Genomic DNA, 57,671 nt, shown 5'->3' with positions numbered 1-57,671 from the left:
GGCTGCGTGGAGATGGCGGGTTGAAAGCGCACGTTATCCCCCGTTTGTTCAACCCCCGGCTCAAAAAACAAGGAATAAGGCCCCGTTTCCGGTCCGAAGCTCAGTCGGTCTGCGCCACCGACCGCCGCACTGGACACCCGTTCGGCTTGCGCCAAATAGTCCCGGTTGATCCAGCCGTGGCTGTCCCCTTGGTCCCCGCGGGCCGTGCTCACCATCACCCGACCCTGTAGCTCGGCGAGAACCATCACTTTGCGAGGCCCATCCTCCAATACGATCGGGGACTGGTGGCGAGAGAGAAGCGCTAAATCCTGCGCAAAGGTCGGATGTGCAGGCGCCTGTGAGCAACCCGTCATAAGTGAGATAGGCATAAGCAAAACCACAATGGCTGAGAGTGGGAAAAACAGACGACAGGACATAGCGCACCCTTATTGTAGACAGTCATCAGTGTACAATAAGGGTGCAAGGCTGTTAACCGGCTCGGTGGATACCCAGCCGCTGATTGATCTTGTCTGCCGTGTTGAGCACCGCTGCCGCTATGGAATCCCGGTCGTGGTGGCGACCGAGGGTGGAGGTGAGCGAGGAGGCCGCCACTGCCGCTGTCAGCCCCGAACCCGCCATGCCCACAAAGGCCGCGCAGTCCGTAACGCCCATGGTGATGTCGCTGGGCGCGAAGTGGTAGCGGTCCCGCCGGATGGTCTCCAGTTCGGCGAGGAGCTGCTGTTTTTGTTCGGCGCTGAGGTGAGGTTCCTGCCCGGCGTCGATCAGCAGCTTTTCGAGCTGCTCCTCGCTGTAGTGCGCCAGCAGTACGCGCCCGGAGGTCGTTGAGAAGAGGGGGAACAGGGTGCCCTCGGAGATAGAGAGCGACACTGGCTCGGGGCTTTTTACCTGGCTGACCACCATCAGTTTTCCCTCGTAAGGCACGCTCAGGTGGCAGGACTGCCCCACGGTCTCGGCCAACTCCATCATGGGAAGCTGCGCCGCCTGCGTCAGTTGCTCAATGGGGGAGTGGGTGTGCGAGAGGGTGTACAGCTTGAGTGAAAGCCGATACTTGCCCGAGGACTCGTCCCGCAGGATATAGCCGCGTGCCTCCAGCCCCACCAGAACCCGGTAGATTTCATTGGGGCTGCGTCCCAAGCCGGTAGCGATCTCCGCTTGTGACAGGGGGGCTACGTTGTCGGACAGGTGCTCAAGGATATCCAGCCCCTTGTCCAGGGCCGGAGCAGAGTATTTGGCGGTTCGGTTCATCGTTGCGTAAGGGCTCCGTCGGTTAAGTGTCGGCAGTATCGCAAACTCCCGGTAGGGACTCCACTTGGCTTGCTGGACCTCGTCAATGAATGACAAAAGTGGGTTGCAAGCTGACTGTCTACAATTTACCATAGAATTCATCATTTAGATATGAATGAGCTGAGCGGAGTTGAGATGAGTCAATCGGTTACTGAATTAAAAGGCATCACTTGGGGGCATACCCGAGGTTATGTGCCTATGACGGCGACGGCCCAACGCTTTGAAGAGCTGAATCCGGGGGTGCGCATAACCTGGAGCAAACGCTCTCTGCAGGCGTTTGCCGACCAGCCCATTGATGAGCTGGCGAAGGAATATGACTTGCTGGTTATCGATCATCCCTGGGCCGGATTTGCCGCGCAAACCGGGGTGATTGCGCCTCTGGAAGACTGGGTGGGTGAGGACTTTCTCGCCGATCAGGCGGCCAACACGGTTGGCCATTCCCACGAAAGCTACCGGTATGCCGATCAGCAGTGGGCTCTGGCTATTGACGCCGCCACCCCGGTGGCTTCGGCGCGTATGGACTTGCTGGAACAAGCGGGTGGGGGCATGCCCCAGACCTGGGATGACCTGATGGACCTTGCCAGGAAAGGCAAGGTGGCCGTGCCCTCGATTCCGCAGGATACGCTGATGAACTTCTATATGTTGTGCTGCACTTTGGGGGAAGACCCCTGTGTGAGTGATGGAGAAGTGGTCAGCGAGGCCGTTGGCACCGAAGCCCTGCGGCGGTTGCGCGATCTGTCTGTGAATCTGGATCCTAATTGCTTCGATTGGAATCCCATCAAAGTCTATGAGGCGATGACGCGCACCGACGATTTCGCCTACTGCCCCTTCGCCTACGGTTACGCGAACTACGCCAAGCCCAATTACGCCCGTCGGTGCCTGAAGTTTGCGGATCTAGTGGCGTTGGAGAACGGTAAGCGCTGCCGGACCACGTTGGGGGGCACAGGCTTGGCCATTTCTGCCAGCTCCAGCCATAAAGAGATAGCCGCGGAATACGCCCGGTTTGTCGCTAATGCGGACATGCAGAAAGGCTTCTATATTGAATTTGGTGGTCAGCCGGGTTATCGCCAGGCGTGGTTGGATGAAACCGCCAACCAGGTATCCGATAATTACTTTGTCGATACGCTGCCTGCACTCGACCGCGCGTTTTTGCGGCCCCGCTACCACGGCCATATGAATTTTCAGGACAACGCCGGCGCCCCGATTCGCGAATACCTGATGGACGGGGGCGACGAAAAGGCGCTGCTGACGCACCTGAATAAACTGTACCAAACCTCGAAAGGCTGAACGTATGAAACTGCCGCTTGAGGGCCTGACGGTTCTCGAATTCAGTCAGTATTTGGCGGGGCCCTACGCCGGTTTGAGATTGGCAGACCTCGGCGCGCGGGTGATCAAAGTCGAGCGCCCGGGCGCTGGCGACGCCTGTCGGAAGTTGGTGACCAAAAACCTGTGGGCGGACGGAGATTCCGTCCTGTTTCACACCATCAATCGTAACAAGGAAAGCTTTACGGCCAACCTGAAAGACCCGGACGACCTGGAGCGGGTGCGCCGCCTGGTAGCACAGGCGGATGTGATGACCCATAACTTTCGCCCGGGCATTATGGATCGTCTGGGGCTGGACTATGACAGCGTCTACGAGTTGAACCCGAGCATTGTGTACGGAGAGGTCAGCGGTTATGGCGAGTCAGGCCCCTGGCGCGACCGGCCGGGTCAGGACCTGCTGGCGCAATCGGTATCCGGGTTGACCTGGTTGAGCAACACTGCGGATAAACCGCCCACGCCCTTTGGTATTGCAGTGGCGGACATGCTGTGCGGCACCCACTTGGCGCAGGGCATTCTGGCCGCGCTGGTGCAACGCCGACGAAGTGGACAGGGCAGCAAGGTCAGCGTCAGTTTGCTGGAGTCCATACTGGATCTGCAGTTCGAAGGGTTGACGGTATTTTTGAGTCAGGGGCAACAACTGCCCGAGCGAAGCACAGTGGCCGGAGCGCACGTCTACCTCGGAGCGCCCTACGGCATTTACCCAACCGCCGATGGTCATATCGCGCTCTCCATGGGTTCCCTGGAGACACTGTGCCATGCCCTGGGTTGTACCGGCCTGGAGGCGTTCGATACGCCCCGGGCGCAGTTTGACCACCGCGATCACATCAAGGCCCATCTCTCCGACCATTTGCGCACGCAGACCACACACCACTGGCTCTCGGTGTTGGAGCCGGAGGGCTACTGGTGCTCGGACGTACTCGACCATCAGCGTTTGACCGAAGAAGAGGCTTACCGGGTTTTGGAAATGGAGCAGACGGTCTCCAGGGGAGACGCGGTCAGTCTGCGGACGACTCGTTGCCCCATCCGAATCAACGGGGAAAAGCTGTTCTCATCCCGAGCGGCACCGGTCTTGGGTGATTCGACCGAACGGATTACGAAGGAGTTCTCGCTGTGATCAGACCACTTGAGGGGATACGCGTCCTCGACTTTACCCAGTTTCTGGCCGGCCCGGTCGCCACCCTGCGGCTGAGTGACCTGGGTGCTCGGGTCATAAAAGTGGAGCACTATGAGCAGGGAGATCTCACGCGAAAAATTTACGCACCTCAGCTGAACTTAGATGGTGAGTCGGCGTTTTTTCAGGCCATTAACCGGGATAAGGAAAGCCTCAAGGTCAACCTTAAAAACGCGAAGGACCATGCGCTGATCTCTCGGCTCGTGGAGGCATCGGATGTAGTTGTTCACAATTTTCGCCCCGGTGTCATGAACCGTCTCGGCCTCGACTATGACACCTTGAAGAGCGTCAACCCGACGCTGGTGTACGGCGAGATCTCCGGCTACGGCGCGGAGGGCCCCTGGCGCCAGAAGCCAGGTCAGGACCTTTTGGTTCAGGCATTGTCCGGGTTGACTCAGCTCAGCGGTGCGGAGAGCGACGGCCCGGTGCCCATGGGCCTGGCCATTGCCGATTACCTGGCAGGCTCGCAATTGGTGCAAGGCGTTCTGGCGGCGCTGGTCGGTGGAGAAGGGACGCTTGTTGAGGTCAGTATGCTCGAAGCGATATTGGACTTTCAATTCGAGCCGCTGACGTTGTTTTATCAGGATGGTGAACCGGTCAGTCGCGGCGAGCAAAACCCCGCGCACTCGCTGGTCGCGGCCCCCTATGGACTCTACCAAACGCAAAACGGTTACTTGGCGCTGGCCATGGGCTCTATTACCGCATTGGCGGAACTGTTGGCGTGTGAGCCATTAAAAGCGTACGACGATCCGAGCCGTTGGTTTGAACTGCGGGACCCCATCAAAAAAATATTGGCCGATCACCTGAACACCCAAACCACGGAACACTGGCTGGGCCTATTGGAGCCGGCGGACATTTGGTGCGCACCGGTGTTGAATTGGCGCGACCTAGTTGAGCATGACGGCTTTAAGGCGTTGTCCATGCTGCAAAGCGTGACCAATAGCCGCGGCTTTGAATATCAAACCACCCGTTGCCCCATCCGCTTAAACAATGAACGGCTCACTGCCCATCGCGCCGCGCCACTGTTGGGAGAGCACAGTGACGCCATAAAACATGAGTTTGCCAACGAGGTCCCCCATGGTTCCCACAACTGATACCAGTGGCGCGGCCACAAAAAGTGGCACACCAACAACGGCTGACTCTGTCGTTAGCGTCAGCGTGGCACAGGGCGTTGCGCAAATTACGCTGAACCGTCCTCCCGCGAACGCCTATAACCTCTCGGTACAGCGGGCCCTTTATGACGCGGTGGCGGACGTGGACCAGCGCTCCGATGTTCTGGTGGCCGTGTTGCGTAGCGCCAGTGATCGGTTTTTCTGTGCGGGTGCGGACATCAAGGAGTTTCAGAGTAATTCCATGGCGGACAATCAGGCCATGGTCGAACAAGCGCGGCGCACGCTGGCCGCCATGGAGCGCAGTGGCGTGCTCTTTATCGCACAAATCGGCGGCCACGCCCTTGGGGGTGGCCTGGAACTCGCGATGGCGTGTGATGTTCGGTTTGCCGCGCGAGGTTCGTATCGTTTGGGGCTGACGGAAATTAAGCTGGGGTTGATTCCCGGCAATGGCGGCACTCAGCGTTTGACCCGTCTGGTGGGAATGCCTCGTGCGCTGGAGCTGCTGGCCTCGGGCGATCCGTTTGGGGTGGAAGAGGCGGCCCGGTGGGGGCTGATCAACCGCCTGTATGAATCCGAGGCGCTTGCGTCGGAAACGATGGCGTATGCCGAGCGCGTAGCGGCCGGCCCGGCCTTGGCGCTGGCGGCGAGTAAGCGGGCGGTTCGGGACGGCGGGGAGCTGCCGTTGGCCGAGGGGCTGGCAACGGAGCAGGCACTGGCGGATGGCTTGTATGACACTCGGGACGCCGAGGAAGGCTTTCAGGCCTTCCTGGAAAAGCGGACCCCTCATTTTACCGGTCGCTGAGCCCTCGGGGGTTGGCGACTGACGGAAAAACCGTACTTCAATCTTTGTACTCCAATAACAATCGGCCTGAACGAGGAGCAGAACCATGAATACGTCCCTGCAGCACTACCCGTGTTATATCGATGGCCAATGGGTGGACGCCTCCAATGGTGCCACCTTCACCGTAGAAAACCCGGCGACGGAAGAGGTTTGGGCTACCATCCCCGACTGCACGGTGGAAGACGCTGACCGCGCCCTGAAAAGCGCTCAGAAAGCCCAGCCTGACTGGCAGGCGCTTCCCGCCATTGAACGTGGTCGGCATTTGCTGGCCGTGGTGGAGGGCCTGAAAGCGCGACGGGAAGAGTTTGTTCGTCTGCTGGTGTTGGAACAAGGTAAAACCACACCAGAGGCACAAGGGGAGTTCGACGATACCCTGAATTACTTGACGTACTCGGCGGAAGCCGCCCGGCGCATTGAAGGCAACATCTATCCGTCGGACAACCCCAACGAACAGATCTGGATTCAAAAAGTGCCTTACGGGGTAACGTTGGGGTTGTGTGCCTACAACTTCCCGCTGGCGTTGATTGGGCGGAAAGTCGGCCCTGCGCTGGTAACGGGGAACACCATGGTGCTAAAGCCCCACGAGGCGACGCCGGTAACGGCCTCTCTGTTTTGCCAGGTGGCGCACGAGGCGGGTTTGCCGCCGGGTGTACTGAATCTGGTGAGCGGTACGGGCATTACCCTTAGCTCCCACCTGGTCTCCAGCCCGATGACTCGCTTGGTCTCTTTAACCGGCAGCACGCGTGCGGGGCAGGCGATCTATAAAGCCTCGTCTGAGAACGTTTCCGGCCTGGTGCTCGAGCTGGGGGGCAAGGCGTCGTTTGTGGTGCTTGAAGACGCCGACCTGGAGAAAGCAGCCGATGCCGCGGTGATCTCCCGCTTTGCCAACTGTGGCCAGGTGTGTATCTGTAACGAGCTGGTTCTGGTGCAGGAGTCCATTGCCGACAAGTTCGAAGCCATGGTGCTGGAGCGCGTCAAAAAGATTCGCTACGGCCAGCCGGACTCGGAGGTGGATATGGGGCCAAGCGTCACCGGTGCGAGCATCGAACGGGTGAACGGCCTGGTTCAGGAAAGCATCAAAAAAGGCGCGCAGGTCGCCACCGGTGCAAAGCGTCCTGAGGGCTCCGAATTTGAAAAAGGCCACTGGTATGAACCCACGGTACTGACTCAAGTGACGGCTGATATGCCGGTGGCAACGGACGAGATTTTCGGGCCGGTACTGCCCATTATCCGGGTCAAGGATTACGAGGAAGCGCTGGCCATTACCAATGACCGGGAGGATGGTCTGTCGTCCTACATCTTCACCAAAGACATCAAGAGAATCATGCACGCCGTCCATCATATGCAAGTGGGTACGGTCTTCGTGAATCAGCCGATTTCCGGGTATATCCAGGGTTATCATTCCGGCCACAAGCGCAGCGGCGTTGGCGGCGAGGACGGCGTTTACGGCATTGAAAACTATCTGCAAAAACGTGCCGTCTATTTTAATTACGAATAATACGTTCAGTAAGAGGTTGTATTAATGTCTAGAATCAATTTGGACCTCAGCGGCCACCGCTGGCAAATGGAAAAGATGCGCCCGGGGCAAGGTATCCGGGAGGAGCTGCATCTGTTGCCCGCCGAATACCAGGGGACCACGTTCAGCTGGAATTTCGCCACGGTGCCCGGCGACGTCTACACCGATCTGTACCGCACCGGCGAGCTGGAAGACCCGTACTTTGGCCGCAATATGCACAAAGCCAAATGGGCTCAGGAATACGAGTGGTGGTACAGCCACCGGTTTGCGGTGCCGCAGTCCATGAAAGGGAAAGTGATTCGGCTGATTTTTGAGGGCGTAGATTACAGCTGCGATGTCTGGCTGAACGGTCACCACCTGGGGCGCCATGAGGGGATGTTCTCCGGGTTCGAGTTCGATATCACTGAGTTCGCTAATTTTGACGAGTGGCGTGATGGTTCGAACATGCTGATGATCAAGCTGGACCCGCCGCCCAAGAACTATCGCCTGTGTGGCGGCAAGAAGGTCAACTTCTCCGGGGATTACTTTACCGGCCTGGTGCCCTTTGGTCTCTGGCGCCCGATCCGTATCGAAGCGACTGACACCGTGCGGATCAATAACATTCGTGCTGATGTCAGCCTGCCGCAACCCGGCGAGGCGGCGGTGGATGTTCTTGTGGAGGTGTGGAACCACGGAGACAAGCCGGTGACCGCGGATCTGGAATTCGCGCTGTCCGGGCGTAACTGTGAGGCGACTCCCATCGGTGAAACGAAAAGCGTTCGATTGAAGCCCGGTTTAAACACCCTTGAACAACGTCTGACAGCGACAGATCCAAAACTGTGGTGGCCCTGGGATATGGGAGACCAGAACCTCTACAACCTGGACGTCAGCGTCCAGCAAGAGAACGGTGGTAGTGACCAGCAGCAAGAAGTGATTGGGCTGCGGGAAATTCGCATGGAGATGAATCCGGGTTTCACCCCGGAGGAAACCGAGTACCCCTGGACGTTCGTGGTCAACGGCAAACGGCACTTTCTTCGCTCAGCGTGCTGGGGTGGCCAGCCCTCGCTGCTCTACGGACGCAATAACCTGAAGAAATACGAGGATCGGGTGGCCATGGTCAAGGAGGCCAACATCAACAACTTGCGGATTTTCGGATGGCACCCGCCGGAGATTCCGGACTTCTACCGGTTGTGTGATGAGTTGGGTATTACCGTCTGGACCAACTTTACCCTGGCCACCCAGGCTTACTCGAAAGAAGACGCTTTTGTGAAGGATGTACTGCACGAGTGTCGGGCCATTGTTCGAGAGCGTCGCAATCACCCCTCCCAAATTTTCTGGATGGGCGGTGAAGAGGTATTCTTCTCTGGCGCCCACGAAGAGAGCGGCAACCGCTATCTGATGGACGTGATCGGGGACGAGGTAAAAAGCTGCACCAATGTTCCCTATGGCTTGGCATCGCCGCTCAGTTCGGAGTCGGCGGTCAATATGGGCTTCAAGCCCAAAGAGTCCATTCACGCCAATGAGCACTACTACCAGGGTGGTGCGGAGTTTATGGAAGAGTACTACCCGGCGTTGGACTGTGCGATTGTGCCGGAGCTGACTGCCGCCTCGGCGCCCTCTGTGGACAGTTTGAAGAAGTTTATCCCGGAAGACGAGCTGTGGCCAATGGGAGTGAGCTGGGCCTATCACTGGGCCGATATCGATGTTCTGAAAAACCTCAACTTCGAAGTCTTTGACGATTATCGAACCGGTTCGCTGGAAGAGTTCGTCGAAGCCACACAGGTTGCCCAGGGGACCGTGATTCAGTTCGCGCTGGAAACCTATCGTCGCCGCAAGCCCAAGATGAGCGGTGTGGCCATTTGTCACTTTATGACGCACTGGCCGGACATCAAATGGGGCGTCATCGATTACTATGGTGAGAAAAAGCGGTCGTTTGACTATCTCAAATGCACCTATCAGCCGTTGTTGCCCAGCCTGCAGTTTGACCGCCGGCGCTGGCAGGCCGGTGAAGATTTTAACGCCCAAATCTGGGTGGTGAATGACTACCAGTACGAACATGAAGCGCTGACGCTGGAGTGGACGCTTCGCTACCAGGACCGGGAAACCGGTGTGGCCGGCCACAAGGTCATCGACGTTGCCGAAGATAGCTCTTCCCATTATGCGGACATAAAGTGGTCGCTTCCCAGCAATGCGCAAGGGCAGTTCACAGTATCGTTGTTGCTTAAAAACGCCTCGGGAGAGGTGGTGGCAGACAACGACTACGTGCTGTTGGTGGGAGACCAGAAGGCGGCGAAGGCGCAAAGCCTGGCCTATTTGGCGGAAGCGCAAGAGCGCCTGGACCAGTTCGGACACAACGTCTATCGATACTGGCCGGACCGCTGGCAGGTGGAATAAGCAAATGCCTTGAGGTGTGCACCGGGCTTACCAGGCCCGGTTTTTTTGAATCAAAAAATCGAATGACTACTGACCGGAGAAACTACGCTATGAGATCGCATATTTCCATGTTGGCTCGAAATGGCGCGGGTGTTTTGGTTCGAGCAAACACTGAGAAGGCCCAGCCACTCGAACACAAAGGCTGGAAACTGCTGACCACCAGTGACGCCGGCCTTGGGCTGGTATTTCTGGAAGCCGAACCCGGCGCGGACGAGTTTCCCATTCACTCCTCAGAGGACGCCTGGGTAGGAATGGTGGTTCGGGGAACGGGAACGCTGTTTGCGGGGGATCGTAATGAAGTGATCGTGGATGGTATGGACTATCGCGAAGGGGATTTCATTACCTTTGAGCCCAATACCCCTCACGCTTGGCGCAATAATGGGTCAGATGTGTGTCAAATACTTCTGGCACGGCGGGATGCCTAATGTAACTCGTTTAAGAGCGAATAAAAAAAGGGCACGCAGGGCGTGCCCATAAAAGGAGGAGATGAAGGAGCTAGGGCACCTCTACCAATTTCACGTTATCGATCACAAACTCCCCGTTTGGATTCCAAAGGTTGGGGTTGAAAGTGATCATGACGCTCCGGGATGCCCAGTCATTGACGTCGGTGAAGGCGTCTACATCTATGTAGTGCTCGAACTTGGCCAGCTCTCCTTCTGTTTGGAAGAAGAAGTTTCTGGAGCGGGGTTGAACCTCTGTTGTCAAGTCGGTGCCGACCGGGGAGGTGGTACCGTCTGTGGCGTCAAAGATTGCTAAACTCATGGGACTGTTTCCCGTGCCGCCTGGTGTGAGTACCCTTACGTCCATACTGAGGAGGTACTTCTTACCGTTTTCGATGGTGCCCGCCGGCAGAGTCAGCTGTGCATTATTCCAGTTCGTAATGTAGAGGCTGTAGGCCCCACTGATGACTTCGTCAGGATTTTCGGTAATGCTTGCGTTTTCCGCGTCGCCGACTACCCAATCACCCATGGTGCCGCCTTCGAACCCCACATTGTACTCTCCAGACTGCGCTACGTGGTTGTTGCCAGCGTCAGTGGAGTAGCGCATTGCGACTACGTCATCCAGATTCATATTTGCCATTGTGTACTGAACTTCACGGCTGTTGGATGATTCGGGACCTGCCATCAATGACGCCACATGGAAGGCATGTTTCGTCCAAGCTTCACTGTCCGAAGGGTGAATCCCGAAGCGGCGGGAGAAGTCTTCGGTCTCATTTGCGCCAATGATGTTTACGGAGTAAGCGCCCCAACCGCCAATGCGTTCTACTTGGCGGACCAGGTAACCAGCGTTGGGTTCTACATCGAAACTGTTGCTCAGTTTCGGCTCGCCAGTCGATACGAGCTGGAAACTTCCGTCCCAGGCGTCACCTGCGGTTTCTACGGACAAAACGGAGGTGTCGTCCGCAGACCAGCTAGAGAGATCTCCGCTTTCGAAGCTGCCGTTGGCGATAAGGTTCTCCGGGGCTTCACGAGTGACCTCTATAGAGAAAGTACTGCTGATCTCGAAGCCGCCTTCACCGTCATTTACATCAAAGCTGTATTCGAAGGTCTCGGTCGCCCCGACGGTATCGATATGGGTGGCGAAGTCCACCGGATCAATGACCAGTTGAGTACTGCTGGATTTGTCGAACGCGAGTTCCGGGCCGCCGTTTGTTGGCGTAATGCTATCCCACACGATGGTCAGCGGATCGCCGTTACGGTCGATGATGTATTCTGGGTCGTTAAGCTCCACATACGCCAAAGAGTCATTGGTAGTGAACACGCCAGAGTAGGTGTTATTCACCATGGGGGCTTCCGGCTCATCCACGACCGCGCTGATGGTGATGACGGCAGTGCGTTCAAGAGAGTGATTGTGGTCCTCGACGTTATAGGTGAATCGAAGAGTCAGAGACTCGCCTACGCCGATATCGCCGCCAAAGGCCGGGATGTCGATGGTCAGCTCTGAGCCCGACTGGGAGTAGCTGTCTACGGAGTTTTCCGAAGAGGCGGAGAAACCACTCACGGAGAGTTCTTCGCCATCAGCGTCAGTCGCGCCTTGCAGAAGATCTATGGTCACTGCGCTATCTGTCGCCTTGTAGGAAGCTTTAAGCTGATCGAACTCGGGCGCAGAGTCTTCCCCTTCGATGAGAATGGTGGCGGTGCGTTGAGTGCTGTTCTGGCCATCGGAAATGTCGTAGGTGTACACCATCTCGTAGGTTTCACCGCTGTCGATCATCGGTGCTATTGCAGAGGGGTCAACGCCGATGCGGACTTCCTGAGACGCGTCAAACCCGGTTTCATCCTCTTTGCTGGCGGTTAGGTTTTCAACGCGAAGGATATCCGCGTCGGAGTCTACTGCGTCTTTCAGTAGATCGATCACCCGCGCATTGTCGGATTCGTGGAGATTCACGGTAATGTCGCCGCTATGGGTAGGGGCGGCAGCGCCGATGGGTTTACCGGATTCGTCACCATCATCGCTTCCGCAGCCGGTCAATGAAGCTGCGATAACCGCGGTCAACAGTGCATGTCGTTTTTGAAACATTTTCATAAATTTCACCACTTATTGTATCGAGAAGGGTGTGGGCCTCCCGGACCCACACCGGCTCTGTTTATTGGTTAGAAGTTCACACGGACGCCCAGGCGGTAAGTAATGCCCGTTTTGAACTCAGAGTAGGTGCGCGATTTGGGGGTTTCGCCATCCATCGCGTTACCTTCTTCAAGCGCCACAAAATCGATGGCTCCTGTCTCTTCGTTGTATACGCGATCCACGGCGATTTCACGGCTGGTGAAATACTGGCGGAAGGCGGCATCGGTCAGATTAATGGCCTGGAACGTAAAGCTGACATTGTCATTCAGCTCGTAGCTAGCCGAGAGGTCGAGCGAGTCGCGGCCTTCGTTCCACAGCGTGCCCTGATTCCAGGTCCGCCCTGACAGCCCAGTGTTCCAGTCGCTACCCACCAGGGAGTCGCTGGAGCCTCGGTAGCTCAACCGCACCTGGTGACCGTCCTGCTCCCAGAAACCCGTCAAGTTGTAGGTGTGCTCAGGAGTGTCCGCCACTGGCAAGGTCGGGAGCATCTTGCTTGGATCAATGCTGGATTGGTCCGCGTCGTACTCACTGTCCTGATAGGTGTAGTTGGCCGACATACCCAACCCGCTCAGGAAGTAGCCGGGCAGGAAGTGGTAGGTTTGTTGATAGCCCAGTTCCAAGCCTGTAATAGACGCGCCTTTGCCGTTGATGACCTTCTCTAGGCTGTAGATGCCGCAAAGGTCGCGCAAATCATCACTGAAACGGTTTGGATCTGAGGGAAACCAACCATAGTCAGCGGTCGCGCGCAGCGGCATACAACCGGTAAGCCCGTTGTCATTGGTGCCATCGTTGGCAGGCAGCATGACCAGATCGTTCGGGTCAACGGTGCCCTCAAGATCGCGGAGATCGGTCAAGTACACCTGAGCGCTTTCGGTGTCGGTGAAGTTGCTCATGTCTTTGTGGAACACTGCCGCGCTGACCATGGCGGAGTCGTCAAAGTACCACTCCAAAGACAAGTCCAGGTTCTTGGACTCCAGCGGCTCAAGCTGGGTATTGAACTGCTGGAAGCGGCCGACGTTGGGATCGCCCGTACCCCAGTAGCCGCCTTCGTTGATGCTGAAACCGGACTGCAGTTTGTCAATTTCGGGGCGCGTCATCGTTTTGGATACCGCGAAACGACCAATTAAGTCATCGGTAAATGCGTAATTAACGTTGAGGCTGGGCAACACGTTTTCGTATTCATGGCTGCCCGTGGCTGCGAAGGACTTCAGCTCTTTGTTGACGGGGTCGATCCATGTATACGCATTGGTATCTGCGTTATCGGTGGACACCGAGGGATCATAGTCCAGCGGTGGTTCGTCCAGCCCAACTCCCCATGCACCGTTGCGAACGGTCGACACGTCAGCGTAGCGCCACATGGTGTACCAGTTGATGGCGACGTCGGGGTCGGACAGACTCTGGTCCTGTTGGTACGCAGCCCAGGCGGCATAGTCCGGATCGTGGCAGGGACCCTGATCGGGAATGGGGGTCCAGCCCGACGGATCCGGACCGGCGGAAACATCCCAACCTTGGCCGTCCACACGCTGGTATTTTTGTTCGTAGCCTTTGCGGTTCTCGGGGTCACCAAACACCGGAGCGCGGCATTCGGGGAGGCTGGTGTCGCGAAGTTCGCGCAGTTTGACGAGATCAAATTCGCGCTGAAGCGTTTCGCCATCTTGCCAGAAGTCGACACCGCCAAAGCCGTCGGCCTGGATTTCAGTTTCCACATAACGAACACCGATGTCACCGGTCAGGCGGTCATCCATGAAGGAGAAATTGGTCTTCAGGTAGATGGCAGCGGTGTCAATATCAATGGCTCGGGTTTTGGTCTTGTCCGGTGTGCGAACGGTATTCTCATCGTCCAACACGAGATTGATGGTCTTTACGCCATCAAACGGAACCCAGTTTGCGATGCCTGGAACGTCGTAGTCCAGCGAATCCATGAAGTTGACCCACTCGAGGCCGGATTTTCGAGCGTCTACGCCTCTAACGTCCGTCAGGGGGCCGCCGGGAACGACGATTATCTTGTCGTTCTCGTCCCGAATCACTTCGGTTTTGGTGATACTGTTGAATTGGTAATTCTGCTGATCAACGAACTTCTCACGACGGCTGGCTTTTGCCCCGAATTCAACAGTTGTCAACCCGAAGGTGTTGACGTCGTAGTCAAAGTCCAACTGAAAGCTGGTGAGTTCGTCTTCGACTTTAATCGCATTCTCAGAGAGGAAAGACAGGTTCTGAGAGGCAATGTCGGCCGGGTTATAGCCGGTAAAGGCGGTATTGTCCTCGTACGCCGGTGTGTCGGGGAGCGGATCGATTTGCTCTCCAAGGTCTACAAAGCTGTCACCCGTAACGAGCTTACAGCTTCCCGAGGTGCAATCAAAACCTGCAGGCTCAATGTCGCGGCCAGCGTCGTACAACAAACGAGAAGGCACTTGAACAAAGTTCTGCATGACCGCGTAGGCGTTGGGGAGGCTTTCGGACTCGCTGCTGGAGTACCCCAGCTTGCTCTCCACCCGGAACTGGTCCGTAAACTCATGGGAGAAGTCCAGAGTGGCGCTGATATTTTCCCGCTCGTCACCGCCTACTGAGGAAACCACATCGCCTACGGAGAAACGGTCCATCTTCTTGATGAACGTGTTTGTGTTGGTATTGATCGTGTACCAATCTTCCTGAGGGTCAGTAAAGGATGCCGCCGGGCGGATGTCGTTGGGAAGAATGTCCCGACCTTCCACGAAGTTCTCGACACGGTTGTCCCGAACGGAAAACGCATCTTTTTGTTGGGTTTCTTCCTGCTTGGTGTAGGTACCGTTGAGCATTAGCTCGGTGCGGCTTGTCGGAGCCCACTGGATGCCCAGGTTGGCCCCTTGACGGTCATTGGTGTTTTTGGACTGTTCGTAGAAGGTGGCGGTTGGCTGAATCGCCTTTACCCCAGAGATGATGTCGCCATTTTGATCGCGAGCGACCTCTATGAGGCCTGAGGCTTCGAAGTCTTCTACTCGGTACTGGTCTCGACGATAGGTATTGGTTTCGTCGTAGACGGTCAATGCAACGCCGAGTGTGTCATCCAGAAAGGTTTCCGATACGGAGCCCTGAACTTTATAGTCACTTTCTTCGCTAAAGTCGTTATAGCGACCCTGAACGGTCAGGGAACGAACGTCATCGGCTCGGTCCAGCGGGCGGGTGGTCACCAGGTTAATGGAAGCGCCCAGAGAGCCTTCGTCGTGGTCCGCACTGGGGGTTTTGACCACTTCCAGCTTGGACAAGATGTCGGTCGAGAAGGAGCTGAGGTCCACGGCTTGACTAAAGGAGGTGGACGTCAGTTGCTGCCCGTTGATGGAGATGTTGTTCTGGTTGGCACCGGCGCCGCGAACGGTGACCTGAGCCCCTTCGCCGTTGCGCTGGACCACGGATACCCCGGTGACCCGACCCAGAGCATCAGCAATGTTCTGGTCGGTGTTTTTACCCATGTCTTCGGCGTTGATGGTATCCATGATGTTTTGGGCGGTGCGCTTGTCATCAATGGACTGCTGCAGTGCCCCGCGGATACCCGTTACCACGATTTCTTCAAGCGACCCAACCTCGTTCTCATCGTTCTGAGAATCAGCGTTCTCGGCTTGTTGCGCGTAGGCGGAAAACCCGTAGGTGGCGAAGATGGCCGCAGAGAGGGCGGTCAATTTAAAGTGCTTGGTAATGGATGGCATCTTGAACCTCGCTGGTAGTTGCTCATTATTTTTATGGGAGCCCCCGAAGGTGGAGCTCTCAAAAGGATAGGCAGTCTGCTCGACGGGCAGGTTTGTTAATTATCCTTACCCTGATTGTGAACCAATACAAATTATTGTCAATAGGAGATTGGTGACAATATACAAAAATGGTAGAGAGAATCGTGCGCCATTTACGTCGGCTTAGATGAAAAAGGAATATGTCGGCTGAGGGGAAGAGAAAAGGGGAGGAAAGCGCCCCCACAGCGCTGGCCGTGGGGGCGAAAGGGAGGTTAGCGTTGCGGTTGGGTAGAGAAGTCCCACACCGTCAGGTTTGATACCGTCAGCTCACCGTTATGGCGGAAGTCCGCCAGAATCTGGTTACTGGTCTGGAGAACACTGACTGGTACCGGTATTTCCAGCGTGGCGAAATACCGCTCAGCGCTGTTTTCCTTGGGGCCGCGCCAATCGATGGGTGTCTCCACGGCTGTACCGTTGATAATGAGCGAGTCCAGAGTCAGGTTCCCCCCCTCTACATCGTCTTCCCCCGGGTAAAGAGCCACGGTGAGACGAAGCATGGCCTCCGCAGCGCCGGAAGGCACTTGAACACCGTTGACGTTAAGCTCCAAAGCTCCGCCAGATACGGAGACGCGGTGCGGCTCGCTGCCACCACTGACGCTATCGCCGAAGTACTTGTGCTCCTGTACCTGCTCGTTAACCGCAATCGTGGTATTGGTGCTGTAACGCAGCACGATGGTGCCGTTGCCTTCAAGTGTTACGCTGGAAGGTGATTGCGCCATGTGCCGGCGGTCCAGCAGTACGCTGTCGTCGCCCGGATAATACAATTGGCGGAGTTCAACATTGCTGAGGCTGTTGCCCCCAAGGCCGGAAACGTTCAGGTTGATCGTAGTGGCGGCGGTCTCAAGGTTGTTGAGAATCACAAACAGGTCGGAACCGTCGACGTATGAGTCTACCTGTACGTCCGGGTCGGTGGAGGCGGTGTCGACGCGAGTGCCCTGAACATCTTTCCACAGCTCATAGAAACGAATGTAGGGCGACCATTCCCAGTTGCCGCTGTTGAGTTGGTCTTCAATCAGCATAGCGTAGTGGTAGCGGGTAGTGCAGGGTGTTGCATCGTCGTAGCCGCAGCCACCTGGGAGGTAGCCCCACAGGGGTTTGGCGGGGGTAAAGGGCATGGACTTGATGACGTAATCCGGCCGCTCCAGGAACTGCATCAGCATGGCGTTAAAGGACTTCAGGCTTTCCGCATCGAATCGCTCTTCGTGAGCGCGCTGGTCCCAGCCGCCCTGCACGGCGCCATACTCGGATAGCACAATGGGCTTACGGTTGTTGATGCCGTTCTCGTGCACGTCATACCATTCCATCATATCCAGCATAGCCTGGACATGGCCGCCGCGACGCAGGGTTTCCGATCCTGTCATATTGACAGAGGGCCAGTCGTAGATGTGCACTGCATAGAAGTCCATATTGTCGCCAGCGGCGTCCATAAACCCTTTCCACATCACATCCCACTGGTACCAGTCTTGGGCCCGCGTGTCGTCTACCGGTGTTGCCATCGCATTCTTATAGAAGGCTTCGGCTTCCGCCTCCTGTTGTGGGTCTTCGTGGGTGATCCACTGATCGTAGGCGTCGTCGGCATAGCGTGAAATACCGTCCCGGCGATAGAAGTCATGCTGGCCCCAAGTCATACCCCCAATCATGGGTGCTTCGCTGCCAAGGCGGCTGCGGATCTGGTTCGCTACAAGGTTGTGGTACTCCCAGATTGCCTCCTGGTTGGTCACCATAAACGCGCCGGTTTTCATTTTCATATCCGGCTCGTTAATGACTTCCCAGAAGGTGGGCATGGGCTCACCTACATGACCATTGCCGCTGTGAGCGAAGTATTGCTCCAGGTATTGGCCCATCCACTCCGCTGAGGTTTGGATGTTTTTGGGTTGCCAGCCGGTCGTGGTGAAACCGGTTGAGTACCAGGACAGAGTGGGGTAGGTGGGGTGGGGATTGGTCCCGGCAATCATTTCGGTTTTGCTCTCCGGGAATCGGTCGTATAGGGGCGTATTCTCGTAGAGTTGCCGCAGCTCTTCGCCACGGGTCACCATCCACTCCAGGTCAGCGTGGTTGGGCCGCTGCTCGTCTTCCGGTGTTTCACCGAACTTCCAGGTCGCAGAGCCGTTGTCTCGGCCGAAGTACACATCCAGGGTGTTCAGAACGTAATTGAGCTTGTCCGTGTGCCCGTTCCAGTCTTGCTCGAACACTGTGGAGTGCATGGTCATATGGCGGTCACGGCCAAAATCGGAAACACCGTTGACGATGTGTTCGATATTGGCGTTGACATTGACCGTCACCGTTTCCGCGTTGCTCACCTGGGAGGAGGAGCAGCCATTGCGGTTGGCAAACTCGCTGGCTGGAGTGCCAGAGCAGGAGTCTTCGGCATTCACCACGCCGTCTCCGTCGCTGTCACGGCCTGAAGTGCTACAACCGTCCGGGCCAACGTTGACGCCGAACGTGGTGGTGGGGCAGTTGTCGCTCTCATTCATGACGCCGTCAAAGTCGTCGTCGTCGCCGCCGGAGCTTTCGCAGCCCTGTTCATCCACAAAGGCGTTTTGGGTGGTGGAGGGGCACTGGTCGATCAGGTCGCTGATGCCGTCCTCGTCCCCGTCGCGTTGGGAGGGTGAGCAACCTTCGCCGTTCGCGACCTCCGAGTCAGGGGTGTCGGGGCAAACATCATTGATGTCCGAAATGCCGTCCCCATCGCCGTCCAGGTCATTGTCCACGACGCCGATTCGACGGAACTCAATGGCATTGATGTTGAACTGGAAGGCCTCAGAACCCGCGCCTGTGATTCGAATGCGGGACTCGCCGGGGAAGATGTTAAAGCGAGTGCTGGAGGTTTGGTCGTAGAAAGTGTCCCAGTCGCCCTGACTGGTAATAGACGTGGTGTTTCTCAATACCAGGTCACCATTGTGATCAGTGACCATCAAACCAGCGGCGGTTCCTCCGCTGTTGCCTGTGGCAACGCGGTACACGGCCTCGTACAAGCCTCCGTCGCTGTGATCAATCACGAATTCAATGTGGTCACCCGCATTGAAATAGTTCACTGCAGTTCCGCCGTCCACCTGATAGGTTTCCAGCTCGCCTGCCGATGCCTGATAGTGCTCCGCCTCCAAAGTGAATGTACCGGAAACCGGGATCGCGTCACCGGAGGGGGGTGCGCTCGACGTGCTGGACGAGGCACTTGAGGACACGCTGGAGGTACTGCTTGAGGAAGCGCTCGATGAGGTGCTGGAAGAGGGAATGGACGAGCTGGACGAGGCGCTCGAGCTGCTGCTGGAGGCGGTGCCTGCAAAACTCAGCTCAAAGGCGTCCAGATTCCACTGCCAATCATTGCTGCCCGCGCCCTGAAGGCGAATGTCGACTACCCCTTGTGGTAGATAAACGCTGGTTGTGGCGTCCAGGGCGTTGAATGTGTCCCAGCTGTCGGCGGGAACGGATGTGGTGTGCTTGGAGATCCAGCTACCGCCCTCATTCACCAGTAATTCAATGGCCGCGCCGGAACTGACGGCCGTACCGATGTAGTAGGTCAGGTCGTAAAGGCCGGACTCCGGCACTGACACCTGGTAGTCAGCGTAGTCGCCACGGTTGACGTAATTCAGGGCCGTTGCGCCATTTACCGTATATACGCTGATGGGGTCGGGCTGGCCATCGGAATAGGTTCCGCCAATGGCATGATAGTTTTCGGCCTCTTGCCGTAACCCTTGGGTGGGCCGGGGCTCAACGTTGCTTTCCATTAACGTCAGCCGGAATTTATCCATGTTCCACTGCCAGTCATTGCTGCCTGAGCCGTGCAACCGAATGCGGACCGTACCGGCTGGCAGTTGGACGGTATGGGGCGCAAGGACGGACTCGAAATAGTCCCAGTGGCCGGTGGGCACGGTGGTCTGTCCCTGGCTGTTCCAGTTGGAGCCGTCGTTGACCAGAAACTCGAGTTCCGAGCCCGAGCTTACTGAGGTGCCCACCAAGTACTCCACGCCGTAGGTGCCGGCGTCGGCAAGCGCCAATTCGTATTCGACGTAGTCTCCACGATTGACGTAGTTAATGGCATCGGCGCCATTGACGGTATAGACGCTGACCGGTTGTGGCTGTCCATCGGCGTAACTTCCACCAGACCCGTCAAAGGCCTCGGCTTCAACTTCTAACGTTTGCGCGACCGCGTGATACCCCGCCAATGTGCCGCCCGAGAGGGTGGCAATCATCAATGGGAGCGTCGCTAGCTGCTTCTTATTCATATAAAAACCTCTAAGCATGATTAGTTATAAAGTTATTGATAACTAGCTGCCCTCGGCTTCCTGGGCCGCTAGCCGGAATTCCTTTTCGTTACCGCTCGAGGTGGCAACGCACTCGCGTGATCCCTGTGAAGGTAGGGGCGGAGTGCGGACACATCGACCCATGCCAGCGACTGTCGGTGTATTGTTTGGGCATGGATCAAGGTGGCTGAGCCCTTGGCGTTGTATTTGTGGTTGCGGGCTTTATTGGTTACATTATAATGTCGACAATATATTAGTTCGAGTCATCCCAAAAGGTGGGTTGGTGGGGTTAGATGCCATTCAACCGGTTTTGAGACGAGAGTCACACTGGCGTGATGATTTGAACGCCTGTTCGATAGGTTGGTGGGAGCGTTGGGTTTTTGGTGAAGCAGGGGTCGGGCGTTCTATATATTGATAACAATATACGATAAATAGGTGAAATATGGCTGTTATGGGTCTGGGTTCGTGTCTGTCCCAATTCACTTGCTTGATAGGGGGACTACTGTGTTTGCTCCTATCCACGACCGTCGAGGCTGAGGCAACTCAGCCGAATATTCTGGTGATTCTGGCAGATGATCTGGGCTATGGAGACCTCGGACACACCGGCTCCAAAGAAATCAGGACGCCCAATATCGATGATTTGGCCGCCGGAGGGGTAGTCATGGAGAACGGCTATGTGACCCACCCTTACTGTGGTCCCTCTCGGGCGGGTTTGCTGACGGGGCGTTACCAGGCGCGTTTTGGGATGGAGAATAACGTCGCTTACTCGCCATTCGACCCACATGCCGGGCTTCCGGAGCATGAGCGAACCTTTGCCTCACGTCTGCAGGAAGTCGGTTATAGAACCGGTATTATCGGCAAGTGGCATTTGGGCGCCGCCCCGAATCACCACCCCAATAATCGGGGGTTTGATTACTTTTACGGTTTTCTATCAGGAGGTCATAACTATTTTCCAGAGGGCGTTAGCGTGACTCGTCCTCTGCTGACAGAAGGTGGTAAGCCGGATTATATGGTGAACGAGGGTGGGTACTTGCCGCTGTTGCGCAACAATGAGGGGGCGACCTTTGATGAGTACCTGACCACCGCGCTTAGTCGCGACGCCGCCCGGTTCGTGCGCGAGAGTGACTCGCCCTTTATGCTGTACCTCTCCTACAATGCCCCCCACGCACCACTGGAAGCGCCTCAGGAGGTTATCGATCAGTACCAACACATTGAGGATCCGGAGCGGCGTCTCTATGCAGCGATGATCGACGTCATGGACCAGGGTATAGGCAAGGTGGTGGATGCGTTAAGGCGCTCTGGTAAGTACGACAACACCTTGATTATCTTCCTTTCGGACAACGGCGGGGTCTATCCCGAGTCTTGGATGCCCCATGCCGACTGGGCTGACAACTCGCCTTTCAGACGCGGCAAGGTGAGCCTGCTGGAAGGCGGAGTACATGTACCTTTTTTGGCGCATTGGCCCGGAACTTTACCCAAAGGTAAACGCTTTGATGGGTTGGTATCAGCGTTGGATATCGCAGCGACTTCCGTGGCGTTGGCCGGCGCGGAGGCGCCCGAGGACAAACTCGACGGCGTAAACCTCATACCATTTTTGACTGGTGAGCGAAGGGGAACGCCGCATGAGGCCCTGTTTTGGCGACTCGAAGAAGCAGACTACCTATGGGCCGTTCGTACGCCGGAATACAAGTATATGCAACAATCCTTGCCGGGGGTTGGAAAAAGCTTTTTCGATATGACGAATGATCCCTACGAAAGCGAAAACCTGCTAGGGAAGCACCCAGAAAAACAGAAGGAACTGGCCGAGCTATGGAATGAGTGGAATGCGAAGAACCAGTCCAACATTCTGCTGCAGGCCTATCCTTAAATGGAACGCCGTAAAGCATTTTACGACGCGCTTTACGAGGAGCGCGTTCAAGCCGCCAAGGAGCGGGAGCCCTATACGGTTCAGTAGCCTATGGTAACCACCTCCCGCCGCCCTAAAGGGGCGGCGGCGACCTATGTAATAACATCTCCCCGTCAGAATCGACGCTCTCTCTTCTTAGCTCTTAGCGAATTTTTCTTAAAAAAGATAAACTGACTAACATCGAAAGAGAAGGTTTCGTTCGGACAGTGCAACCGTTATACAAAAATACGTAAAAATAATGTGTCAAAAACCTCCTGGAAAACACTCTATTTTATAGTGAGGCGATAAGAGGCCTCGCGAATGAGTTTAAAAGATAACAATACTCAGGAGATAACAGTGCGACTAAAGAGAAGATCGATTGCCACCGCAATCATGATGGCAGCGGGATCCAAGACAATCTTATTGACTGGGTTGCTGGCTATGCCCGCAGTTGGCCAAGAAATTTCACAGAATGAAAACCCGGTGATAGAAGAGATTGTTACAACGGGAATCCGGCAGAGCCTTGGCAGAGCGAAGGATATCAAGCGAGAGTCGGCGCAAGTTGTTGATGCGATTGTTGCTGAGGATATCGGTAAGTTGCCGGACTCGAATATTGCAGAATCACTCCAGCGGGTGTCCGGTGTGCAGGTTGATCGAGGGATCGGGGAGGGAACGTCTATCTCTATCCGGGGGCTGCGAAATAATGTGGTGTTGGTTAATGGTCGAGAGGTTTACGACGCGGCAGGTCGCGGCGGTCAGGGGCCGGACACTTTGACGACGTCGTCATACGGCTTGTTGTCCCTCGTACCCTCAGATCTTGTTTCCCGGCTGACGGTAACAAAGCTTTCGGCCGCCGATGATATCGAGGGGGCTGTCGGCGGTACAGTTAACATTGTCACTGCAAAACCGTTAGACAAGGCCGGTTTGGTCGCCTCGGGCACCGTTTCCGCTCAGTATGGGGATCTAGCAGGAAAGACAACAGGAAAGGGGTCTTTCTTGGTGTCGAACACGTTTCTGGGCGACACGCTCGGCTTCCAGCTGAGTGGCTCTTATGGGGAAAGCGCCATACGCGAAGATGGGTTCAATACGTTCTCTGGTTACACACGGTTGTCAAATGGCCTAAGTTTTGAGGATAAAGACGCATATAATGCCGTCACCGGGCCCGGTGGCGAGCTGGTCAACCCGGACCCGAACGGAGACGGCGTGCTTGGCATCTACCATCAGGATCCGAGGTTCTGGCAGATTGATGATGCACGCGATCGGGCTGGCTACAGCTTTACCGCCCAATGGCAGCCGACTGACAATACTGAGTTTACCTATGACCTGCTGGAGTCGAGTATTGAGTCTGAACGGGATCGCCACTGGTTGGGTGTATTCTCTGGGTTTGGTGCGCATACGGACGCGGTACTTTCGGAGAATGAGGTAATGTATAAGGGAGTGGTGCACCGCCCGGTTCAAACCAACGTGGAGTACGCTCGCTTCTCAAATGATGTAGTTACCCACGCCCTGAACTTCGATTGGGCGGTCACCGACTCCATTGAGATGACCTCCGAGTTGTCTTTCAATAACTCGGACAGCCGGTCACATCAGAATTTTTTCAGGCTGCAGGCGAACAACGCCACCCCAACGCCCTACGACTATCGGCCCAAGTATCCTTCCTACAGTTTTGGCAATACGGTGGTTAACGGCCCGGAAGAACTGCATTTATCGATCCTTTTTGATAGCGTTCTGAAGTACCAAACTGACCACTCGGCCTTTCGCTTTGACTTCGACCATGATTTGACGGACGCGCTTAGCCTGGAGTATGGGGCTCGCTGGTCGTCACTTGAGACTAAATTTAGCAATAATTCGGTGGATCTTCGTCCGGCTACGCCTGCGGACCAGCTGGAAGCGTTTACCACAGTTTGGTCAAGTCCTGATTTTCTCTCAGGCGAGGCACCTGATATGCCGCGGTCTTACCTCTCTGCCTCGGAAGTGATGAAGGCCGGTGGATGCACCGTTATGGAGCAATTTTATCGTAGCCATCCCGATCCCGCGCAGACAGAAGCATATTCCGAAGGCAACAATCCGGGGTTGGGCTGCGATACCCGCTCCCCCAGTTACAACACCGTGGAGGAGGATTTCGTCGCGCTTTATGGGAAGATTAATTTCTATACAGAGTTGGGCGCTGTCCCCGTATCCGGGAACCTGGGTGCTAGAAACCTTTCCAGAGAGCTTGCCTCGACGGGTACTCTGAGGGTGGAAGGTGAGCAGCCGTCTCCGATAGTGACAACAGTCAGCAATGACGACCTGCTTCCCTCGGCAGTGGTGAAGGCAAACCTTTCTGAGGATGTCGTTGTGCGAGCGGGCGCTGCCCGTGTTCTGTCGTACCCGAACACCGGCGATCTGAAAAACGATTTACAGATCTTCGGTAGTGGTAACGGAACTGGCGGATCCCCAGAACTAAAACCCTTTGAGGCTGATCAGCTGGACGTTTCCATCGAATACTACTTCGGGGACGAGGGAATCGCATCTTTGGGTTACTTTGCGAAGGACATCAAGTCCTTTGTGGTACAGCAAACGACGTCGGAAACAATCCCTAATTTTGTCAATCCTTTGGACGGATCCAACCAGGGTCTTATCTCTAGAGGTATCAACGGTGATGGTGGGTCCATTGACGGCCTGGAGCTTTTGTACCAGCAATCGTATCCTCGCCTTCCCTCGCCGTTTGACGGGTTGGGTGTCATGGCAACTTACTCGTATATTGAGAGTACAACACCCTTTGAAGATCCCTCTGGAAATAAGTTGCCCCAGCCGGGCTTGTCCGAGAACAACATAAACTTTGTAGCCTTTTGGGAGAAGGGGCCGACGGGTGTCCGTCTCGCCTATAACTGGCGTGATGAGTTTTTGGACAGGTTGGGATTTAGTGGGTCCGGTATCTATCAGGACTCATATGAGGATTTGTCACTCACAGCTAGCTGGAACGTGAATGACCAGCTTAGTTTGAATCTTGAGGCAACGAACCTTCTCGATACCAGTCAGCGTCTGTATAACACAGTTCCTGAAGCAACGAGAAGTATCGTTCAATATGGGCCATCCTATGGGGTGTCGTTGCGCTTTTCGCTGTGACATAGAGTCCGATAAAGTGCAGTTCGTGTATAGGTCTTTCCATGTCTTTACTGGATGGGAAGGCCGAGTTTAAATTACTAAATGTCTTACGGGTAACGGTATGCGTATTAATTTTTTGAATGGTATCGGACAGTTCATGATCGTTGTTGCCGCTATGGCAACGTGTTCTCACGCGAGTGCGGACGGTGATATTGACTTAAGTCAATGGACCATGAAGTGGAATGACGAATTTGATTATTCAAATGATGATCTGGATAAAAATTGGATATCCCAGAACGGTCCAACCGAGAATGAGTGGGTACTTAGTAGTCGCTGGCGGGATAATGCTGTGGTAAAAGATGGAGTTCTTTACTTGCTTAGCAAAAAGGAGAGTCGAGGAGGTCAGGATTGGACGACAGGAAACGTCTGGACTAAAGAGACCTTTGGGTATGGCTATTACGAAGCTCGAATGAAGTATGCCGGTGCTTATGGCACCAATAATTCATTCTGGCTGTGGCCTAAACAAGGGGTTGGAGAAGGCGATAAAGCCTGCGAAATCGATATTAATGAGGGGCATTTTCCAAACATCATCAATACCAATGTCCATAACTGGACAGACACCTATACCTTGCCCAGTGGAAGAGTGACACATGATGACGATCAGCTGCATCACACTTTACATGGTTCGCCGGATCATAAGGTTGACCTGAAACGTCCTGTCTATACCCGAAAAGTCAGGCTGACATCCAATAATCCGGCTTCCATCCACGTGTCTGAGTTTCGCGTTGTAGCAGCGGAGCCCGGCGAAGGGTACAGCAAAGGTGACAACCTGGCCGTCCTGGAAGGTACTGATATTGAAACCAATGGGGTTTTCGAAGAGCTCCCGTCAAAATCGGTTTACGCCATAGATGGAAGGGAGAACACGCGTTGGGTGTCCAAGAAACACGGTCCAAAATGGCTGGAGTTGAGTTGGGACAAAGAAGTACCGGTAAGTCAGATTGAATTTAGGAATGGCTGGCTGCAAGAGTATGGGGCCTCCAAGGGAGAGTACCGGAACCTGATCAGCGATTACAACATTGAGTACCACGATGGAAGCCAATGGGTCAGTGTCGCCAAGTATCATGCCAAGGAGGTTGCAGACTACTCCGAACAGTGGCATCGCTATGGTTTGGAGTGGGACGAGGATTACTTCCGTTTCTATTTCGATGGCGAGCTCTTTTACGAGATGCGAAATAATGTTTGCTTCAGCGATACGACCATTCTGTTAAGTTTGGCCATTTTAAAGGCTGATATTGCGGGGCCTGTGACCGAAGCGATTGACGGAACAAGTATGAAAGTGGACTGGGTTCGATACTACACAAAGCGCCAGTAACCATCACGATCTAGGTAATCCGAAAACAGATGTGTTACCAGCCCGTCGTTTTTCGGTCTGGTAACCCATCAACTAAAAGTAAAATTTAGTATGAATTTTGTAGATGTTGGCGTTATTGGCGTTTTTACTCTTTTGGTCCTGATTTGCGGGATGAGCTTTTCCAGGGCTGGAAAGAACATGACAAGCTTTTATGCCGCCGGTGGGGCGCTCCCATGGTGGATGAGTGGTCTATCGCTTTTTATGAGTTTTTTCTCATCTGGAACTTTTGTTACATGGGGTTCAATTGCCTATAGTCAAGGACTTGTCGCCATTACCATCCAGTGGACCATGGCGGTTGCCGGGTTGCTCGTGGGGCTTTACATCGCCCCTCGTTGGAATCGCACCAAAGTGCTAACGGCATCGCAGTATGTTAGAGATCGATTGGGTGCACCGGTTCAGAAAACGTATACTTACATTCTGTTGCTGATTGGCAGCTTTTCAACGGGCGCATTTCTCTACCCGGTTGCCAAGATTGTGGAAGTGAGTACCGGCATTCCCTTGTCCCTAAGTATCTTTATTCTCGGTAGTGTAATTTTGGTATACACCGCTGTAGGAGGGCTGTGGGCTGTTGTTGTTACGGATATTTTGCAGTTTGCGGTTCTTACAGCTGCGGTCATTGTTGTGGTTCCTCTTTCGTTGAAGGCGGTAGGTGGATTCAATGAATTTATCGAGCGATCACCGGAGGGTTTCTTCAATCTGGTAAGTGGCGATTATAGCTGGACGTTTATTTTTGTGTTTGGTCTCTACAATCTTTTCTTTGTTGCGGGTAATTGGCCCTATGTACAGCGCTATACATCAGTTTCATCTCCGCGTGACGCCAAGAAAGTAGGCCTGCTCTTTGGTGCACTGTATTTTGTAAGCCCAGTTATCTGGATGCTTCCCCCGATGATCTATCGGGTTATCAATCCCGATTTGAACGGTTTGGATAATGAGGGTGCCTACCTTCTTATCTGCAAGGAAGTACTGCCGGTCGGTATGTTGGGTTTGATGCTGGGGGCTATGATTTTTGCAACATCAAGTTCCGTGAATACAGCCATCAACCTGTTTTCGGGGGTCATTGCGAATGATGTTTACAAGAACTTAAGACCGAAATCATCTGAAAAAAACTTGGTTCGTGTTGGAAGACTGGCAACTGTTGTGCTGGGAATGATCACTATCGGGGTCGCGCTATTGATTCCCCATATGGGGGGGATCGTCTCTTTTGTATTTACTTTAGCGGCGATGACAGGTGGCGCACTTTTTCTCCCCCCGGTTTGGGCGTTGTTTTCAAAGTACCAGAGAGGCGAGCTGTTGTTGGGTGTCTCCTTGGTGACACTCACGGTCAACGGGTTTCTGAAATTCGCGGCTCCTGCGCTTTGGGGGTTAAGCCTTGACCGTGAAGCAGAGACCGTCGTTGGTATTGGCCTGCCCGTCATTTTGTTGGGCTTGACAGAGATCTATGCTCGAATCAAACACAAAGATGCCCATCAGTACAAAGCTTACAGGGAGATCGAAAAGTCCAGACAAGAGGCCGATAGCTCTATAAGTCAAGAGACCCACTCAGAGGATAACCGGTGGGGGAACAAGGTGGTGTCTCTGGGGGTTGCCGCTACCGGCTGCATCATGCTGGGTTTGTCGCTTATCGCAAATGAGAGTGGCGCCCTGGTCGCTTCAATAGGTGGCGCTATCATCCTTCTCGGAATTTGGGGGTATAGGGCCGGGACTTCACCGCCGGGGCCCGCTGGTCGATGATATAGGCTTGAGTCTGTTGTTGATAATGTGGGTAGATTTTCTAGTTGGAGTTTTGTATGTCTGTTGAGAACAGTCAAAAAACCAAAGGTTTTCCCTGGGATATTCCCAGAACCCGACCTGATAGGCCGTTGAGTCGAGCAATGGAGCGGTTATACTCAAACTATCCAACCCCTAGGCCGGAGGATAATCCGTTGTTTACCAGCTTTAAGTACACGCGGATTACGGGTTTTGATTATGGCCTTGAGGATGGGAGAGTGTCTCGGCGGGATCCGTCCAAAATCATCTGTGACAACGGTAAGTACTATGTCTGGTACACCAAGCGAGACACGATCTCTCCACCGAGTGGCGCTGAGTTTTGCTCTGACGACATCCCTTCAACAGACTGGGATCTAAGCGACATCTGGTATGCCACCTCGCTGGATGGATTTCATTGGGAGGAGCAGGGCATTGCGGTGCCAAGGCCAAACAAGCCCAAGCCTGGCTGGCGTTCGGTTTCTACGCCGGACATACTCCTCTGGAAAGGGAAGTACTATCTGTACTACCAGGCGTTTGAAGAGCCCAGTGGCCTAAAAGGCGACCATTGCCCCGTTAGTGTTTCGTCAGCGGATTCCCCAGACGGGCCATGGACTCCGTGCGCTGATGCCGTTATTCCGAATGGTGCTCCCGGTGAATGGGATCAATATTCGATACACGACCCTTATCCGATTGTGATTAATGGAAAAATCTATGTGTACTATAAAGCGGCATTTGGCGACAAACCGGACTGCTTGGTCGGGAATGGCGTTGCGATTGCTGACGATCCGCTAGGGCCCTTTGTGAAACATCCATTGAATCCAGTGTTGAACTCTGGCCATGAAACCACCGTATTTCGTTTTGGCAACGGCGTTGCGGCCTTTGCGATAAGGAACGGAATCGAAAGTAATACCATTCAATACTCTCCGGATGGCATTAATTTTGATATTGCGGCGGTAACATCGCTGATGCCTGTGGGTGCCGGTCCTTACATACCGGATGTTTTTATTAGTGAAGGCCAAGGAAAAGGGTTTACCTGGGGTTTGGCACATTTTTGTGATCACGACAAGCCCGATAGAAAGTTCAGTTTTTTGGGGCGGTTTGATTGTGACTTGAGAAACAAATTTCCGAGGTCGAACATAGCCAATAATACTGAGATTAAATGGGGGCCAGACGCATTCTTTTCCCAGGGGTTATCCGAAGAGATAAAGGCCCTGAGAGCTCGTGAAGCACGAGAAGAAGCGATATCTAAAGAAAATACCAGCAGTGATTCGGTAGAAGACAATTAAATTCGATACAAGCGACGTGATAGAGTAGAAATATGATCCGTGAAGAATTTTGCAAACAAGCGCGCAATAATTACCGTGAAGATGTACACGCGGATGTAGTGGTTGCAGGCGGTGGTTTGGCTGGCGTCTGTGCAGCGATCAATGCCGCTCGAGCGGGCGCAAAAGTCACTCTTGTGCAGGACCGACCGGTGTTGGGTGGCAATGCTTCCAGTGAAGTTCGCCTTTGGGCGTTGGGAGCGACCTCTCATATGGGGAACAACAATCGATATTCAAGAGAAGGTGGGTTGATCAATGAAATAATGCTGGAAAACACTTATCGCAACCCGATGGGTAACCCTCTCATACTGGATACGGTGCTTTTGGACAAAGTCGTCGCCGAAAAGAATATTTCTCTGCTACTAAATACCGCTGTATACCAAGTACATAAATCGATTCCCAGACGAATCGATTACTGCGATGCATTTTGCAGTCAGAATAGTATCCATTACCGCCTAACAGCCGGCGTCTTCATAGATGCAACAGGTGATGGTCTGGTGGCCTTTAATGCTGGTGCCAGTTTTCGAATTGGCGCAGAAGCTCGAGACGAGTTTGGGGAAGGCATGGCGCCGTCTACTGCGAATAAGGATCTATTGGGGCACTCTCTTTTCTTATACAGCAAACGTATGAATCACCCTGTTCACTATAAAGCCCCCGATTTTGCTTACACCCAGGAAGAAATTGGGGCGTTGCCCCGTAGCAAAAACATTCAAAGTGGTGATAGTGGCTGTAAGTTCTGGTGGTTGGAATACGGTGGCATTAAAGATACCGTTTACGAAACAGAGGAGATTAAGTGGGAGCTTTGGAAGATAGTATACGGTATTTGGGACTATATAAAGAATAGTGGCCGCTACGAGGATGTCGAAAATCTGACTCTTGAATGGGTTGGAACCATTCCCGGAAAACGGGAAAGCCGTCGATTCGACGGGGAGTACATGCTAAAACAGCAGGATATCGTCGAACAGCGGGAGTTTGAGGATGCCATAGCACATGGGGGCTGGGCTATCGATTTACATCCTGCCGAGGGAATATACAGCGACAAGCCTCCTTGCTCGCAGTATCATGCAAAGGGGGTTTACCAGATCCCTTTTCGCAGTTATTTGTGCCGGGATATTGATAATTTGCTATTGGCGGGACGTATTATCAGTGCCAGTCACGTAGCCTTTGGCTCCAGTCGCGTTATGGTTACCTGTGCAAACGGAGGCCAAGCCGTAGGCACTGCGGCAGCGATGAGCGTGAAAAACGGTTTCGATCCAAAAGCGATGCTTGATCCACCGTCGATGCAAACACTCCAACAAGAGCTGAACCTGTTGGGGCAAAGTATTCCAGGAATCCCTATTGATAAAAACCTCTGCTTAAGCCGTCAGGCGCTGGTTTCCGCGAGTAGTAGCTATACAAGCACGGATCTTGGGCCTGAACATGGTTGGTTCAATTTAACTGAATCCATCGCGCAGATGCTACCTATGCCGAAAGGGGATTTACCGGTCATTCGTCTGAAGGCTCGAGCTAAACGCGCCACTAAGCTTGAGGTTCATCTCCGAGTCAGTGAAAAACGTCAGAACTTCACACCTGAAAAGATACTGTCCTCAAAAAGTCTGGAAATCGCTGAAGGAGAGACCGATATTGAACTTGATTTTAATGCGCATGTTAAGCAGTGCCAATATGGATTTATCTGTTTCATTGCCAATAAAGATGTCGAGCTGGCGACTACCGATCGGCGACTGAGTGGTACCTGTACCGTTATGCATAAAGAGCATAAGGCTGTGTCGAATACGGGGAAACAGGTCGCTCCTGAGAACAGTGGTATCGATGAATTTGAGATATGGACACCCGCCCGTCGTCCCGGCGGCCATAATCTGGCTTTGCGTTTTTCAAAGCCTCTCCGTCTATACGATCTCGGGTATCTACACAATGGCTATACGCGGCCTTGGGTCAAAAGCAATGCTTGGGTGGCTGATCTAGAAGACCCAGAACCGGCTATACATTATCAATGGGAGAAACCGGTTTGTCTTACCAAACTTCGCTTGTTCTTTGATTGTGACTATGATCATGCGTTGGAAACCGTCCTTATGGAGCATCCAGAACACATTATGCCGTTCTGTGTGCAGCGCTATAAGATTCTCGATGACAAGGGTGATGTGGTTTACGAGTGCAACGAAAACCACCAGGGGGTGAATGTTGTGGAGTTTTCCACACCGCTGGAGACCAAGGAGTTAACATTGCGCCTAGCGCACCCCTCTGACCTGGTGCCGGCAGCACTTTTTGAAGTACACCTTGAAGGTGTACGGGAATAAAGGTGTGGTGGGCATGGGCCTGGCAAGCATCACCAAGCAGCGCGACGCTGACCGTGTCATTAGCTGGGTTGATCAGGCGCGCCGTGGTGATGTGCAGGCTTTTGAGTGGTTGGTTCGTCATTATCAGGATCGCCTTCGGAGCTATCTGGCGCAACGCACTGACCACAGCCGGGACGTTGACGACTTGGCTCAGGAGACCTTTGTGGTGGCCTGGAGAAAGCTGCATTCTCTGGAAGAGCCTGCCGCATTCAGCGGGTGGCTGGTGACCATTGCCAAGAATCTCTTGCGTAACCATCAGCGTAAGCAGGCTCGAGTCGAGCCAACCGAGCCAGAGCACTTGGCGCAGTTGCTTGATAGAGACCCAGAGGACGGATCGGACCTAGAAGATGAAGCTACGCTGAGCGTGTTGCGTCAGTGTTTACTGAAACTTAGCCATGAGGCACAGCGTACAATTCGATTGTACTACGGGGAAGGGTACAGCTTGCACGAATTGCGGGACGCACTGGGCATACGCCACTCGACGTTGACGATGCGGCTCAATCGCTATCGTCAAAAGCTGCGAGCGTGCATCAATAGAGGTTTCTAAGGCTGCCATGAATTCGAATGATTCCGAGCTAATAGAACGTTATCTTCAAGGAGACCCTGGTGCCCGGAGGCAGTTGCTTGCGCGCGTTCAAGGTGATGAGACACTAGAAATCCATTTGAGACAACAAGTCCGGCTGCACCGTTTGCTGAAGCACACGGTTCATGCGAAATCCGGGCAAAGCTTTGTCGCTGGCGTTATCCAGGAGGTTCAGCGAGGAAAGTCTTCAACGCGTTCATCGCGCTGGCTAATCTCAGCGGTTGCAATCTCTTTTAGCATTGTCTGTGCGCTCTTTATCGGCATCTTAAATTCGCATCAACAGGCAACGGCGGTGGGCAGCATCAGCAAATTGGCTGGCACAGAATCCCACTTGAGGCCTGGACAGAGTATTGCGACAGGAAACTTTCACCTATCGACCGGCTATGCGGAAATTTCTCTCACCAACGGGGTCGTGCTGTTGCTCGAATCGCCCGCGCGCCTGAAATTCGAGAACGCCGATAGGGTTTTGTTGACGGAGGGAGCCTTGGTGGCGAAAGTACCTCCTGAAGCTATCGGTTTTTCAGTTGATACGCCGACTTCCAACATTGTGGATTTGGGAACCGAGTTCGGTGTCACAGTGGACGGCTCCGGATCGTCTCAGGTTCACGTGTTGGAGGGGGAGGTGAAAGTCAAACTCCCCCACGCAACTGAGTATGAGAACCTCTATCAGAACGATGCGAGAGCATTTGATATTGGCCGCCAGGTTGAGGTGATTGAGAGCCTCCCGAACCGATTTATGCGAACGTTGCCCGGGCGCCGATATCGGGATCCTCATTACTTGCATTGGGATTTTGACAATGTTGACGGACGTTTTGATTGTAAAGGACCTGGCATTGACGATCAGTGCTTTCCCGCGATGCCTCGCACCTTAGGTGTTGATGGCCCCCATACCATATCCGGAGTGTTTAACAATGCCGTGTATTTTGACGGATCCAGTCAGTGGCTGAGTACCGAGTTTCCTGGGATTGGCGGTAGCAAACCTCGCACCGTGGCATTCTGGGTGAGAGTTCCAGAGAACTTTGAGCCGCATCAGGGGTTTGGGATCCTGAGCTGGGGGCTTTCGGATAAGCTGTCAGCCTGGCAGATATCTGTCAACCCTCTGGAAGTCAGTGGCCCTCTTGGACGCATTCGTATCGGTACAAATGAGGCCGAGATTGTGGGGACCACCGATCTTCGTGATGGCCGTTGGCATCACGTTGCCATCGTGCTCTTCGGGGGAGATAACGCGGATCTGTCTACCCATGTTTTGATGTATATAGATGGAAAGCTTGAACGAAGCTCCGATAAGTCCATTGCGCGAGTCTTTACCGATTTGAGCCACCCAAAATCAAAACCACTGATGATGGGAAGAAATATCGCTTTTGATGACCTTAACAACACAGAGAAAGTCAATCGATTCTTTAGAGGGGCGGTCGATGAGGTTTTCATATTTGATACCGCTTTGACCCAGCAGGACATTGTTAAGCTAATGCGAACTAACACAATCTCTCAAAGCAAGAGGTAGTAATGAAATCACTCATTCCCGTGGGCCTAGCCCTATCAGCCAGTTTAATCGCTGCTTGCAGCCAAGTAGAAGTTAAGACTTCCAAAGAGAGAATGTTGCTGGACTTCTCGGAAGCATCGGATGTCACTCAAATTATCCCGTTGGAGGCGAGTGTCACCCATGGTGAGTTGGACGGTAGCGCTGCTGAGATTCACCTACATTCTTCGGAGAGCCATATCTCGGGTTTTACAGTGAGACCTAATACTCCATGGGACCTGAGCGACTTCGACAATGTTTCACTCGTATTTGATCTTGCCAACCCTAGAGACGAATCGGTCAGTATGTACGTTAGCACGACAGACGTGCATGGCGATTTTCAAATGCGTAGTTTTGCTGTTCCCGCGAACTCCAGCCAGCAGTACTCGATTGATGTGGACGTTCCTGAGCTGGAGATCGAAACCGGCATACGATCAAACCCCGAAAGTTGGAAGAACGATTACCAGGCGTTGATCTGGAGAGGGGGAACGAAACAGATCGACACTTCTGCTATTGAGGGTATTCGTTTTGATGTGCGAGGAGCGCTGAGCGACAAAACGCTTGTTATTGATAATGTGAGGGCGGTGGAGCCCCAAGCGTTTAATGATAATTATCTCACCGGTCTTGTGGATAAGTTCGGGCAGAACGCAAAAAAGGACTTTTCTCAAAAAGTACATAGTGTCGATGATCTGATTCGAGCCTCCTCCGCCGAAAAAAGTGAGTTTAAAGATTCGCCTGCCTATGAGCGGTCACGGTTTCATGGCTGGAGCGCCGGCCCGAAGCTAAGCGGCACTGGATTTTACAGAGTGGAAAAGTATCAGGGGCAGTGGACACTGGTTGATCCAGAGGGTTACCTGTTTTTCTCCAATGGTATCGCCAATGTTCGCATGGCTAACACCTCAACAATGACTGGTTATGATTTCGAACATTCGTTGATACCCGAGCGAGACTCGAATGATTTTACGCCAGAGGACTCCCTTGGTCTGAATCGAGCGCCTCGAAAGGCATGGGATACGCGTTTTGTTCGGTCGCCGTTGCGTGCGGATATGTTTACGTGGTTGCCAGGTTATGATGATCCGTTGGGTAAGCACTTTGGCTATCGTCGAGAGGTGCACTCAGGGGCGATGGAGCGAGGCGAAACCTATAGCTTTTACCGAGCTAATCTCTCAAGAAAGTATCAGTCTAATGACATTGATGCTGTCATGACGCAATGGCGAAAGACCACCATAAGCCGTATGGAAAATTGGGGCTTTACATCGTTTGGAAACTGGGTCGACCCCGGGTTCTATGAGATGAAGAACTACCCCTATTTTGCCAACGGTTGGATTATCGGAGACTTTAAAACGGTTTCAAGTGGCAACGATTACTGGGGCGCATTGCCAGATCCGTTCGATCCCAGGTTCAAAGACCGCGCTTACGCTACGGTGCAGCAGATCAGGGAAGAAGTGAACAACAGCCCGTGGTGCGTCGGTGTTTTTATCGATAATGAAATGAGTTGGGGCATTATGGGGTCAGTAGAATCTCAGTATGGACTCGTGTTGAACACTCTGGCACGTCCTTCTGACGAAAGCCCTAGTAAAGCGGCGTTTGTGCAGCAGTTAAGAAAACAGTACCCACACATTGAAGCTTTAAATCAGTCTTGGGACCTATCACTCAAAAACTGGGAAGAGCTGGAAGAGGGGGTTTCGCTCAAAGAGTTCACTGACGCTACGGTGGAAGACCTCGCAGCGTTGCTGGAGCTTTATGCCTCTGAGTACTTCCGTATTGTAGGTGAGGCCATGGATGAGCTTATGCCAAACCATCTGTATATGGGGGCAAGGTTTGCGGATTGGGCCATGACGCCGGAGGTACGGCATGCCGCCGCTAAGCATGTGGATGTCATGAGCTACAATTACTACCGGGAGGCCGTTAGCGATGTATTTTGGGACTTCTTGAGTGATTTGGACATGCCCAGCATTATCGGAGAATTCCACAATGGAGCGTTGGACTCCGGAATGCTCAATCCTGGATTGATTCACGCGGAGTCTCAGGAAGATAGAGGGGTTAAATATCAGAAGTATGTCAACAGTGTGATCGATAACCCATACTTCGTCGGAGTACATTGGTTCCAGTATATTGATTCGCCTTTGACGGGTAGGGCGTATGACGGTGAAAACTATAATGTCGGCTTTGTCAGTGTGACTGATATCCCCTATACACCATTGGTCGAAGCTGCGAAGGAGGTTAACCGCAGTCTGTATCGGCGACGTTTTGAGTAATAAGTCGGCGCCATGAACAATAGAAGTATCGCTGGTGCTAGCTGCACCAGCGAAGGAGCAAGCAATAGCGTGCCAATAACCATGGGAGGTAGCTTAAGGTAGTAAAGCAGACTTTCCATATAGTGATACTATCCTATAAAACTTCAAAGAAAGTCACAATTTTGAACGGTCGCGAACAGACCCTGCGGGTATCCGGCTAGAGCTTTACGGTTTCTTTGGTTGTGTGACGAAAGAGGCTGTGGTTAAATTACGGTATATTGTCAACAATAACCAGCTCAGTCGAGGTATCAATGATTCAATTCAGCCGCTGTTGCAGCGCTGTTCCTACGTAACCGTTCATTCAGAGACGTGGTTGACGGTCCTGTAGAGGTCTGATCGAAGCGGCTGATCGGCGAAGGTGTCCTTCCACAGCCGGGGTGTCAGCTCTTCCACTCGGCTGGCCGGGTGCTCGCTGATTCGAAGCAGTACGTCGGTCAGATAGGTGTAGGCATTGATCCCATGCAGCTTACAGGTGCTGATCAAGCTCTGGATAATGCCCACATGCTCCGCCCCGATTTCGGTCCAGCAGAACATCCAGTTCTTCCGTCCCATCGGGATGGACCGCAGCGTTCGCTCCAGGTGGTTGGTGTCGAGCGGTACGGCCGGATCTTCAAGGAACACACGCAGCGCCTGTTCACGGTTCAAGAGATAATTCAGTGCTCGGGTAAACGGCTGCTTCGGGGTCAGGTTGTTGCGTTGCAACTGTTGATTGCACCACTGGTACAGTTGGTCGACTACCGGTTTGCTATACGTCAGTCGGTGCTCTCGTAAGGCATCTTCTTTAAAAGCCTTTTCCGCCGCTTCGGTTTCTAGCTGGTAGAGTTGACGGATTAACGATAACGCCTCGACGACGGCCTCCGGCTCATCGTTCTCCGCTTCGATAAACTGTCGGCGCGTATACGTCCAGCACTGGGCATGAGTGACGCCTTCACACTGTTCGGCATAGCGGGCATAAGCGGCGTAACCGTCGCTGAGTAAGGTACCTTCGAACGCGCTCTTGAGCGTGTTCTCAATATGCTGGCGTCCCCGGCTGGCCGAGTAGGTAAACACCACCTCGTGCTGATCCCCATACAGGGGCCAGAACCACGCCTGTTTCATTTTTCCTTTTCCGGATTTTCCGGCTTTGATCGGGACTACTCGTCTCATCCTGAGACTCGCCCTAACGGGCCAGCCTTCGGCTGTTCAAATTCGTTCCTGACGAATTTGTCGTCCATCGCCAACACTTTGCTACGCAACACGTTATCCATCTGTGCCTGAACGATGGGCGCAGTAACTCGATGGCCCGTTTGCTCACGTTGGTCAGTGTGGCGCGGCTGAGTGTGACCCCCGCGTTCTGGATGCGCTGGTGCTGGCGATACAACGGCAAGTGGTACTGGAACTTGTCCACCAACAGGCCCACCAGCAGACTGACATCGGCGAGGCTGCGCTCCAGAACATTGTCCGGGGCCGGACAGGACTCAGGTTTTTCCTGGTCTTTGCGCTTGAGCACCGGGCGGTTGTACTGCAGCACGACGTAGCTGGCCGGGCGCTGAGCCAAGCGATACACGGTTTTGATGCCAATGATCTCGTACTGATCCGCCTCAGGACCAGACAGCTCCGGGGGCTGCTGGTCGATCACCTCCACCGGCACGTCGTCATTGAAGCGCAGCCCGGCATCGTTTACGCAGTCATCGGGGCGCTGCTTTTTGCCGGTGCTACGCTGGTATGTGACGGTGGTCTTCTCGCCTTCAGGGGCGAGTGGTTTGGTCGTCTCGCCCAGATCCAGGCCAGGCTGATGCGGGTTGTCCACCGGACGCTTCTCGGACTTCTGACCGAACAGTTGTTTTTCGAACCAGCGAAGGCGCTGCTCGAAGGACGCCAACTGTTCTTTCTGGCGTGCATTCTCTTCGCGCAGCGCACGGTTTTCCTCTCGGTAGGAGAGCAAAGACGCATCAGTATTGAGTGGGTTGTTGTCGACCGTTTCCATACGGGGGATTATACCAGCCAAGCCCTTAGGCCGCATGCCGATAGCGCTTGTACTGGCGGTGTTTTTGCACTTCGATGCCGTCCAGCAACAACTGCAAATCGGTCCAGGTTAAGCAGCGCTTCCCGGTTGCTGACGTGCGCACCTGGAACTGGCCTTGTTCCAGGCGCTTGCTCCACACGCAGTAGCCCGACGGCTCGAAGTACAAGACCTTCATCATCGTCTTGCGTCGATTGACGAACACGAAGTAATGGCCACTCAACGGGTCCTGCTCCAGATGGCTTTTTACCAGAGCACTCAAGCCGTTGTAGGATTTACGCATATCCGTGGCTTCGGTGCACAACCAGATCCGCGCTTGTTGGCTGGGAACGAACATCAGCGTTGACTCAGCGTGAGCTCAACCCCGCCACCGAGGCTCAAGACGATGTGCCAACCGCCAGGCTCAGACGCCCCGAGTGATGCCAGGTCGATAAACGAGGGCTCCGGGGATGAAGTTTCATCAGCTGTGGCTTTCTCATCCGATGGGGCAAGACGCCTTTTCCATTGGCAGAAACTGGCGTAGCCCAACGCCTGTTCTTTGCAAAACTGTTTGGCGGACTGGCCACTCTGCAGCCATTGATCGACCAGGGACTGCCATTGCTCAGTGCTGCGACGGGGTGTGTAGGTGTTGGTCATGATCTGCCTCCTCAATGAATGAGAGGCTATGCTATCGCGCGATATTCAGGCTGGGTAGAACGCTGTAGAATGAACGCTTACATTTGAGCACATATGTATCGGGCACGAAACTATTCCTAAAGCTCGTACAAGAGCCAATAGGTCCATCTCTCTTTCCTAAATTCTACGACAATCTACGCTACATATAATTGTAGTTCCTCCTGGGGTTTACCCAAAGTAATCTCACTACCATGCCTCTCGTCGTTGGTGGGAGCTGTACCAACGACTAGGGCCTTGGGAGTTCAGGTATCTAGGGTAAACCCTGGGAGATCGACCACTAGTAACAAGTATTACAATAATATATATCTAACGCAGAACAATAGAAAGCAAAGGTGTAACTATTGGCTTTTAAGTGAATTTTGGGTGACAGTTGCGTGCCCGATACATATGTGCTCAAATAACAATTGATTGTCAACAATAAGCACAATAGTTGAGGTGTCTATGATTCAAATACGCCGATTTTCCAGCGTTTTCCCCACGAAGCTGGCTGCCCTGGTGGTGGTCAGCACAATGATTGTTTCCTGCGGAGGTAATGGGTCTGACGACCCCGAGTCCCCTGGCTCCAGTAGTAGCTCAAGCGTCTCGTCCAGCTCTTCGATGTCTTCTTCAAACGTGTCATCGAGCGCTTCTTCAAGCGAGACATCCAGCGTATCCTCAAGTGCGTCATCCATGTCCTCTTCAAGTGCCGCTGCCAGCGATCCGGTTGTTTCTGTGTCATCTGACTATGAAATGTCGTACTCCGTGGTAGGGGACTTGGTCAAACAGGTGGTGCTCGACGTTTCTATTGAGTCGGGTTATGCACACATCAGCGTCCTATCCGGTGAAAACCGCCTGGTGGACAACATGAATATCCCCAGCGCCGGCACTCATCAGCTGACGGCCCTGGTTGAATTTGAGTCTGCCGGTGATAAAACGCTGACCTTGACGGTGCGTGGTGAGCCCGTGACGCTTCATGGTATTGAGTTCCGGGACTCTGCAGTGGAGTCATTATCCCTGTTTGCTGATATTACGAGTGATATCGGCATGGAAACCGAGGAGACCTTGAAGTACGGCGGTCCAACGGTCGCAGACCTCAACAATGACGGCCACTATGACATGGTGCTGAACAACCACAATGTTATTCCGGCACAAGTCTATTGGAACAACGGTGATTCAACGGTTACGGAGCAGGCTGAACCTTTGTTTTCCTGGCCGCCGGACCTTCATGGTACAGCGGCTGGTGATTACGACAATGACGGCGACCTGGACCTGTTAATTACCAGGGGTGGTGGCAATGGCACCAATCCTGCTCCGCCGTTTCTGATGCGCAATGACGGGGGAACCTTTACCCGAGTCGAAGACGTCGCTGGCATCACCAAAGGTGCACGGGGCCGCGCGGCACGCTGGATCGATATGGATCTGGATGGTGATCTGGATCTGGCGCTGATCAACGCCGCTGGCATCAATGGTGATGATGGCGAGCAACACATTTTCTATAGGAACCTCGGAGATGGCTCCTTCGAACCGGTGAGAATTCCGGGTATCGAAAATGCCAACGCCGAGCGTGTGCTGGTGCTTGACTTTAACCGCGACGGAATTGACGATCTTTTACTGTTTTCCCCTACGTCTCTCTGGCAGGGCAATGGTGACTTCACTTTTACAGATGTGACCTCGAGTTGGCTTCCAGACTCTGCTCGCAGTGTGCACCAAGTGCAAGCAGCCGCTGCTGTAGATATCAACAACAATGGGAACTACGACGTTTACCTTGCTCGAGGAAAACCTTACTACCAAATGTCCAATAAGTCCTTGGATTTTGACCCTAAGACTCAGCAGCTGGACTTTGACGACGAAGGCAACGCGGGGATCACCGAGCTCTCATTCACCGCTCCCGGCGCTGTTGAACTGAACGAGCTGGATTTGACTTACCGCGGGTACGATGGCGATTTCCCGGTATTTCTGGGCTCCGCTAAAACCCCAGAGATAGTGGACTTCGAAAGCGCTCTCGAAATCTCCCCTCGCGATGCTGATGGCTGGCCCGAAGAGCGGACTGAAAATGGCATTTATATTGGTCACACGGGAGGCGGCAATTGGCGCCTTGAGACGGTTCGAAACCAGGATGTGTACTGGAAAGTCGACTTTACCCTGAAGGGCGTCTCCTCCGTGGACACCAGCTGGGAGCCGAACAACCGCAACGTGCAGGATCTCCTGTTGATCAACGAGGGCGATCATTTTGTCGAAGCCGGCGAAGAGTGGGGTATTCCTAGAGGGGGCAACCACTGGGGGGTCACTCATGGAGACTTTAACAACGACGGTTATAGCGACCTTTACGTCTACCGCTACGGTTTCATGAAGCAACCGGTCGCCGACTACCTTCTGCTTAACAATGGCGGTAGCGGGTTTAGCACCACTACTATGCACAACGCCTTTGACCCGAATGATGGCGGGCACAGTGATATGGGCCAGGCATTCGACTTCGACCTGGATGGTGGTGTTGATATGCTCAACGGCTCGGATGAGTATGGTAAGTGGTACCTTTATAAAAACCGCAAGGTGGATACTGGTAACTACGTCCTAATTCAGGTGGGCTATAGCCCCTTGGCGGGAATTGACCCCATATCGGCGGAAGTCGTTGTGGAAACACCCTCGAATACCTACGTGAAGCGCGTTGCCTCGGCAGGTGAGGTCTTTTCACAGAGCGTGTTGAACACCGTGCACTTTGGTCTTGGGGATATGCAGACCATCACTTCTGTCTCCGTTCGCTGGCGCAATGGTGAATCAATTTCTAGTGATGAGGTGACGGTTAATACTCTCTTTAAGACTGATGACGCGGAGCTGCCGGCACCGGATTCAATTACTCTGACGCCGAATCCGCTCACCGTTAGGGAAGGGACATCAGAGCAGCTGAATGTTGAGCTCGACCCGCCAAACGCAGACCCGTCTATGACGTGGACATCCAGCGATGACGCTGTTGCCAGTGTCGATGCCAGTGGCCTGGTTACAGGACACCAAGCCGGCGCAAGTGCGACAATTACCGCCACATCTGATGTTGACGGCACTATGGCTGAAGCCGTGGTTGACGTGACCGAGTATTTCGCCATCCCGGTCGAGGGCGTATCAGTTAATCCTGAGTCAGCGACGGTCTTTGTCGGAACCACTGAAACACTCACCGCAGAAGTCTCCCCGGAAGATGCTGATGACTCTACTGTGGAGTGGACCTCAAGTGACGAGTCTGTTGTGATCGTCAATGCAAGTGGCGTGGTAACCGGGGTAGCTTCCGGTCAAGCCTCAGTGACCGCCACAACCGTCGACGGAGGCTTCTCTGATAGCGCCACTATCGACGTTGAAGAGTATCAAGATCCCAGTGTGGCGTTTGATGACGAGAGCTATTATAAAAACACGACGTTCTATACCAACGAAAACCTGTCGGTCAGTGCCGATTATCATGCTGGTTCAGGGAACACCGTGATCGATTCGAGCTTTGGTGGCTTCCGGTTCATGTTGCGGCACCTTAACGGCTCTTGGGGCGTCGAGAAAGACGTAACCGTCGTGTACTCCGATGCGGTTGGAACGACCTCTGGAACGGCGACCGCGTCTATTCCGCTTGAGGGATTGACGCCAACCTCAGAACTGCCTGAAGGGCACTTCTACTTCCTGTTTGTGCAGTTCTCGTCAAGCGATGGTACAAAGCCTGAAAAAGGGGTATGGCCCATTCAAATAGAGAATGCTCCGTAAACGATAGACTTGGGGCTGCTTTTCGGGTGAGGCTCTACGTTTCACCCGTCCCTCCTCTACAGGCTATGCCCCCCGTTTGGTTAGCCCCCCCCCTCAGCAGTTAAACGAGGGGGAGCAACCGGAAAATCTGAGAATCCATCTGGTTTACTGTCCGCAATTAGGTGACCACTTCACCCGATGTCAGTTGTGGTGAGCTACATCACGGACTGTAGAGCTTTTGATCGCTTTATTTGTTCACTTGTCTATCTCGCCTGAGAGACAGCGTTACATGATTGATTTTGGTGTTAATTTCTACCCTCGGTCTTGCTCCGTAAGGGAACTTTGACCGAAACCTCAGCAAAGCGCCGCTGCAATTAGTAACATCGTAAAGAACCTTTTGTATATCTTTGTCGAGCTGGAGACAAGGCGTGGCGGCTACCGGCGTTAAAGTGAACGGTTGTGCGGGGATCATGTTGTTTAGAATACACCTATTGGCTTCAGTGGTGGTGGCCTATCAGGCGAATGCCGCAGTAGACCCCACTCAGCAGTGCGCCGGCTGCCACGCGGAGCAGGTCAACGAATGGAAAGGCTCCCACCACTACCATGCCATGGGCGTGGCGACGCCTGACACTGCGCTGGGAAACTTCGACAACCAGCGCCTGAACTACAGGGGAAGTGAGGCAACGTTCATAACGCGTGACGGTTCCCTGTTTATCGAGATGCCCAATCGGGCCGGTAAAATGCAGACCTATTCGGTCACCCACACCTTTGGCTATGAGCCCCTCCAACAATACATGTTCACGGAGGGTGCGGGAAAGTATCAGTTTTTTCCCTTTGCCTGGGACAGTCGGCCAAAAACTGAAGGGGGAAAGCGTTGGTTTGTGTTGTTTCCGGAGCAGCAACCTTCGGACCCTTTCCACTGGTCAAATATGGGCCAGAACTGGAACCAGATGTGCGCCAAGTGCCATACCACGGACTACCGGAAAGGCTTTGACCTGGAATCAAGGCGGTATGATTTCAGCTTTTCCTCAATAAACGTCAGTTGTGCGGTCTGCCACGGTAGTAGTGACACCCACCTTGCCTGGGCCGCCGGCGACCAAAAATCCCCGGACAATGGATACGAGAGGCCCATTGGTACAAAAACATCGCTGTTCAGGGAGAACCAAAAAGGTGTTATGCAAGCCATTGCGTCGCTTAAGCCAAGTGGTCAGGTGGAAGTGTGTGCTGGGTGTCACTCCCGCCGTGCCTCATTCAGTAATAGCGAATCCCCGGAGGATTTCTACCACCACATGCAACCCGCCTTGATCACTGAAGACCTTTATCACGCGGACGGGCAAATCTGGGATGAGGTGTATGTGTGGGGGTCATTCAAACAAAGCGCGATGCATGAGGCAGGCGTCACCTGTACCAACTGCCACAACCCTCATTCAGGGCAATTAAAGCGCTCGGGCAACGCCGTATGCACTCAATGCCATACCCAAGAAACCTACGATAGCGAGGGCCATCACGGTCACAAAGTGGATTCCAGGGGAAGCTTCTGTGTGGACTGTCACATGCCGCAAACCACTTATATGCAGGTTGACCCTCGGCGCGACCACGGGTTCAAAGTCCCGCGCCCGGATCTGACACAGAGCGTCGGTACGCCAAACGCCTGTAACGGCTGTCATGAGGAACAGTCTCCGGCCTGGGCGGAAAAACAGATTCGCCAATGGCATCCGGACTCTGCCTACTTGGGAGAGCCGCATTTTGCCTCAGCCTTTCACGCCGCTGACCAGGGCGAGCCGGGTGCGGCGCAGTCGCTGACCAAGCTCGCCCAGGACGGATCTCTACCCGATATCGTCCAAGCGTCGGCCCTGGTACGCTTGCAGCAAACGCCCGGACGAAACGCGGCCGTGGCCATTGTGCGGGCGGTGGAATCCGATGACCCGCTGCAGCGTCGAGCCGCGATAACCGCTGTTGCGCCTTACCCGGAACCGGTCAAGTGGCGCCTGTTGAACGAGCTGCTCGGCGACAACCACAAGCCGATCCGTGTCGCCGCCGCCCGGGAACTGACGCCAATGCTGAGGCAGGCGTTTGCCGAACAAATCAGTGAACAGGATAGGGCTCGGCTGCAAAAGGGGGTGAACGAGTACCGTGAGGTTCAGCGTTATCAGGCGGATCGTGGGGTCTCTCATGTCAACCTGGGGATGGTGGCTCAGCTGCTTGGTCGGATGAATGAGGCAAAAGGCCATTATGAAAACGCGATCGACATAGAGCCCATCTTTATGCCCGGCTATGTCAATCTGGCAGACATCTACCGGATTGAGGGGCAGGAGGACAAGGCGCAAGGGGTGCTCAAGCGAGCGTTGGAGATCAACCCCGAGGCGAGCATTATTCACTATGCAATGGGCATGAGCTATGTCCGTCAGGGGCAAAAATCTGTCGCACAACAATATCTGAAGGCAGCGGCTTCGGTCAAAAATCCGCAGGCCGACCACCTCTATGCGTATGGGCTGTTTTTGCAAGACTCCGGCAATCTTGAGGAGGCTCTGACTGTGCTTAAGGCAGCGTATGAAAAAGCTCCTAATACGGTGACCTACAACCACGCGCTGATGAACCTATATCAACAGCAGCACCGTTATCAGGATGCGTTGCTCCACCTTGAGAAAATGGAGGCGCTTTTGCCGAACAATCCTCAAGTGCACGAGCTAAAGAAAAAACTCTTAAAAAAAGAATAGCCGACACGCATTAATTACGTGTCGGCTGGACTCTTCTGTATCGCAATAGAGCCTTTGGTTGCTGGTGTTGCAGCCCCATTGTTGAATGTTGGCGCCGTTTGCGGAAGAACCCGCACTCAAATCGACACACTTGGCGCTGTGTTTGACTTCGAGAGCGGTGGGGCCAAAGGGGGGGCGTTACCGTACCATTCCCATTGCTTGAGCCGTTGTCGCCTGTGCCCCCGTTACCAGTATCGCCGTTGGTGCCATGGACAGGCTTGTACACCCGAACCCAGTACACCCCGGATCGATGGTCGCCGTCATTCCATACCGTACCGTTTCCGTCCGCATACCAGCTGCCGGCATCCGTAGGTTGGTAATCCTGAAATGGGTCGCGGATGAACACGTGGTGGCTTAGGTGAATGCGTTCGGCAAACCATTGTTGGTCGGGCCTATCACTGCCGTAGGCTTCGATAATGTCAACTTCCTGGGTGGAGTCATCGCTCAGCCGCCACACGTCGGAAGCTAGCACCAGCTTGCTTATTTTGGCACGAGCCTCGATATACAGGGGGTAAGTAAAAGTACCGATGGAGGTAATGGAACCGGCTCGACTTTATGCGTCCCCTCTTTGCGGGAGGCGGCGATACCAAGCTTTCCACCGGTGACGTAAGCGTGCCCGGTAGTCCACTCGGTTAAGCCAGGGCCGGCCCACGGGTTGATAAACCCTTCTGTCCAGCTAGAGGTAAACTCGTTGGAATAGTTCTCGTAATAAGAGGTATAGTTAAATTGATAAGAAACGGTTGGAGTTGCCAAATTTTTCCTGCGCCCGGATCGACCGGAATAGGGTGGGAGTTCCAGTCGGCCGCGTGCGCGGACGCGACGGCGCATAGCGACGCGGCCAAGATTAGCGGTTTCATCAATTAGGTCCTCATTAGTGGCATTACTCCAGTTATTGTTTAGCAACTACTTAAGCCTAAAGGCATACGCGACTTGGTCGGGGGCCTCTTCTTTTAATGTGATGGTCAAGCCGTCGGGGTGTTGACTCCAAGATTGCACATAGTTGCCGTTCAGTGCCTCAACGGAAGTAAAGTTTTTTACGCCAATGCTGTTGTTTTTCGCCAGAGCAACAATATTTAACGGTTCACGAGGTGTTCCTAACGCTATGGCGTACAGCGCATCCCCGGTTTGAGTGAATCTAATATCATTAGCGGTGTAATCTACATGTTCCGAGAAATGACCATCCCCTTGCATCTTCGTGGGGCCCTCACCAAAGATCTTCCATGGGCGTGTGCCGTAAATCGCTTCGCCGTTTACCCTAAGCCATTCACCCAATGTAGATAAAACAGCACGTTGATCATCGGGAATGCTGCCGTCATATTTGGGCGATACGTTCAACAACAACTGCCCGTTCTTTGAGACGATATCAATGAAATCGTGAATCACCCACTCGGCGGGCTTTACCTGTAAACCCTCCACGTAAGACCAGCTCCACTTCGAGATGGTGTCGTCGGTGAGCCAAGGGAGACCGGTCAATTTGCTTCGACGTCCTTGCTCGAAATCCTCCACCGAAAATGTTTTGGGCATGTCCTGGTCTTTGTGAGTCATCATCACTTCCTTGCCCCATTGATCAGCGGAATTCAAGTAGTAAGCTGCGAACTCATACCGAGTGTCTTCCGGTATGAGGTCTAACCACGTATCGAACCACACGATGTCAGGCTGATATTTATCGACCACTTCCTTCAAAGCCGCTAGCCAAAAATCTTCCAGCCACTGCTCTTCCGGCAAATTCCCGTAAAGTAACTTCAGCTTCGGGTCTTCTGAGGTCGTCGGTAGTCCGTCAATCCATGGGTAGTGGGAGTTCCAGTAAGCGTGGTAGGAGTCTAGGTGGCCATAGCGCTGCATGGCTTCCTCTTTACCGTGGCCTTTATAACGTTGTAAATGACGGGCATGGTGGAAAGTGGCTATCGTTTTCATGTTGCGTTTACGCAACTCATCAAAAAGCTCTCCCATAATATCCCTTTTGGGTCCAACCTCAAGGGAGTTCCAGGGCGTAATATCGCTATCCCACAGCGCGTAACCGTCGTGGTGCATAGCCACGGGTCCCGCAAATTGAGCTCCCGACCTTTGAAAAAGGTCAGCCCATTCAGCAGCGTCAAATTTTTCTGCGGTAAATAGCGGTATTAAATCGTGATAGCCGAATTCGGAGGGGTGTCCAAACGTCTTCGTGTGCCAGGGCATGGCATCAATATGATAGCCCTTATTACGACCCGACCAATCCTTCTCAGAAAAATCAAAATGCATCCACCGCGGATACCACTCGTTGGCGTGGGCCGAGACTGTATAGGGGCCCCAAGTGAAATAAATGCCAAGCTTGGCATCGCGGAACCAGTCGGGCGCTGGGTAGTGCTGCGCTAAGGATTTTTCATTTTCAGTATAGGTGGGATATGTCGTATCAGTCGTCGTGCAGGCATTCAAGGCAAGCGCGCCTAAAAGCACAACTATTATTTTCAATGTGTTATTTGAATCCATACTGGCCTCAGCAGTGAGTTCTGACGCGGTGCGCCGATTAGGACAGTGCGCGAGTGGGCCTGTCCAAGATTAGACGTTTCGTAAAGTTATTCATCCTTAACCCGTCACATGCATATTCGGGGTCACCGGCACCATTACTTGACTTCAGCCTCGGAGGCTTCCCCAGCAAGCGTTGTGCTTAGCGCGGGATTAGGTGCTTGTTGATTGATGATGGTAAAATGTATACAATAAACCATAACGCAGTGGGCGTAAAGGGGTTGCGCACTCTGCGTTCGCCGATATCTGTATAAGTTATAAATTAACGCATCTGGGTTCCTGCCTCCGGACAGCGCGAAATAACAAATATGTAGCCCTCTCCCTTGAGGGCTGATCAGGTTCAAAGAGGTTCTTATGCAATCCAGAGTAGTGGGTGTACGGGTATTTGAGGCTCTTGTGCTGATCCTGATGGCCTTCATCATCAGCGCTGAAGGTATGGCGATTACCCCTCCGATAGATACTAAAACAGTTTCTCAGGCTGAGGCCCGTAAGGCCGTGGAAGCTGTGCGGAAAATGCAGGCTCTAGAACTGGTGGAAGGCGTCAAGGTTGATCTATGGGCCAGTGATGCCCTGGTGGACGACCCAGTGGCCATCAGTATGGACTCCGACGGCAATGCCTGGCTGGCGGTGACCAACCGCAGCAATAACTCCGAATTCGATATTCGCGGTTGGCCTCACTGGGAAGCCGACACCCTGTCTTTCAATCTGGTCGCCGACAGGCGCGAATTTCTGCGGGAGTATTTTTCGCCCTCCAAATCACTGACGTCGGACGATATACCGGATCGTAATAAGGACGGCGTCCACGACTGGAGGGACCTGACGGTACTCAAAGAAGAAGTATTGAAAGTCTCCGATACTGACAATGATGGCCTGGCAGACAGAGCGCAGATGGTACTGGAGGATTTTTCGGATGAGGTCAACGATGTCCTCGGGGGCGTTTACTATGATGATGCATCGGATTCGGTGTTCCTCACCGTGGCCCCTAATGCCTGGCGAGCCCGGGACACCACCGGAGACGGTTATCTGGATGAAAAAACCTCTCTTGTCGAAGGCTTTGGTGTGCACATTGGGTTCAGTGGCCACAATATGTCCGGCGTCACAATGGGGCCCGATGGCCGTATCTACTACGGCATCGGTGACATCGGGGCAAACATCACCGACCTCGCCGGTAATAGGTACGATTACGCCCATGAAGGGGTTATTGTGCGCAGTGAGCCCGATGGCACCCATTTCGAAGTGTTTGCCAGCGGGCTTCGCAATACGCACGAATTCACTTTTGATAAATACGGGAATCTGATCAGTGCGGACAACGACGGTGATCATGCCGGCGAACTTGAACGTTTGGTCTATTTAATCGACGGCTCTGATACCGGTTGGCGAATCCATTGGCAGTTTGGAAAGTACTCCGACCCCAAGAACAATGCCTACAAGGTCTGGATGGATGAGGGCTACTATAAAGCCCACTTTGAGGACCAATCAGCGCTTATACTGCCGCCCATTCAATCGTTTTACGGCGGCCCCACTGGAATGGTCTATAACCCGGGAACCGCACTCGGACCGCAGTGGCAGGATTACTTCTTTCTGGTTCAGTTTACCGGCAGCGCGGGTAACTCCGGCATCAATGCGTTTACGCTTGAACCGGAGGGTGCTGGCTTTACGCTGGGCGAGGACAAGACCTTTTTGCGCGGTATTCAAGTCACCGGGCTGGACGTGGGCCCGGACGGCGCGCTGTATGCAGCCGATTGGGTCGAGGGCTGGAAAACCAACAACACGGGCCGTATCTGGAAAATTGATGCGGAAAAGTCCACCCCGCAGCGTGATGAAACTCAGGCACTGCTTCAACAACCCTTTGAGCCCTTAGCCGCCGAGCGGCTCATCACACATCTGCAACACCCAGACCAACGGGTTCGGCTAAAGGCTCAGTTCGAGCTTGTAGAGCGTACAGAGCTCTCTAGCCTTGAGCAGGCAGTGCGCCTGGAAGATCAATTGGCTCGCATTCATGGCATTTGGGGTATCGGGCAATTGGCTCGCAACAACCGCGACGTGGCTGAGGTGTTAGTGCCACTATTGCTGGATTCCGACCCGGAAATACGGGCCCAGGTCGCCAAAGTGTTGGGCGATGCCGGGTACCCGCGAGCGACCGAACATTTGATCGACAACCTTTCCCATCCCAATGCGAGAGTGAGAATGTTCTCCGCCCAGGCCCTGGGGAGAATCGGAGCAAACCAATCCTTTGACGGCATTGTCTCGATGTTGGAAGCCAATGACGGAGAGGATGTGTACCTGCGCCAAGCCGGTGCCATTGCCCTTGCGCGTTTGGGCGACGAGGGGAAGCTGGCACAATTGGCAACCCATCGCTCGGTTGCAGTGCGGGTCGCGGCTGTTATCGCGTTAAACCGTTTGGCCAGCCCCGCTATCGCCGAATTTTTGGCCGACGACAATGACTATGTCGCCACCAATGCAGCCCGGGCGATCAACGACGATGCGTTTATCGAGCCAGGGCTACCCTCTTTGGCGGCCCAGCTGTCTGAGCCCCACGTTCGAAACGAACCGTTCGTCCGCCGTGCCATTAATGCTAACGCTTTTCTCTCAACCGCTGACAGTGCCCAAAGGCTGGTAACTTTTGCGGCCAACGATCGCGATAGTGTTGTTCTACGGGCTGAGGCATTGAATGCTTTGAGTGTCTGGGAGTCGCCTTCAGTTTACGACCGCGTCAGCGGTCGCTACCGCGGTGAGCGCAGTGGTCAGGTTGATCAGGCTGCAGCGGCATTGGAGCCTCACTATAAAGCCTTGTTGGCCGATGAAAGCGCTTGGGTGCGCGCTGCTGCTGCGAACGCGGTCGGCCGACTCGGCATGGTTGAAGCCGTCGATGCGCTGGCCGCGTTGGCCGTGAACGATCCCAACGCTGATGTTCGTCAATCCGCCCTGGAGAACTTGCACAGACTGTCTTACTCGGGATTAACCAATACCGTGTTTTCTGCCTTGGAAGATGACGCCGAATCTGTGCGCCGAGCGGCGTTGGCACTAATTCCCTCCCTGTCTATTCCCTCCGGGGACAAGGTACGCATGTACGAGCTGCTACTGGAAAAGAGCAGCCTGGGCGAGCAACAGGAAACCTATCTCGCATTGGCCCAAGTTCAGTCCTCGGAAGCCTATCAGCTGCTATCGAAACATCTGCAAAAACTGATCGACAATGAAATCCCGCCCGAAGTGCAACTTGAACTGGTACGGGCGGCGGAGTCGAGCAGCAACAAAACCGTGCAGGAAACCTTACAACAATACCAGCGAACAAAACCCACTGACGATGTTACCGAGCAATATCGGGAGGCGTTCAGGGGCGGCGACGCGCACACGGGTAAACTCTTTTTCTTTTATAACACTACGGCCCAGTGTATTCGCTGTCACGTGATGGGAGAGTTCGGCTCCGCCGTGGGGCCCGATTTGACGAACATCGGTAGTCGGTTGACCCGTGAGCAGCTGGTGGAAGCGATGGTCGCGCCGGGTGAACGCGTTCCCCGGGTTTTGGCCGCCTGAGTGTCACACTCCAGTCTGGAGAGACGGTTGAGGGGCAGTTCACCGCTGAAGACGCGGAAAGCGTCACCATTACCACCGATGACGGTGAAACCATCACTATCGATAGAAAGCGTGTTTTCGAGAAAAATTTCTCAGGCTCCGGCATGCCGCCAATGGGCTTAATGTTGAAAAAGGAAAACGTCAGGGACATTGTGGAGTTTCTGGCAAACCAAAAAGGGCAGAGCAATACCGTAAGTCACTAATCTAATACGAGGTTCACTATGAACATAACAAAAATTGTCTTCACTTTCCTGGGGTTGGTCCTTGTGTCTCCCCTGGCGCTCAGCCAGGAGCCCCTTGACCACAATATTTTTTACATTCATGAGGGAGAGGGAGTGACTCCCTGGGAGCTAAGTCTCCAATTCGGTCAGGTGTTATTGGAAGAAAAGCGTGGCGCCACCGTCAAGAACAGCCTGGTAGCCGAGCCCGCCTCTCGCGACGCTGAAAACGACGCCATACGGTTTACTTGGAATAAACGAAAAGTATTGACGGAGTGGGGCGGTCAGAACGAAGCCGTTTCGACCGTCACCCTGACCAATAAGGCCGGGGCTATTGATCTGGCAGGGGTGAAAGACCAGGTCGCACTGGTCCTGGATATTAGAGTTATAGACCGGCCCAGCGATCATGTGACCCTCTCTCTGGAAAGCAATTGGGACTGGCAGACTCGCGCCTCCATTCCGCTAAGAAGTGTCTTGCGCAAACTGCCCAAAAATGAATGGTTCAGTCTGCCTCTCCCTTTACAATGCTTTAAAGGCGGAGATCTTGACTTTGGTAAACTCACTTCTATGATGCAGCTCCATACCGATGGAAACCTCGAACTGGAAATCTCCGGCGCCCGTCTCTCCGCTTTCCCTCCCGACCAAGTCACTTGCTAATAGTCACGGCGCCTTGAGCATTGGGCGGTGTGCATGAGCCTACCTCGACATTAATTTTACGATAGCGGTAACTGTATGATTCATTCCTGTTTATCTGTTTCAAAATGGCGTCTTTTCGGTATCGGTGTGCTGTTCACTTGTTTAGCGGGCGGTTGCGGCAATATGGAAGAGCGACCCAACACCTTTGAGGTCGCGCCTTCGGAACCCCTTAGAATCGAGCGTGAGGTGAACGACAGTGTCACGCAGCGGTTGACCTTAGAGCTGGATAATCCAGGTCAGTACGCCAGCATTAGCATCTATGCGGACGATCATGTGATCGTGGAAAGCCTCGACATCCCCAAAAGCGGCCCGCAAACATTAAGTGCCTTGGTTCAGTTTCCCGCCTTGGGTGTGGCTGATATAACCTTAGTCGCCAATAACGCGGTGTTAACTATTAACCGCGCTACGCTTGAACCGGTTAAAGACTTAACTATCCCTCAGTTTGAGGATATTACCGAAAAGGCGGGAATGGACCGCGTAAATTCGCTTAAATATGGAGGCCCCACCATAGCCGACCTGAATGATGACGGCCATTACGACATTATTGTTAATAATCACAATGATGCGAGCAGCAAGCTTTACTGGAACAACGGTGATGGCACCGTCTCTAAGCACGATGCTAACTTGGCGCGGTGGTTTATGCATGACCTCCACGGTACGGCGCCTGGCGATTACGACAACGATGGTGATCTGGACCTGGTGGTGACACAAGGTGGAGGCAACGGCACTAACCCTTCTAGGGCCAACTTTTATCACAATAAAGATGGCACATTTGTGTTGTACACTGGTGATGTCGGTATCGAAAAAGGTGGCCGCGGGCGTGGCGCTCGTTGGTCCGATATGGACCTGGATGGCGACTTAGACTTGCTGCTTTTTAATGAGGAGAGTCTGCACGGTGATAAACCTCAGCACTTCTTTTACGAAAACCTAGGGAATAGTCGCTTCGAGATGCGCTCAGTGTCGGGCATTCAGAATGTACACCAATCAAGAGTGTTGCTTACGGATTTTAACGGAGATGGAATTGATGACTTTATCATGTACGGCCCTTTGAGTTTGTGGCAAGGTAATGGCGACTTTACGTTTACCGATGTGACTCATCGCCTTCCTGATTCTGTTTCTACATTACAGCACGTTGTCTCGGTGGCCGACGTTGATATCGATAACGATGGCGATCTGGATCTCTATTTGGCACGCGGAAAACCGTTTGAGGGGGGTAAGGGAGAAGCCCCCTCCGTCGATTTTGACCCCCTTGAACAAGTATTTGCGATTAAGCCTCGCGGCTTCAAGGGTGTGGATACCTTCTCATTTAGCGCCGATGGGGCGGTGTCACTGTCAGACTATTACTTTCTGGCGCAAGGGTCGCAACGTGGGAAGGACTATCCACTGTTTTTGGGGCGCGATAAGCATTCAACGGTCTTAGAAAGTGGCCAAGACTGGACTCTTGATCCGAGCCAGTCACAGGGATGGCCCGATGACATATCGGCCAACGGTATGTATTTTGGTTATCTTGGCGGTGGCCAGTGGAGGGCAGCGCTGGTGCGTAATGGAGATGACTTCTGGGGTTTCAAGTTTACCCTCTCCGGCGTGACGGACGTTGAGACTTCATTTACACCAGAGAACCGAAACGAGGCCGATATTCTACTGCGCAACGACGGCGATCGCTTTGTAGATGTTTCAACCCAGTGGGAAATACCACCTGGAAGCAATTCCTCGGGGGTAACGGTAGGAGATTTTAACAACGACAGTCATCTAGATGTTTTCGTCAGTCGCTGGGGCAAAGTATATGGTAAAACGTCAGATTACCTTCTTCTGAATACCGGCCACAATAGCTTCGACACAGTCACCATGCACGGCGCTAACGATGTGGGTGGCTCAGGCAACGGTGACATGGGGCAAGCATTTGATTTTAACGCTGATGGTCACCTCGATCTTTTGCTCGGCAGTGAGGGCGGTCAGTGGTACTTATACAAGAACAGTCAGAATGAGCAGGGCTTCTTCAGCTTGGTGAGGGTCGGTTATTCCCCGGAACATCGCGTAGATCCAATGGGGGCCTATGTAACACTACACACGCCCGGACACAGCTATCGACGTCGCGTGGGATCGGCCGGGGAAATATTCTCACAAAGTTTGCTCAATACGGTTCACTTTGGTTTGGGAAAGCAGCAAAATATCGATAAAGTCGACATTACTTGGCGCAATGGTGAGACTGTTGAATTCATTAACCCCGACGTCAATTCCCTGATTTCCTCGGACCAGCGTCAGCCATTGAGTGTTGATATTGGTAGTAGCCCGTTGCAAGTGCGCACAGGAAGCTCTTATCCGCTGAAACCTGCGTTCTCTCCAGAACAAGTCGACACACGTTTGCAGTGGCATTCGGATAACCCCAGTCACATAAGTGTTAACGAGCAAGGCATTATAACGGTAAACGGTAAGGTGGGCGATCGGGCGACGATATCAGCCACTAGCCTAGCCAGCGGTGTCAGTGACTCGGTAGTGGTTGAGGCGATTGCGTGGCATCCGGTTGAAGCGGAGTCGGTCGTCATTTCTGATAAACCGGTGCAGCTATACGAAGGCCAGTCAAGGCGTTTGGATGCCGTTGTCAGACCCGCTCATGCTGATAACACAAATGTACAGTGGGTCAGTAGCAACACCCAAGCTGTCAGTGTCGACGCCGCTGGCGTTTTGCAGGCCCATAAAGCAGGGCAATCTCACATTACGGCCAAGGCGGTCGGATCCACGGAGGCTGCCGATACATTTACTGTGCAGGTGGACCCGTACCAGGAGGGATCTATTGCCATAACTAACCGCGATCAGTGGGCGAGTCGCCCAATTGTCATCGGTGAGCCGATTTCGCTGAAGGTGAGTTACAATGCGGGTTCCGGCAACGAGGTGATCGCCGCTGATGAAGGTGGGCTACGCTTTTGGTTGCGACACTTTAAGTCACGCTGGATTCCGGTCAACGATGTCGTGAAGGTAGCGGCTGACGTCTTACACACTCAGTCGGGCGATGCTGAAGAGTCCTTTACAACCGAGGGATTAACGCCAACAGCCGAGTTGCCAGAGGGACACTTTTATCAGCTTCGTGCGTCGTTTACCGCCAGTGATGGTCAGAACTACAATGCGACAGTCGATGAGATTAATCTGGTTGCGCCGTAGAGTAGGGCACAGCACTTCTGCCGCACCCAAACGGTGATATCGAAACCTACGATAAGCGATTTGTAGCGAACAACTAACCCCGCCCGAAGGCGGGGTAGAACTCACTTACCGTACCGCTTGCGGTAGAGGTCGAAGTTAATCTCCTTCGCCGCTTCCACCATCTCCGGGTAGGGAATGTCGGTCACGGTCACAAATCCGATGTTGGCATTCTCGCCATCAAAGGCTCGACCGGTCACCGGTTCATCCACATACTGAAACCAGTGGGCCCCCACCATATAGTCTTTTTCCAGTACGCTCTCCATATAAGCCTTGTACATACGAGCGCGATCTTCCTGACTGGCGGCGCTGACGATTCCTGGGTGGTAGTTATCCGAGTCCGTGGTTGCGCCGATATGAAACTCGCCAATCACCACTGGCAAGTCGATTTCCTCCAAAAAGCTCCACTGATGGGTCTGCATGCCCTCTTCATAGATATTGAAGCTCAGAACATCGGAGTATTTGACCGAAGCCTTAATGATTTCATCGGGCATACCCCAGTTAGCCATACGTGCGCCCATGTACAAGTGATTGGGCAAGTACTCCTTTAACGTACCGTGGACCACTTTAAAATACTGCTCACCCAGGGCTTCCAATAGCTGCGACAAATCCGCCACCTGCGCTTCGGAGGGTTGATTCAGACTTGCATCGGCGGCGAATGCGTTCCAGCTCTTAAACTGGCTGTCCCAGGCGCGGTTGAGAGCTTCGATCGTGCCGTATTTTTGTTTCAGGCGGTCGGTAAACGCTTTTTTGGCCGGGCTCATTGCAGCATCTTTGCTCAGGGCATCTAGAATGACCCCATAGCGCTCCGCCACGGTGCCCTCGCGTTCCCCCCAGCTTTTTTCGTTGTCGATAAACACACCGATGCACCAGGGGGAGGCCTGCACATTCTCGGCAATCACTTCAATGGTGGCGCGGGCGCGTTCAGCAAACACCGGGTCGAAGAAATCCGGCATCAGTCCCCAGTGGTTGGTGTGGCCGGACAACGTCTGATAGTCACCGATAATCCAGCCGTTAGCAAAGTAGGGGACTTTTTTATTTGGATAGAACGCCGGGTCCACCCAGTTACCGAAGGAGGTAAAGCCCCAGCTGTTCATGCGCTGCAGAGTAACCTCTTCCCACTTTCTGACATACGACTCCGGCGCTGTTTGACCGTAGCGGCGCTCTAGATTGGCGCGATAAAAGCTGTACGTTTCCCCGTGTGGGATCGGTCCTTTGTGAGTGGAGCGTCGATAGCTATAATGATCCGCCAACGGGTGATCGTAGTTGGGTAACCACTCAAACATATCGTGACGGGTCTTATTGATAATGTAACGGCTTTCGCGCACCTCATCCGACACATCGACAATGCCCATCGAATCTTCCGGGGTGACCTCATCGTCGTGAACCACGCGCACGGAGGGGTCCTTGAAGTCCACCCCGGTCAGGGTGGTCAGGTTGGACATCCGCACATTGGCGGGGCCGTGTGAGAAGAACAGATAACCCTCGGGGTCCACCAGCCACCATTTACCGTCGACCTTCTCGGTCCGAAAGTAACCCGTCGCTTCCAGTTGCGGTCCGTCTTTGTAGCCCCCAAAGCGCGAGCGATCCTCGGGGCCGGTGTGTTGCGCGAGCGCTTTCAGCTCCTTTTCCGCCAAAGCCTTGAGTTCCGCCTCAGACGTCACTTTCAACGGGGTGGCCTTTTTCGCGGCTTGGCCGAAACGGTCCACCAGATGCTTGGTCCAGTCCGCGCCGGCCTCGGGGTTGGGCCGCAATTGAATATCGCCCACTTGCAGCTCTCGATCCTGCAGGACCCCAATGGTGTAGAACGACATTTTGGTGATCTGGCCGAGGTCAAGTTCGCCATGCCAGGAACGCCAGACCATTTTCATCTCATCCGTTGGCCAGGGCATGGGGTTGGCCCACATGCCCTTATCGGTCGCAGCCTTTTCCCCTGCCAGCGGAAAAAATACCTTACC

The 57,671-nt window shown here is 53.8% G+C and carries 32 protein-coding genes and 1 pseudogene (2 of these 33 cut by a window edge); 21 read left to right on the top strand and 12 right to left on the bottom strand.

The genetic code is table 11. From position 1 onward, the window contains the following. Both ACQCLF_RS00645 and ACQCLF_RS00640 read right to left on the bottom strand, forming a co-directional pair. Positions 1-368, bottom strand: partial view of a DUF6786 family protein gene (locus ACQCLF_RS00645; protein ID WP_426984305.1) — the 5' portion only. The gene continues 823 nt to the left of window position 1, outside the view; only the first 368 of its 1,191 coding nucleotides appear in the window; its start codon is at positions 366-368; its stop codon lies beyond the left edge, outside the window. A gap of 100 nt (positions 369-468) precedes the next feature. Beyond that, a complete protein-coding gene (locus ACQCLF_RS00640; protein ID WP_426984304.1) occupies positions 469-1,245 on the bottom strand; it encodes an IclR family transcriptional regulator in 777 nt (258 codons plus the stop codon). A 174-nt stretch (positions 1,246-1,419) separates the two neighbouring features. On the opposite strand from ACQCLF_RS00640, the gene ACQCLF_RS00635 reads away from it, so the two are divergent. The 7 genes from ACQCLF_RS00635 (at position 1,420) to ACQCLF_RS00605 (ending at position 10,084) form a co-directional block, all read left to right on the top strand. Next, entirely contained in the window at positions 1,420-2,571 is a 1,152-nt protein-coding gene (locus tag ACQCLF_RS00635; RefSeq protein WP_426984302.1) for an extracellular solute-binding protein, read from the top strand. A gap of 4 nt (positions 2,572-2,575) precedes the next feature. Beyond that, on the top strand, positions 2,576-3,721 hold the full coding sequence (locus ACQCLF_RS00630; RefSeq protein WP_426984301.1) for a CaiB/BaiF CoA transferase family protein: 1,146 nt from the start codon (positions 2,576-2,578) through the stop codon (positions 3,719-3,721). Further along, complete coding sequence (locus ACQCLF_RS00625; protein WP_426984300.1) at positions 3,718-4,872, top strand: CaiB/BaiF CoA transferase family protein; 1,155 nt, start codon at positions 3,718-3,720, stop codon at positions 4,870-4,872. The genes ACQCLF_RS00630 and ACQCLF_RS00625 overlap by 4 nt, the downstream gene beginning before the upstream one ends. Next, on the top strand, positions 4,856-5,692 hold the full coding sequence (locus tag ACQCLF_RS00620; RefSeq protein WP_426984299.1) for an enoyl-CoA hydratase/isomerase family protein: 837 nt from the start codon (positions 4,856-4,858) through the stop codon (positions 5,690-5,692). Before ACQCLF_RS00625 ends, ACQCLF_RS00620 begins: the two co-directional genes overlap by 17 nt. A gap of 85 nt (positions 5,693-5,777) precedes the next feature. Next, positions 5,778-7,229 carry an aldehyde dehydrogenase family protein gene (locus ACQCLF_RS00615; protein WP_426984298.1) on the top strand — a complete coding sequence of 484 codons (1,452 nt, stop codon included), beginning with the start codon at positions 5,778-5,780 and terminating at the stop codon, positions 7,227-7,229. 24 nt (positions 7,230-7,253) lie between these two features. Next, complete coding sequence (locus tag ACQCLF_RS00610; protein WP_426984297.1) at positions 7,254-9,620, top strand: glycoside hydrolase family 2 protein; 2,367 nt, start codon at positions 7,254-7,256, stop codon at positions 9,618-9,620. Positions 9,621-9,709: 89 nt separating this feature from the next. Then, a complete protein-coding gene (locus ACQCLF_RS00605) occupies positions 9,710-10,084 on the top strand; it encodes a cupin domain-containing protein (RefSeq protein WP_169449452.1) in 375 nt (124 codons plus the stop codon). A 70-nt stretch (positions 10,085-10,154) separates the two neighbouring features. Here ACQCLF_RS00605 and ACQCLF_RS00600 read toward each other — a convergent pair whose 3' ends face one another. The 3 genes from ACQCLF_RS00600 to ACQCLF_RS00590 all read right to left on the bottom strand — a co-directional run bounded on the left by ACQCLF_RS00600 (position 10,155) and on the right by ACQCLF_RS00590 (position 20,205). Next, positions 10,155-12,185 (bottom strand): hypothetical protein, encoded by a 2,031-nt coding sequence (locus ACQCLF_RS00600; protein ID WP_426984295.1) that lies wholly within the window; start codon positions 12,183-12,185, stop codon positions 10,155-10,157. 68 nt (positions 12,186-12,253) lie between these two features. Then, positions 12,254-15,904, bottom strand: a complete 3,651-nt coding sequence (locus ACQCLF_RS00595; RefSeq protein ID WP_426984294.1) for a TonB-dependent receptor domain-containing protein — start codon at positions 15,902-15,904, stop codon at positions 12,254-12,256. Positions 15,905-16,194: 290 nt separating this feature from the next. Further along, positions 16,195-20,205 (bottom strand): carbohydrate-binding protein, encoded by a 4,011-nt coding sequence (locus ACQCLF_RS00590; RefSeq protein ID WP_426984293.1) that lies wholly within the window; start codon positions 20,203-20,205, stop codon positions 16,195-16,197. A gap of 526 nt (positions 20,206-20,731) precedes the next feature. Between ACQCLF_RS00590 and ACQCLF_RS00585 the strand changes: the two genes are divergently transcribed. From ACQCLF_RS00585 to ACQCLF_RS00545, 9 genes are all read left to right on the top strand, one after another. Continuing rightward, on the top strand, positions 20,732-22,090 hold the full coding sequence (locus ACQCLF_RS00585; RefSeq protein ID WP_426984291.1) for a sulfatase family protein: 1,359 nt from the start codon (positions 20,732-20,734) through the stop codon (positions 22,088-22,090). A gap of 339 nt (positions 22,091-22,429) precedes the next feature. After that, entirely contained in the window at positions 22,430-25,216 is a 2,787-nt protein-coding gene (locus ACQCLF_RS00580; protein ID WP_426984290.1) for a TonB-dependent receptor, read from the top strand. 100 nt (positions 25,217-25,316) lie between these two features. Then, positions 25,317-26,567: a glycoside hydrolase family 16 protein gene (locus ACQCLF_RS00575; protein WP_426984288.1), complete on the top strand. Its 1,251-nt coding sequence runs from the start codon at positions 25,317-25,319 to the stop codon at positions 26,565-26,567. Positions 26,568-26,657: 90 nt separating this feature from the next. Beyond that, positions 26,658-28,337 carry a sodium:solute symporter family protein gene (locus ACQCLF_RS00570; RefSeq protein ID WP_426984287.1) on the top strand — a complete coding sequence of 560 codons (1,680 nt, stop codon included), beginning with the start codon at positions 26,658-26,660 and terminating at the stop codon, positions 28,335-28,337. Positions 28,338-28,393: 56 nt separating this feature from the next. Further along, positions 28,394-29,638, top strand: a complete 1,245-nt coding sequence (locus ACQCLF_RS00565; RefSeq protein ID WP_426984286.1) for a glycoside hydrolase family 117 protein — start codon at positions 28,394-28,396, stop codon at positions 29,636-29,638. A 32-nt stretch (positions 29,639-29,670) separates the two neighbouring features. Then, the gene (locus ACQCLF_RS00560; RefSeq protein ID WP_426984285.1) at positions 29,671-31,968 is read left to right on the top strand and encodes an FAD-dependent oxidoreductase; all 2,298 of its coding nucleotides are present in this window, start codon (positions 29,671-29,673) and stop codon (positions 31,966-31,968) included. Next, positions 31,937-32,554, top strand: coding sequence for an RNA polymerase sigma factor (locus tag ACQCLF_RS00555; RefSeq protein ID WP_426984284.1), 618 nt, complete (start codon positions 31,937-31,939; stop codon positions 32,552-32,554). Before ACQCLF_RS00560 ends, ACQCLF_RS00555 begins: the two co-directional genes overlap by 32 nt. Before the next feature lie 7 nt (positions 32,555-32,561). Then, positions 32,562-34,094: a LamG-like jellyroll fold domain-containing protein gene (locus ACQCLF_RS00550; protein ID WP_426984283.1), complete on the top strand. Its 1,533-nt coding sequence runs from the start codon at positions 32,562-32,564 to the stop codon at positions 34,092-34,094. A gap of 2 nt (positions 34,095-34,096) precedes the next feature. Beyond that, positions 34,097-36,367, top strand: coding sequence for an agarase (locus tag ACQCLF_RS00545; RefSeq protein WP_426984282.1), 2,271 nt, complete (start codon positions 34,097-34,099; stop codon positions 36,365-36,367). Between the two features lie 336 nt (positions 36,368-36,703). Here the strand turns inward: ACQCLF_RS00545 and tnpC are convergent. The 4 genes and pseudogenes from tnpC to ACQCLF_RS00525 form a co-directional block, all read right to left on the bottom strand. Beyond that, positions 36,704-38,324 (bottom strand): annotated as a pseudogene (gene tnpC / locus ACQCLF_RS00540) (IS66 family transposase); the annotation flags it as partial. A 73-nt stretch (positions 38,325-38,397) separates the two neighbouring features. Beyond that, positions 38,398-38,745, bottom strand: a complete 348-nt coding sequence (gene tnpB / locus ACQCLF_RS00535; RefSeq protein ID WP_426984280.1) for an IS66 family insertion sequence element accessory protein TnpB — start codon at positions 38,743-38,745, stop codon at positions 38,398-38,400. Then, positions 38,745-39,044, bottom strand: a complete 300-nt coding sequence (tnpA, locus tag ACQCLF_RS00530) for an IS66 family insertion sequence element accessory protein TnpA (RefSeq protein WP_426984279.1) — start codon at positions 39,042-39,044, stop codon at positions 38,745-38,747. Before tnpA ends, tnpB begins: the two co-directional genes overlap by 1 nt. Before the next feature lie 485 nt (positions 39,045-39,529). After that, positions 39,530-39,754 (bottom strand): hypothetical protein, encoded by a 225-nt coding sequence (locus ACQCLF_RS00525; RefSeq protein ID WP_426984278.1) that lies wholly within the window; start codon positions 39,752-39,754, stop codon positions 39,530-39,532. Here ACQCLF_RS00525 and ACQCLF_RS00520 point away from each other — a divergent pair. Further along, positions 39,753-42,794: an Ig-like domain-containing protein gene (locus ACQCLF_RS00520; RefSeq protein ID WP_426984277.1), complete on the top strand. Its 3,042-nt coding sequence runs from the start codon at positions 39,753-39,755 to the stop codon at positions 42,792-42,794. The two genes, ACQCLF_RS00525 and ACQCLF_RS00520, sit on opposite strands and share 2 nt — an antisense overlap. A gap of 449 nt (positions 42,795-43,243) precedes the next feature. Beyond that, positions 43,244-45,490 carry a tetratricopeptide repeat protein gene (locus ACQCLF_RS00515; protein WP_426984276.1) on the top strand — a complete coding sequence of 749 codons (2,247 nt, stop codon included), beginning with the start codon at positions 43,244-43,246 and terminating at the stop codon, positions 45,488-45,490. Here ACQCLF_RS00515 and ACQCLF_RS00510 read toward each other — a convergent pair. Together ACQCLF_RS00510 and ACQCLF_RS00505 are read right to left on the bottom strand one after the other, a co-directional pair. Beyond that, on the bottom strand, positions 45,476-45,610 hold the full coding sequence (locus ACQCLF_RS00510) for a hypothetical protein (RefSeq protein ID WP_426984274.1): 135 nt from the start codon (positions 45,608-45,610) through the stop codon (positions 45,476-45,478). The genes ACQCLF_RS00515 and ACQCLF_RS00510 overlap by 15 nt on opposite strands. An 822-nt stretch (positions 45,611-46,432) precedes the next feature. Next, a complete protein-coding gene (locus ACQCLF_RS00505) occupies positions 46,433-47,998 on the bottom strand; it encodes an alpha-L-fucosidase (RefSeq protein WP_426984273.1) in 1,566 nt (521 codons plus the stop codon). Positions 47,999-48,388: 390 nt separating this feature from the next. Here ACQCLF_RS00505 and ACQCLF_RS00500 point away from each other — a divergent pair, with 390 nt between their 5' ends. From ACQCLF_RS00500 to ACQCLF_RS00490, 3 genes are all read left to right on the top strand, one after another. Beyond that, a complete protein-coding gene (locus ACQCLF_RS00500; protein WP_426984272.1) occupies positions 48,389-51,568 on the top strand; it encodes a HEAT repeat domain-containing protein in 3,180 nt (1,059 codons plus the stop codon). A gap of 260 nt (positions 51,569-51,828) precedes the next feature. Next, entirely contained in the window at positions 51,829-52,482 is a 654-nt protein-coding gene (locus tag ACQCLF_RS00495) for a putative glycoside hydrolase (protein WP_426984271.1), read from the top strand. Positions 52,483-52,557: 75 nt separating this feature from the next. Beyond that, on the top strand, positions 52,558-55,677 hold the full coding sequence (locus ACQCLF_RS00490; protein ID WP_426984270.1) for an FG-GAP-like repeat-containing protein: 3,120 nt from the start codon (positions 52,558-52,560) through the stop codon (positions 55,675-55,677). Between the two features lie 101 nt (positions 55,678-55,778). Here ACQCLF_RS00490 and ACQCLF_RS00485 read toward each other — a convergent pair whose 3' ends face one another. After that, on the bottom strand, positions 55,779-57,671 hold the 3' portion of the coding sequence (locus tag ACQCLF_RS00485; protein ID WP_426984269.1) for an agarase. The gene runs 441 nt beyond the window's last position; the window shows 1,893 of its 2,334 coding nt (coding positions 442-2,334); its start codon lies beyond the right edge, outside the window; the stop codon is at positions 55,779-55,781.

Source organism: Marinimicrobium sp. ARAG 43.8 (assembly GCF_050113635.1).
Classification (GTDB): domain Bacteria; phylum Pseudomonadota; class Gammaproteobacteria; order Pseudomonadales; family Cellvibrionaceae; genus Marinimicrobium.
Note: the sequence above shows the minus strand (reverse complement) of the source record. Positions and strands in the feature narration are given on the sequence as shown.

Excerpts from the sequence above, each read along its gene's own strand:
- tnpB (WP_426984280.1), bottom strand. The coding sequence starts at position 38,745 with ATGTTCGTTCCCAGCCAACAAGCGCGGATCTGGTTGTGCACCGAAGCC.
- ACQCLF_RS00575 (WP_426984288.1), top strand. The coding sequence starts at position 25,317 with ATGCGTATTAATTTTTTGAATGGTATCGGACAGTTCATGATCGTTGTT.
- ACQCLF_RS00640 (WP_426984304.1), bottom strand. The coding sequence starts at position 1,245 with ATGAACCGAACCGCCAAATACTCTGCTCCGGCCCTGGACAAGGGGCTG.
- ACQCLF_RS00560 (WP_426984285.1), top strand. The coding sequence starts at position 29,671 with ATGATCCGTGAAGAATTTTGCAAACAAGCGCGCAATAATTACCGTGAA.
- ACQCLF_RS00570 (WP_426984287.1), top strand. The coding sequence starts at position 26,658 with ATGAATTTTGTAGATGTTGGCGTTATTGGCGTTTTTACTCTTTTGGTC.
- ACQCLF_RS00515 (WP_426984276.1), top strand. The coding sequence starts at position 43,244 with ATGTTGTTTAGAATACACCTATTGGCTTCAGTGGTGGTGGCCTATCAG.
- ACQCLF_RS00565 (WP_426984286.1), top strand. The coding sequence starts at position 28,394 with ATGTCTGTTGAGAACAGTCAAAAAACCAAAGGTTTTCCCTGGGATATT.
- ACQCLF_RS00590 (WP_426984293.1), bottom strand. The coding sequence starts at position 20,205 with ATGAATAAGAAGCAGCTAGCGACGCTCCCATTGATGATTGCCACCCTC.
- ACQCLF_RS00500 (WP_426984272.1), top strand. The coding sequence starts at position 48,389 with ATGCAATCCAGAGTAGTGGGTGTACGGGTATTTGAGGCTCTTGTGCTG.
- ACQCLF_RS00580 (WP_426984290.1), top strand. The coding sequence starts at position 22,430 with ATGAGTTTAAAAGATAACAATACTCAGGAGATAACAGTGCGACTAAAG.
- ACQCLF_RS00595 (WP_426984294.1), bottom strand. The coding sequence starts at position 15,904 with ATGCCATCCATTACCAAGCACTTTAAATTGACCGCCCTCTCTGCGGCC.
- ACQCLF_RS00550 (WP_426984283.1), top strand. The coding sequence starts at position 32,562 with ATGAATTCGAATGATTCCGAGCTAATAGAACGTTATCTTCAAGGAGAC.
- ACQCLF_RS00505 (WP_426984273.1), bottom strand. The coding sequence starts at position 47,998 with ATGGATTCAAATAACACATTGAAAATAATAGTTGTGCTTTTAGGCGCG.
- ACQCLF_RS00630 (WP_426984301.1), top strand. The coding sequence starts at position 2,576 with ATGAAACTGCCGCTTGAGGGCCTGACGGTTCTCGAATTCAGTCAGTAT.
- ACQCLF_RS00620 (WP_426984299.1), top strand. The coding sequence starts at position 4,856 with ATGGTTCCCACAACTGATACCAGTGGCGCGGCCACAAAAAGTGGCACA.
- ACQCLF_RS00610 (WP_426984297.1), top strand. The coding sequence starts at position 7,254 with ATGTCTAGAATCAATTTGGACCTCAGCGGCCACCGCTGGCAAATGGAA.
- ACQCLF_RS00545 (WP_426984282.1), top strand. The coding sequence starts at position 34,097 with ATGAAATCACTCATTCCCGTGGGCCTAGCCCTATCAGCCAGTTTAATC.
- ACQCLF_RS00605 (WP_169449452.1), top strand. The coding sequence starts at position 9,710 with ATGAGATCGCATATTTCCATGTTGGCTCGAAATGGCGCGGGTGTTTTG.
- ACQCLF_RS00520 (WP_426984277.1), top strand. The coding sequence starts at position 39,753 with ATGTCCTCTTCAAGTGCCGCTGCCAGCGATCCGGTTGTTTCTGTGTCA.
- ACQCLF_RS00635 (WP_426984302.1), top strand. The coding sequence starts at position 1,420 with ATGAGTCAATCGGTTACTGAATTAAAAGGCATCACTTGGGGGCATACC.
- tnpA (WP_426984279.1), bottom strand. The coding sequence starts at position 39,044 with ATGACCAACACCTACACACCCCGTCGCAGCACTGAGCAATGGCAGTCC.
- ACQCLF_RS00600 (WP_426984295.1), bottom strand. The coding sequence starts at position 12,185 with ATGAAAATGTTTCAAAAACGACATGCACTGTTGACCGCGGTTATCGCA.
- ACQCLF_RS00615 (WP_426984298.1), top strand. The coding sequence starts at position 5,778 with ATGAATACGTCCCTGCAGCACTACCCGTGTTATATCGATGGCCAATGG.
- ACQCLF_RS00525 (WP_426984278.1), bottom strand. The coding sequence starts at position 39,754 with ATGGATGACGCACTTGAGGATACGCTGGATGTCTCGCTTGAAGAAGCG.
- ACQCLF_RS00490 (WP_426984270.1), top strand. The coding sequence starts at position 52,558 with ATGATTCATTCCTGTTTATCTGTTTCAAAATGGCGTCTTTTCGGTATC.
- ACQCLF_RS00495 (WP_426984271.1), top strand. The coding sequence starts at position 51,829 with ATGAACATAACAAAAATTGTCTTCACTTTCCTGGGGTTGGTCCTTGTG.